Annotated in this window: 43 protein-coding genes and 2 pseudogenes (1 of these 45 running past the window's edge); 35 read left to right on the top strand and 10 right to left on the bottom strand. The window is 45.2% G+C overall.

Features of this window, described 5'->3' with window-relative positions; genetic code table 11:
- Positions 1 to 587: the 3' portion of a hypothetical protein gene (locus tag CIK99_RS13965; RefSeq protein ID WP_094382109.1), read on the top strand. 454 nt of this gene lie to the left of the window's left edge; only the last 587 of its 1,041 coding nucleotides appear in the window; its start codon lies off the left edge, out of view; its stop codon occupies positions 585 to 587.
- Between the two features lie 8 nt (positions 588 to 595).
- Here the strand turns inward: CIK99_RS13965 and CIK99_RS13960 are convergent, their stop codons facing one another.
- Positions 596 to 1,102 (bottom strand): histidine phosphatase family protein, encoded by a 507-nt coding sequence (locus CIK99_RS13960; protein WP_094382108.1) that lies wholly within the window; start codon positions 1,100 to 1,102, stop codon positions 596 to 598.
- Between the two features lie 19 nt (positions 1,103 to 1,121).
- On the bottom strand, positions 1,122 to 1,730 hold the full coding sequence (udk, locus tag CIK99_RS13955; RefSeq protein ID WP_094382107.1) for a uridine kinase: 609 nt from the start codon (positions 1,728 to 1,730) through the stop codon (positions 1,122 to 1,124).
- A 189-nt stretch (positions 1,731 to 1,919) separates the two neighbouring features.
- Between udk and CIK99_RS13950 the strand changes: the two genes are divergently transcribed.
- The 5 genes from CIK99_RS13950 (at position 1,920) to CIK99_RS13930 (ending at position 7,610) form a co-directional block, all read left to right on the top strand.
- Positions 1,920 to 2,174, top strand: coding sequence for a type B 50S ribosomal protein L31 (locus tag CIK99_RS13950; RefSeq protein ID WP_094382106.1), 255 nt, complete (start codon positions 1,920 to 1,922; stop codon positions 2,172 to 2,174).
- 111 nt (positions 2,175 to 2,285) lie between these two features.
- Positions 2,286 to 2,834 (top strand): glutathione peroxidase, encoded by a 549-nt coding sequence (locus CIK99_RS13945; RefSeq protein WP_094382105.1) that lies wholly within the window; start codon positions 2,286 to 2,288, stop codon positions 2,832 to 2,834.
- Between the two features lie 19 nt (positions 2,835 to 2,853).
- Positions 2,854 to 3,786 carry a thioredoxin-disulfide reductase gene (gene trxB, locus CIK99_RS13940; RefSeq protein ID WP_094382104.1) on the top strand — a complete coding sequence of 311 codons (933 nt, stop codon included), beginning with the start codon at positions 2,854 to 2,856 and terminating at the stop codon, positions 3,784 to 3,786.
- Positions 3,787 to 4,031: 245 nt separating this feature from the next.
- Positions 4,032 to 6,440, top strand: a complete 2,409-nt coding sequence (locus CIK99_RS13935) for an SLBB domain-containing protein (protein WP_094382103.1) — start codon at positions 4,032 to 4,034, stop codon at positions 6,438 to 6,440.
- Positions 6,441 to 6,452: 12 nt separating this feature from the next.
- Positions 6,453 to 7,610: a Wzz/FepE/Etk N-terminal domain-containing protein gene (locus CIK99_RS13930; protein WP_094382102.1), complete on the top strand. Its 1,158-nt coding sequence runs from the start codon at positions 6,453 to 6,455 to the stop codon at positions 7,608 to 7,610.
- A 270-nt stretch (positions 7,611 to 7,880) separates the two neighbouring features.
- Here CIK99_RS13930 and CIK99_RS13925 read toward each other — a convergent pair whose 3' ends face one another.
- From CIK99_RS13925 to uvrB, 4 genes are all read right to left on the bottom strand, one after another.
- Complete coding sequence (locus CIK99_RS13925; protein ID WP_094382101.1) at positions 7,881 to 10,250, bottom strand: putative porin; 2,370 nt, start codon at positions 10,248 to 10,250, stop codon at positions 7,881 to 7,883.
- Entirely contained in the window at positions 10,251 to 10,499 is a 249-nt protein-coding gene (locus CIK99_RS13920) for a hypothetical protein (protein ID WP_094382100.1), read from the bottom strand.
- A gap of 33 nt (positions 10,500 to 10,532) precedes the next feature.
- Positions 10,533 to 11,156: a DUF4468 domain-containing protein gene (locus CIK99_RS13915; RefSeq protein WP_094382099.1), complete on the bottom strand. Its 624-nt coding sequence runs from the start codon at positions 11,154 to 11,156 to the stop codon at positions 10,533 to 10,535.
- Positions 11,157 to 11,245: 89 nt separating this feature from the next.
- Entirely contained in the window at positions 11,246 to 13,288 is a 2,043-nt protein-coding gene (gene uvrB, locus CIK99_RS13910) for an excinuclease ABC subunit UvrB (RefSeq protein WP_094382098.1), read from the bottom strand.
- A 135-nt stretch (positions 13,289 to 13,423) separates the two neighbouring features.
- On the opposite strand from uvrB, the gene CIK99_RS13905 reads away from it, so the two are divergent.
- From CIK99_RS13905 to CIK99_RS13855, 11 genes and pseudogenes are all read left to right on the top strand, one after another.
- Entirely contained in the window at positions 13,424 to 14,251 is an 828-nt protein-coding gene (locus CIK99_RS13905) for an outer membrane protein assembly factor BamD (RefSeq protein ID WP_094382097.1), read from the top strand.
- A 59-nt stretch (positions 14,252 to 14,310) separates the two neighbouring features.
- A complete protein-coding gene (locus tag CIK99_RS13900) occupies positions 14,311 to 14,646 on the top strand; it encodes a DNA-directed RNA polymerase subunit omega (protein WP_094382096.1) in 336 nt (111 codons plus the stop codon).
- 9 nt (positions 14,647 to 14,655) lie between these two features.
- Complete coding sequence (locus CIK99_RS13895; RefSeq protein WP_094382095.1) at positions 14,656 to 15,108, top strand: DUF4293 domain-containing protein; 453 nt, start codon at positions 14,656 to 14,658, stop codon at positions 15,106 to 15,108.
- A gap of 118 nt (positions 15,109 to 15,226) precedes the next feature.
- On the top strand, positions 15,227 to 16,147 hold the full coding sequence (locus CIK99_RS13890) for an endonuclease/exonuclease/phosphatase family protein (protein ID WP_254047822.1): 921 nt from the start codon (positions 15,227 to 15,229) through the stop codon (positions 16,145 to 16,147).
- 173 nt (positions 16,148 to 16,320) lie between these two features.
- Positions 16,321 to 18,165 (top strand): glutamine--fructose-6-phosphate transaminase (isomerizing), encoded by a 1,845-nt coding sequence (gene glmS, locus CIK99_RS13885; RefSeq protein ID WP_094382094.1) that lies wholly within the window; start codon positions 16,321 to 16,323, stop codon positions 18,163 to 18,165.
- 62 nt (positions 18,166 to 18,227) lie between these two features.
- Positions 18,228 to 20,123 carry an amidophosphoribosyltransferase gene (locus CIK99_RS13880; protein ID WP_094382093.1) on the top strand — a complete coding sequence of 632 codons (1,896 nt, stop codon included), beginning with the start codon at positions 18,228 to 18,230 and terminating at the stop codon, positions 20,121 to 20,123.
- Positions 20,124 to 20,135: 12 nt separating this feature from the next.
- Entirely contained in the window at positions 20,136 to 21,212 is a 1,077-nt protein-coding gene (gene carA / locus CIK99_RS13875; protein ID WP_094382092.1) for a glutamine-hydrolyzing carbamoyl-phosphate synthase small subunit, read from the top strand.
- Positions 21,212 to 24,439 (top strand): carbamoyl-phosphate synthase (glutamine-hydrolyzing) large subunit, encoded by a 3,228-nt coding sequence (gene carB / locus CIK99_RS13870; protein WP_094382091.1) that lies wholly within the window; start codon positions 21,212 to 21,214, stop codon positions 24,437 to 24,439. The genes carA and carB overlap by 1 nt, the downstream gene beginning before the upstream one ends.
- Positions 24,440 to 24,541: 102 nt before the next feature.
- Positions 24,542 to 25,690 (top strand): hybrid sensor histidine kinase/response regulator, encoded by a 1,149-nt coding sequence (locus CIK99_RS13865; protein ID WP_094382090.1) that lies wholly within the window; start codon positions 24,542 to 24,544, stop codon positions 25,688 to 25,690.
- A 64-nt stretch (positions 25,691 to 25,754) separates the two neighbouring features.
- Positions 25,755 to 26,642 carry an ACP S-malonyltransferase gene (fabD, locus tag CIK99_RS13860; RefSeq protein WP_094382089.1) on the top strand — a complete coding sequence of 296 codons (888 nt, stop codon included), beginning with the start codon at positions 25,755 to 25,757 and terminating at the stop codon, positions 26,640 to 26,642.
- 82 nt (positions 26,643 to 26,724) lie between these two features.
- A pseudogene (locus CIK99_RS13855) lies at positions 26,725 to 28,869 on the top strand (alpha-amylase family glycosyl hydrolase).
- Between the two features lie 54 nt (positions 28,870 to 28,923).
- Here the strand turns inward: CIK99_RS13855 and CIK99_RS13850 are convergent.
- Complete coding sequence (locus CIK99_RS13850) at positions 28,924 to 29,631, bottom strand: SIMPL domain-containing protein (protein ID WP_094382088.1); 708 nt, start codon at positions 29,629 to 29,631, stop codon at positions 28,924 to 28,926.
- Positions 29,632 to 29,912: 281 nt separating this feature from the next.
- On the opposite strand from CIK99_RS13850, the gene CIK99_RS13845 reads away from it, so the two are divergent.
- The 8 genes from CIK99_RS13845 to recA all read left to right on the top strand — a co-directional run bounded on the left by CIK99_RS13845 (position 29,913) and on the right by recA (position 41,244).
- Positions 29,913 to 30,605 (top strand): response regulator transcription factor, encoded by a 693-nt coding sequence (locus CIK99_RS13845; protein ID WP_094382087.1) that lies wholly within the window; start codon positions 29,913 to 29,915, stop codon positions 30,603 to 30,605.
- A 35-nt stretch (positions 30,606 to 30,640) separates the two neighbouring features.
- A complete protein-coding gene (locus tag CIK99_RS13840; RefSeq protein ID WP_094382086.1) occupies positions 30,641 to 32,050 on the top strand; it encodes a cell wall metabolism sensor histidine kinase WalK in 1,410 nt (469 codons plus the stop codon).
- Positions 32,051 to 32,126: 76 nt separating this feature from the next.
- Positions 32,127 to 34,973 (top strand): histidine kinase dimerization/phospho-acceptor domain-containing protein, encoded by a 2,847-nt coding sequence (locus tag CIK99_RS13835; protein WP_094382085.1) that lies wholly within the window; start codon positions 32,127 to 32,129, stop codon positions 34,971 to 34,973.
- Positions 34,974 to 34,978: 5 nt separating this feature from the next.
- On the top strand, positions 34,979 to 37,786 hold the full coding sequence (locus tag CIK99_RS13830; protein WP_094382084.1) for an ATP-binding protein: 2,808 nt from the start codon (positions 34,979 to 34,981) through the stop codon (positions 37,784 to 37,786).
- 68 nt (positions 37,787 to 37,854) lie between these two features.
- Complete coding sequence (locus CIK99_RS13825; RefSeq protein ID WP_094382083.1) at positions 37,855 to 38,463, top strand: DUF6621 family protein; 609 nt, start codon at positions 37,855 to 37,857, stop codon at positions 38,461 to 38,463.
- On the top strand, positions 38,456 to 39,694 hold the full coding sequence (locus tag CIK99_RS13820) for a saccharopine dehydrogenase family protein (RefSeq protein ID WP_094382082.1): 1,239 nt from the start codon (positions 38,456 to 38,458) through the stop codon (positions 39,692 to 39,694). The genes CIK99_RS13825 and CIK99_RS13820 overlap by 8 nt, the downstream gene beginning before the upstream one ends.
- A 78-nt stretch (positions 39,695 to 39,772) precedes the next feature.
- The gene (locus tag CIK99_RS13815) at positions 39,773 to 40,156 is read left to right on the top strand and encodes a four helix bundle protein (protein ID WP_094382081.1); all 384 of its coding nucleotides are present in this window, start codon (positions 39,773 to 39,775) and stop codon (positions 40,154 to 40,156) included.
- A 68-nt stretch (positions 40,157 to 40,224) separates the two neighbouring features.
- Positions 40,225 to 41,244 (top strand): recombinase RecA, encoded by a 1,020-nt coding sequence (gene recA, locus CIK99_RS13810; RefSeq protein ID WP_094382080.1) that lies wholly within the window; start codon positions 40,225 to 40,227, stop codon positions 41,242 to 41,244.
- Positions 41,245 to 41,324: 80 nt separating this feature from the next.
- On the opposite strand, the gene CIK99_RS13805 is transcribed toward recA, so the two are convergent.
- On the bottom strand, positions 41,325 to 42,455 hold the full coding sequence (locus tag CIK99_RS13805) for a hypothetical protein (RefSeq protein WP_094382079.1): 1,131 nt from the start codon (positions 42,453 to 42,455) through the stop codon (positions 41,325 to 41,327).
- A 255-nt stretch (positions 42,456 to 42,710) separates the two neighbouring features.
- Between CIK99_RS13805 and dnaK the strand changes: the two genes are divergently transcribed.
- From dnaK to CIK99_RS13755, 10 genes are all read left to right on the top strand, one after another.
- Positions 42,711 to 44,618 (top strand): molecular chaperone DnaK, encoded by a 1,908-nt coding sequence (gene dnaK, locus CIK99_RS13800; protein WP_094382078.1) that lies wholly within the window; start codon positions 42,711 to 42,713, stop codon positions 44,616 to 44,618.
- Positions 44,619 to 44,838: 220 nt separating this feature from the next.
- Entirely contained in the window at positions 44,839 to 45,402 is a 564-nt protein-coding gene (locus CIK99_RS13795; RefSeq protein ID WP_094382125.1) for a helix-turn-helix domain-containing protein, read from the top strand.
- The gene (locus tag CIK99_RS13790; RefSeq protein WP_094382077.1) at positions 45,399 to 46,661 is read left to right on the top strand and encodes a site-specific integrase; all 1,263 of its coding nucleotides are present in this window, start codon (positions 45,399 to 45,401) and stop codon (positions 46,659 to 46,661) included. The genes CIK99_RS13795 and CIK99_RS13790 overlap by 4 nt, the downstream gene beginning before the upstream one ends.
- 11 nt (positions 46,662 to 46,672) lie before the next feature.
- Positions 46,673 to 47,701, top strand: a complete 1,029-nt coding sequence (locus CIK99_RS13785) for a hypothetical protein (RefSeq protein WP_094382076.1) — start codon at positions 46,673 to 46,675, stop codon at positions 47,699 to 47,701.
- 354 nt (positions 47,702 to 48,055) lie between these two features.
- A complete protein-coding gene (locus CIK99_RS13780) occupies positions 48,056 to 48,355 on the top strand; it encodes a helix-turn-helix domain-containing protein (protein WP_254047821.1) in 300 nt (99 codons plus the stop codon).
- Between the two features lie 10 nt (positions 48,356 to 48,365).
- On the top strand, positions 48,366 to 49,568 hold the full coding sequence (locus CIK99_RS13775) for a hypothetical protein (RefSeq protein WP_094382074.1): 1,203 nt from the start codon (positions 48,366 to 48,368) through the stop codon (positions 49,566 to 49,568).
- Between the two features lie 85 nt (positions 49,569 to 49,653).
- Positions 49,654 to 50,091 carry a helix-turn-helix domain-containing protein gene (locus CIK99_RS13770; protein ID WP_094382073.1) on the top strand — a complete coding sequence of 146 codons (438 nt, stop codon included), beginning with the start codon at positions 49,654 to 49,656 and terminating at the stop codon, positions 50,089 to 50,091.
- Positions 50,092 to 50,300: 209 nt separating this feature from the next.
- On the top strand, positions 50,301 to 53,180 hold the full coding sequence (locus CIK99_RS13765) for a BT4734/BF3469 family protein (RefSeq protein WP_094382072.1): 2,880 nt from the start codon (positions 50,301 to 50,303) through the stop codon (positions 53,178 to 53,180).
- Between the two features lie 314 nt (positions 53,181 to 53,494).
- On the top strand, positions 53,495 to 53,836 hold the full coding sequence (locus CIK99_RS13760) for a hypothetical protein (protein WP_094382071.1): 342 nt from the start codon (positions 53,495 to 53,497) through the stop codon (positions 53,834 to 53,836).
- Positions 53,833 to 54,399 (top strand): hypothetical protein, encoded by a 567-nt coding sequence (locus tag CIK99_RS13755; protein WP_094382070.1) that lies wholly within the window; start codon positions 53,833 to 53,835, stop codon positions 54,397 to 54,399. The genes CIK99_RS13760 and CIK99_RS13755 overlap by 4 nt, the downstream gene beginning before the upstream one ends.
- A gap of 42 nt (positions 54,400 to 54,441) precedes the next feature.
- Here CIK99_RS13755 and CIK99_RS13750 read toward each other — a convergent pair whose 3' ends face one another.
- Together CIK99_RS13750 and CIK99_RS13745 are read right to left on the bottom strand one after the other, a co-directional pair.
- On the bottom strand, positions 54,442 to 56,724 hold the full coding sequence (locus tag CIK99_RS13750; RefSeq protein WP_094382069.1) for a leucine-rich repeat domain-containing protein: 2,283 nt from the start codon (positions 56,722 to 56,724) through the stop codon (positions 54,442 to 54,444).
- Between the two features lie 732 nt (positions 56,725 to 57,456).
- Positions 57,457 to 57,671 (bottom strand): annotated as a pseudogene (locus CIK99_RS13745) (DDE transposase); the annotation flags it as partial.

The following is a 57,671-nucleotide window of genomic DNA, read 5'->3' as shown; positions in this document are numbered from 1 at the left end:
ACAGCTCTCACTTCAGAAACCATCACGCCAACAACGGCATGAGAGACAGATTCGACAGAGGAGAAATAGGACACAGCAACCGCAACAACAGCAACCGCTTCGACCGTAACAATAACGGTAACGGCAACCGCTTCGACCGTAACAACAACGGTAACGGCAACCGCTTCGACCGAAACAACAACGGTAACGGCAACCGCTTCGACCGAAACAACAACGGTAACAGCAACCGCTTCGACCGTAACAACAACGGTAACGGCAACCGCTATGGCAACGACCGTTTCAACAGAAACAGCTCAACACGAGTGACAGTAAACAACCGCCAGAAAGAAGGCAACAGCTACGAGCGCAAGTCGGAAGGCTACAACCCGCAGCGTACACAACCACAACGATACGAGCGCCAACAACAACTGCAACGCAACCACCAAATGCAACAACCACGCATGGAACGTCAGCAAAGAATAGAGAACCGCTCGCAGATGCAACGTTCAGAAAACCGTTCGCAAATGCAACGTTCGCCACGCTTCAACGACAGAGGCATCTCTGGATCGAAAAGCCAAGGTGAGAGAATGCAGATGAAACGCCTCTAACCCACAGGTTAAAGATCAAGCACACGGATCTCGGCATTGACCATAGGCTTCACGTCTTTCATCTCAAGATTGTAATACACAGATTGTATCGCCTTATTGATTATTCCATGCCCGACGGCAAGCACACGCTTGCCAGGGTATGTGTCACGAACAAAAGAAATAAATTTCTCTGCTCTTAATTTCAAGTGGTCGAGCGACTCTATGTCGTCCGGCCACTTTTCGTCTTTCAAGTCGGGAATATAACGGCCTGTGAAACCGCCCCAGTCGCGCTCACGCAACAAAGGTGTCGTCAACACTTCCATTCCACGGCGACGAGCGGTGGCGGCGGCAGTGTCAACGGCTCGTTTCAGATCGCTCGCCACAATGGCGTCGAGAGGCAAGCCGGCCATCTGCTCTGCCAACGCTTCTGCCTGGCTGACACCCACCGCGGTGAGTTCGCCTTGCGTCTGTCCCTGCATTATCCGGTTTACGTTGTCAACAGTCTCTCCGTGGCGGACAAGATAGAGTTTTGTCATTCGTCAAGTCGTCCTATAGTTATTTTACCACCTTTTCTATATATGTCTTTATAATATTTATCCCTGTCTTGTTTTCACCACCCAACGGGATAATGATGTCAGCATACTTCTTCGACGGTTCGATAAACTGCTCGTGCATCGGCTTCAACACCTTGAGATAACGGTCGATGACCATATCTACCGTACGCCCACGCTCCACCACATCGCGCTGAATATTGCGAATAAGACGCTCGTCAGAGTCGGTATCGACAAAGATACGAATGTCCATCATGTCGCGAAGCTCCTTGTTAACAAGCGTCATAATGCCTTCAATAAGAATCACTGGCTTGGGTTCTACATGCACCGTCTCGGGAAGGCGGTTGCTGATGAGATAGGAATAGGTGGGCTGTTCGACACTCTCGCCTGCCTTCAACCGCCTGACATGATCAATGAGCAACGGCCAGTCAAAAGCGTCGGGATGATCAAAATTAATGGCACGACGCTCCTCAGAGGTCAACTCCGACGTGTCGTTGTAATAAGAATCAAGAGGCACAACGGCTACGTGATGAGGAGGCAACGCCTCCACAATTTTTTTCACAACGGTGGTCTTGCCCGAACCCGTACCACCTGCTACACCAATTATCTTCATAAGCAAAAATATATGTTTTTGGGAGACAAAAATACAAAATATCCGCGAAATATCAAACATAACACCACTTTTTTTCAAAAAAATGAGAAAAACATAGGAAAAGATTTGGATGAAAGAGAAAAAACATGTAACTTTGCACACCAAAAGCAGACATTATATTTATATACAACAATAATATTTTAACAAAAAATGAAAAAAGGAATTCATCCAGAGAACTATCGCCCCGTCGTATTCAAGGATATGTCCAACGGCGATATGTTCCTTACACGTTCTACTTGTAAGACTAACGACACAGTAGAATTCGAAGGCGAAACTTACCCAGTGGTAAAGATTGAAATCTCAAGCACTTCGCATCCGTTCTACACGGGCAAGAGCAAGCTTGTCGATACCGCAGGACGCGTTGACAAGTTCATGAGCCGCTACGGTAAGGCTGCCAAGAAATAAAGCATACGACAATATTTCTATTGGTCAGACCTTGGAAGGGTGCGTCGGAGTAGTTGCATATACTTCAGACGCACCCTTTACTTTTTTGAAAACACAACAATACATACAGAAATGAACACAATTTTCGACTTTACAGTTAAGGACAGAAAGGGAAAACCTGTGGCACTTAAAGGATATGCCGGAGAGGTGCTGCTCATCGTCAACACTGCCACAAAATGCGGCTTCACTCCTCAGTATGAGGAACTTGAAAGACTATACGAGAAATATCATAGCAAGGGATTCGAAATCCTCGACTTCCCTTGCAACCAGTTTGGACAACAAGCACCTGGCACCGATGAGTCTATTCACCAATTCTGCAAACTTACTTACGGCACCGAATTCCCACGATTCAAGAAAATTAAAGTCAACGGCGACGATGCCGACCCCGTATATAAATATCTTAAGGAACAAAAAGGGTTTGCCGGATGGGACATGACACATCCTCTGGCTCATATCCTCGACGACATGCTCAGAAAAGAGGATGCCGAATATGACCAAAAACCTGACATCAAATGGAACTTCACCAAGTTCCTTACCGACAAACGCGGTTTGGTAGTAGCACGATTCGAACCTACAGAAAGCATTGAAAATATTGAAAAAGCTATAACTGAACTCTTATAAACAACCAAAAAACACTATTATGGAACATGTAAAATGTCTAATCGTGGGCAGTGGACCAGCTGGATATACAGCAGCTATCTACGCCTCAAGAGCTAACTTAAACCCAGTGGAATACTGCGGGTTACAACCTGGAGGACAACTCACACAGACTACCACCGTGGAGAATTTTCCTGGCTATCCACAAGGTGTGGACGGCAACCAGATGATGATGGACATACGCGAACAAGCAGAACACTTCGGAGCCGACATTCGCGACGGAGAGATCGTAAAGGCTGACTTCTCAAAGGCTCCTTATCTTCTCACTACCGATGAAGGACACGAAATCGCCGCCGACACAGTGATCATTGCAACAGGAGCATCGGCAAAATATCTCGGACTGGACGACGAACGCAAATATAACGGACAGGGCGTCTCGGCTTGCGCCACATGCGACGGATTCTTCTACCGCAAGAAAGTGGTGGCCGTGGTAGGCGGAGGAGACACGGCTTGCGAAGACGCTCTCTACCTCGCCGGACTGGCTAAAAAAGTATATCTCATCGTGCGCAAGCCTTTCCTCAGAGCTTCTAAAGTGATGCAGGAGAGAGTGATGAACACCGAGAATATCGAAATCCTCTTTGAACACAACACCATCGGACTCTTCGGCGAGAACGGCGTGGAAGGTGCTCATCTCGTGAAACGAAAGGGCGAACCCGACGAACAACTTGTTGACATCGCCATCGACGGATTCTTCCTCGCCATAGGACACAAACCAAACAGCGACGTGTTTAAAGAATGGCTCGACACTGACGAGGTGGGATATCTAAAAAAGGTCAACGGCACACCACGCACCAAGATTCCTGGTGTGTTCGTCGCCGGTGATGTGGCTGACCCTGTATATCGTCAGGCTATCACCGCAGCGGCAAGCGGTTGCCAAGCTGCCATCGAGGCTGAGAGATTTCTTCTCGAACGATAATACTTATTATCGAACGATAATGACTTTTACTAATACCCTATCCCCGTCACTCTTTGTGGCGGGGATATATTTTTTGTACAAAAATATTGTATTTTTCAAAAAAGAAATCAATATTTTATGTGTGCTTTAATGTTTTTTTCCAAAAAATTTGGCTCAATGGAATATTATAGTTAACTTTGTGGCGGAAATAGATAGTCGAAGACTATATAGGTATTAACTAAAGGAAAAAACAAATAATAACAATAATGATGAAAAAAATCCTAATTTTAATGTTCATCGCACTGTGCTCCGTACAGGCTAACGCTCAAGCAATGAGCGACAAGGCCGTAATTCAGTACGCAAAAAACGGTGTGAACCAAGGAAAGTCGCAAAAACAACTGTATCAAGAGCTCCTGCTCAAAGGTGTGACAAAAGACCAGATGCTGCGCATCAAGGAAGAGTATGAAAGGCAACAGGCCAAGACAAATGAAGTCCGGGCAGAGCAAAAGGCTGACACACAACGTGTGAACCCGGAAAAAAGGGACGACAGCGAAAAGGCCCAAAACAACAACATGAGAGAGGCTGCACCTGTGGGAAACATCAAGGTGTTTGGACGTGACATCTTCAACAACAGCAACCTAACCTTCGAACCAAGCCTTAACATCGCCACTCCTGTGGATTACCGCCTCGGTCCTGGCGACCAACTCGTTATCGAGGTGTGGGGAGCAAGCCAGGCAAACATCACTCAGAAAGTCACTCCTGACGGATATATCACCATTCCTGACGTCGGACCAATACAGGTAAACGGTCTCACCGTACAGGCTGCGAGCAACAAAATCCGCGCTAAACTTAGCAAGATTTACTCTGGAATGGGAACAACGAATGTTGACCTCAGCACCGACGTAAAAGTAAGCCTCGGACAGATAAGAACCATACAGGTAAACATCATGGGCGAGGTGGCACAACCAGGAACATATGCACTCTCGTCGTTCAGTACTGTATTCCACGCTCTTTACAAGGCTGGAGGTATCAGCCAGCTTGGTAGCCTCCGTAACATCAAAGTGGTACGCGGCGGAAGAACCGTGGCTACTGTTGATGTCTATGACTATATCCTCCACGGACGCTCGCATTCTGACATCCGTCTGCAAGAGGGCGACGTGATCCTGGCAAGCCCATACGACGCACTCGTACTCGTCAAGGGAAAAATAAAACGACCTATGTACTACGAGATGAAACGCACTGAGTCTATAAGAACTCTTATTGACTACGCCGGCGGTTTCACCAACGACGCATATACCAGCGCCGTCACCGTAGAACGTAATGACGAAAAAGAGCGCACCATCTGCTCGGTTGACGACATGAACTACGGAGTGTTCAAAGTTAAAGACGGAGACGTTGTCAGCGTAGGAGCAATTCTCGACCGCTACAATAACCGTATCGAGATAAAGGGCGCCGTATATCGTCCAGGATTCTACGAACTGGGCAAAGAGATAAGTACCGTGCGAGACCTTATCACAAAAGCTGACGGACTGCTTGAGGACGCATTCACCAATCGTGCCGTACTGCATCGTGAGAACCTTGACAAGACACTGGAGATTATTTCAGTCAACGTGAAAGGTGTGCTGGACGGCACCGAGCCTGACATCACCCTGCAGAGAAACGACGTACTCTTCATACCAAGCAAGTACGACCTGGAAGCTAAAGGCACAATAGAAATAAGTGGCGAGGTTTATTCACCAGGCATCTTCCCTTATGCTGAAAACACCAAACTCGAAGACCTCATCATCATGGCTGGCGGTCTGACAGAGTCTGCATCGAAGGTGCGTGTTGACATTGCCCGTCGCCTCAACGACCCACACAGCACAAAGAAACAGAAAGAGATATCGAAGATGTTCTCCTTTGCCGTGAAAGACGGATTCGTGGTAGAAGGTGACCCAGGATTCATACTCGAGCCTTATGACCAGGTATTCGTACGCCGTTCACCAGGATACACACCAAAAGTGAATGTCAGCATCACCGGAGAGGTGGAGTTTGAGGGTTCTTATGCCCTTAACGAACGTAACGAGCGACTCTCAGACCTTATCGCACATGCTGGCGGCCTTACTGGTTTCGCATATCTTAAGGGCGCACGTCTCGAGCGCCAACTGAGTGATGAAGAATATCTCCAGGCAAAGGAACTCCTCACCATGGTGGCAAGCAACAACCAAATCTCGGGCAACGACTCTATCATTATTCCTGCCGTGTCGAGAACTTACACCGTAGCCATCGACCTTGAAAAGATCATGTCAAACCCTCACTCTTCTTTAGATCCCGTACTACAGGACGGCGACGCCGTGATTATTCCTCAACTCATGACCACAGTGCAAGTAACTGGCTCTGTACGCAAGCCAAACTCAGTGGTGTATAATCCAGACATGAAGCTGAAGGATTATATCAGCGAAGCCGGTGGATATGCTGAACGCGCACGCAAGAGCGGCACCTTCATACTCTATCCTAACGGACATATCAAGGAACTGGGCAGGAACGCCAGTGCAAAAGAAATTGTCGGAGGTGCGAAGATAATCGTTCCACAAAAGGGCAGGAGCCAATGGAACCTCGGAACCACGCTCTCTTCTATAACTACATCGGTATCTATGCTCGCCGTAATCGCTTCACTCATCAACGCAACGAAATAAGGAGAAAACAATATGGACAAAAACGAAATAAAGGAAATCCTTAAGGAGATAGAAAGCGAGAAGAACAGCAACGCCAACGCCACAGCAACAGAAGAAGTCTCAGACATCGACTGGAAAGAACTACTCGGCAAGGCTTGGAAAGGCAGGAAGTTTATTATAAAAGTAACTGCCGTCTTCGCCGTCCTCGGTGTTATCGCCGCCTTGATGATGTCGAGAGCATACTGCACCACCGTCACCCTCGTACCTGAACTGGGCAAGTCAAGCACCACTTCTTCTTCTTTAAGTGGCATGCTGGGTGCATTGGGACTTGGTAACCTTCCTCAAGGTGCCACCGCCGACGCATATAACGTAATGGTTTATCCTGAGGTAGTAGCATCAACTCCATTCATTACCGACCTGTTTGACATTCGCGTCTCCGACCCAGAGAACAACATCGACACTACTCTTGTTGGCTATCTGACAAGAAAGTCGGCCGTCGGCAAAGCAATAGGTGCTGTCACAAAACCTATCATGGATATGTTTTCTTCTGACGACAAGACAGAGGAAGACGAGATATCTAAGGTAAACATCTTCCAGTTGACAAAACCACAGAACCGCCTGGTGGAGTATCTCACCAAACAAATCAGCGTGGATGTTGACAAGAAAACCGGAGAGACAACCATTCAGGTAACATTAGACAACCCGGTCGTCTCTGCCACCGTTGCTGACACAATCTGCAAAAACCTGCGTGACTATATCGTTGAATATCGTACACGTAAGGCTCGCGAGAACCTCGAGTCATACCAGAAGATTGCAGAGGAGAGCCACCAGCGTTATCTGAAAGCCACCAAGGCCTACGCATACTATCAGGATCACAACCGCGGACTTATCCTTAATGCCGTGATATCTGAAGGCCAACGCCTGCAAAACGAAGTTCAGATTAGCTCGCAGATTTATCAGCAGATGAAGGTACAGGCCGAGATGGCTCGCGGCAAGGTGATTGAAGACAAACCTGTATTTGCAGTAATCCAACCTGCAACTGTTCCTCTATTGCCATCCAATAGCCGTAGAAAGGTAGTCATGATATGGGTATTCCTCGGATTCGCCATTTCCACTGCATGGGTGCTATATGGAAAAGAATATTGGGGAAAAGGTAAGACAATATTCAACGAGATCAAAAACAACGGGTAAAGGACTTGCAATAATTGCATAACTCGTAAGGTGTCTTACAATAATTACTCATCACGCAAGACATTCTTATATACACAAAAAAGATAATCGAAGCTCGGCAATATGCTGGGCTTCGATTATTTTTCATAGTTACCTGTTCTTATGACTTCTCGATACTCCTTCCTTATGGTCGTACTCCCGCGGGAGTACTCTGGTACTCTGGGCGGAATACTGTGGTACTCAGGGCGGAGTACTGCTGTAATTCAAGGCGGAGTACTGGTATGAAGTCAATCAGTTGAAGAAGTTCCACGACAGACCGAAACGTAAAATACTGTTGTTCTGTGCGTAATGAGGTGCAAGGAACTGCATGCGACTTCCGCTGCCTGCATTGACATGGCTATACATGATGAAGAAACGGGTGTGTTTCAGATGCATGTTGGCATAAACGTCAACGAAGGGATATCCACCTAATTCCACTCTACTCTTCTCATTTTGTTGAACGGCATACTGACTGAGTTGAGGCGAATAATCTGGAGCATAATATTTGGTGAACCAAATGGCGTCGGCTCCAAAGTCAACTGCAAGCTCGCCGGCAATCTTAAACTTCAGGTATAGATTGGTAAACACATTGAAAGTAGGAACAGGAAGGACATTGCCATTGCTACAGTTCTGGTAAGTCAACACATTCTCCCAATGCAGAGGTCCGAGCTTAAAGTCTTGCATCAGCTGCGCCGTGAGGATGTTGATATTACCACCCTCCTGCAGAACAGATGCCTTCATATTTGTCACACCTGCATTACTCTTATCATAGCTCATGCCGAGGTAAGTGTAATTCTGTATCTCCTCCACTGCCACACGGAGACGGGTGTTTGTCTTACGATAGGTGAAGAGGCCTTCTATCCTCGTGCGCGTTTCCTTGCTGAGATTGTCATTATCCCACCATAAATGTTTGGAATGGTAGTGACGATGGAGGAATGTGGGATTGAGATTGTAAAAATGAGCCTTTGCCGCAAGTGTCACAGTATCGCCAAGCAGCGGGAAATTCAGGTCTGTCGAAAAATCAATCTTCAACTGTCCTGCATCCTCACCCACGAGCCATGTCTCTGCTGTGAGATTATAGTGGAAAGCATGTCCAAGCGTTTTGGTTATCTGGCCGCCAATACTTACGTTGTTCTCATTCCAGTGTCCGGCAATGGTAGTCTTGCCTCCACCATCAATGCCCACAGTGTCGGGCATGGTATATTTGCGCAGTTCGTGGGCGGCGAATATTTTCAAACCTGCCTTCATCCATTTGTTGAATCCCTCAAGCATGGCAATGGCAAAGATATTCTTCACCTGAGTGAGTTTCGTCTGATCGTAGATAGAGTCGCCCGAATAGACATTCGACACGTTGCTGTCGTAGTAAGTGTTGGCATAATATCTTTCTGGTGTCTGATATGCCTGATAGATATGGTCGTAGTTGTTGAAGTCGAGAGTATGGATAAAGCTCGTCACGGGAACATACTCTTTCTTCATCGTGGCGGCAATAGAGTCCTCAGCAGCCTTTACAGCGAGAAGACTGTCCATCTTTTCCTGACTGTCAACCTTTATTCGTGTTGTATCTGATGCGGCATCGGCTTTGACAGCCGGTTCGTCACCCGCTATACGTGCTCCATCGGGACGCCCTGTTGGAGCTTCTTTCTTGTTATCTTTTCTGCGATTCTTGTTGGAGTTTTTGTTTCCGTCGCTGTCATCTTCTTTTTGGTCTTCATTATCTTTTTTTGCCTGCTGTGCAAATTTCCTTGCCTTAATCTCTTCCTCGGTCATCTTCACATCGCGATAGAATCCCACGCTGTACCTGTGTGTAAGGAAGAGATGGATGCTATTGTTACGGTTCCAGTTCTGACTGAGCACGGTAGGCATTTCGTTAGTTGCGAAATTGTCCTCAAACACCTCTGGCTTAGTCACATATTCGTCATTGAGCAGGCCTCCGTTTTCAGCCGCCTTTCTATGGTAAGTGGAGAACATGGTATGCATTTTGTACCTGTCTCCATCATACGAGCCATAGAGCAATGCACCAAAATGCGACGTGCTTTGGTTTGCATAATATCCACGAGCATACGAATAGTTGAGATCAAAGCCAAAACCAAGTCTTTTGTTGGCATTGACCGCAAACTTTGCGTCGATATGGTCTTCGCCATTGAGTTTGTCGCCACAGTTATCGTAAATAACATTGGTAATCGGCGACAATGTATTGGTAAAGTGATATTTGTCTGGCTGAAACGTAACGTGGTCGTATGGTTGCACAAAGGCAAATTGGTCAGTCAGCGGACGGTCGATGACAATACGGTTGATACGGGGCGTGTAATTATTGCCAATAGTGTTATACTGACCATAGAGTCCAGTATTGAATATTGTGTTCATAAAGAGATGCTGCATGGTATCGGGCTTTGCCGGTGTCACGTCACCAAAACGTCTGTCGATAGTCCATACACGAAGCCCCTTGGGAATCTCTTTGTTTTTTGTGGTATCGTTATTGTGCTTGTTAAAGTTGCGGTTTGTCGTGTTGTTGTTCATCCCCATACCATTGTTGTCCAACGGATTATTCATCTGTTGGAAGCCCTGCGCATTCAATAAGAGTGAGAGGGATAATGCCGCAAGAAAACTAAAAAATCTTTTCATCTATACCTTGAATAATCTTATTGCCACTTCTGCTGTCTTGACGACCACAGCGGTACCTATGATCCATCCGCCTGTCACCACGTCGTACTTTACATACAAGACGGCTCCGACCACTGCCAATATCATAAACACGATATTCAGCACGTTTCTTATCTTGAGCATCATCCTTTCCTTGTCGGTGGTGTCGTCCGGACGGCGATGATGTAGTCTCGACTCCACCATCTCGTCTATCTGTTGATTCTTATCCATTACGATAATGTGTTAAAAAGATTGGAAAAAGAATTATTTCTTGTCATTGACCAAAGATTCGAACTTTGCGAAGAGATAGTCTTTGCGGTCGATGGTCTTGCGTCTGAACTTTCCACTTACACGCGCCAATCTCTGCTTGTCCTTTCTCAAGGCATATTCGTCGGTTATCCATTCCTCAGCCTTATATGTCTGCGGGTCGCGCTCTTCTTCATAAAGATAATGCAGGCGAATCATCTTGAGCTCCATCTCTCCGTCCTTACATCTGGCAACAAGATTATAGAAGAATCGTGTGCGGTCGAGAGCAAGTGTCGTACTCTTGAAGACAAGCCATTCCTGAAATACGCCGCAGACCTCGCCTTTCTCCTCGTTGTCTATCACCACACGGCTAAACTCCGTCTGGTTTGGTTCCTTTGTCATCTTTGTCATGTATTTCAAAGCAACTTGGTAAATCTCTTTCTTCGACTTTCCCGGGGCCTTTATCACTGTCGAAAACTCCACTTTCCCATTCACTACAGGAACTGCCCCGACAAGATATTTCTGGTCGGGATTAACATGCTCTGATTCTGTTTCCTCTTGGTTAATACGTTCCCAAGTGTTGTCTTGTGCCACTGCCGCTAAGGGCATGAGACACATTATTGCAAGTGCGATTCTTTTCATTTCTTTCCTATTATAATTTTTGCAAAGGTACTAATATTATTTATAATATGAGTAAAGCATAGGCGATATTAACACTTTTTGTGTGAATATCACTCTCCAAGCAGCGACTTTAACCTTACAATCTCGTCCCTATATTGAGCAGCCTGGATAAAGTCGAGTCGTTTGGCAGCCTCCTTCATAAGCTTTGTTGTGTTAGCGATGCTCTTCTCAAGCTGTTCGGGAGTCATGCTGCGAATAATTGGATCAGCGGCAAAGGCGCTCTCGTCAGGCCCAGAATAAGCGGTTGCGGTGTATTGTTTGCTTTTCTTTATTGCGTCCTCATCCACCACACCAGCTTCATTTCTAAGACTGCTCTTCGAATTTTTCATTATCTGCCGTGGTGTTATCCCGTTCTCTTCATTGTAATGAAGTTGTTTCATTCGGCGGCGCTGTGTCTCATCTATCGTCTCCTGCATGCTGCGCGTTATGGTGTCAGCATACATAATCACCTTACCATTGACATTACGTGCGGCACGTCCGGCTGTCTGCGTCAGACTGCGTTTACTACGCAGGAATCCTTCTTTGTCGGCATCAAGAATGGCAACAAGCGACACCTCTGGCAGGTCGAGGCCTTCACGCAACAGGTTAACACCAACGAGCACGTCATACACGCCCGCCCTAAGATCTTCAAGAATCTTTACACGGTCGAGCGTTGCCACATCACTATGTATGTATGCTGTCTGTATTCCATGATCAAGGAGATACTCGGTGAGTTCTTCTGCCATACGCTTTGTCAGCGTGGTGACAAGCACGCGCTCCTTACGTTCGCGTCGAGTAAGTATCTCGTCTGTGAGATCGTCAATTTGATTTTCGCTCTTTCTCACGTCAATCTCTGGATCGAGCAATCCAGTAGGCCGGATTACCTGTTCCACTACTACTCCCTCTGTCTCAGCAAGTTCAAAGTCAGCTGGTGTGGCAGATACATAAATCACCTGATGGGTCATATCCTGAAACTCGTCGAACGTCAGCGGACGGTTGTCAAAGGCGGCAGGCAACCTGAATCCATATTCCACAAGGTTGCGTTTTCTTGCCTTATCGCCACCATACATGGCATTTACTTGTGGCACTGTGACATGGCTCTCGTCAATCACCATTAGGTAGTCATCGGGGAAGAAATCAAGAAGACAGTAAGGTCGTTCTCCAGCCTTCCTTCCATCGAAATATCTTGAATAATTTTCTATTCCAGAGCAATGTCCCAATTCTTTTATCATCTCCATATCATACTCTACACGCTCCTTTATACGATCAGCTTTTATCGGATCACCCATGTTTTGGAAATAAGCAATCTGATCAATAAGGTCGTCCTGTATCTGTCGGATAGCTACGTTGGTCTGCTCTTGTGTTGTCATAAACAGATTGGCTGGATAGATCTTGTACTCCTCAAACTGCGCCATGCGTGCCATGGTCATGGCATCGAGTTCTTCAATGGCATCGATCTCGTCGTCCCAGAATATGATTCTCACTATGGTCTCGCTGTATGCAGGAGCAATATCCACGACATCTCCTTTCACACGAAACATACCTCGTGAGAGTTCTATATCGTTTCGTGTATATAGAGCCTGTACCAGTTTTCTTAGAAGCATGTTACGGTCAATTACTTGCCCGCGTCTTAGTTCGATGACATTTTCTGTCAGGGCAATAGGACTTCCCATACCATATATACAACTCACCGACGAGATCACCACTACGTCTTTCCTTCCCGAGAGCAACGACGATACGGCTCTGAGTCGCAGACGGTCAATCTCCTCGTTGATAGCAAGATCTTTCTCTATATAAGTGTCGCTTGCCGGCAGATACGCCTCTGGTTGGTAGTAGTCATAATAGCTCACATAATACTCTACGGCGTTCTCAGGAAAGAAACCGCGCATCTCCTCATACAACTGTGCGGCAAGAGTCTTGTTGTGGCTGATGATAAGCGTCGGACGATCGATATTGGAAATGACGTTAGCCACGGTAAACGTCTTTCCTGAACCAGTGACGCCAAGCAGCACCTGTGCTTTGTCGCCACGTTTTATGCCCTCAGTCAACTCACGGATGGCCTCTGGTTGGTCACCCGTAGGGCGGTATTTTGATGTCAGTTTATATTTGCTCATAACTTAAATCTTCTACAAAATTACACATTTTCGCCGTAATAAACGTTATAAATACCGACTTTTTTATAAAAAACGTCTTTTTTACTTTGAAATATGGAGGAAAATGACTAATTTTGCACGCTCAAAAGAATAAAAATGAAGAAATACGCATTTATCATACCAATAATATGCATCACCTTGCTCAGTAGCTGTGCGGCTGAGTTTAATCGTGTGTATAAATCTAACGACATCGACTACAAGTACGAATTTGCCAAGGAGTGCTTTGCTAATGGCAAGTTCAACCAGGCCGTAGTGTTGCTCCAGGAACTTGTCACCATACAGAAAGGAACCGATAAGGCCCAGGAATGTCTCTACATGCTTGGCATGGCTGAATACTGCGACCGCGACTATGAGAGCGCTTCACAGACCTTCAAAAAATATTTCACCTCTTACCCAAAGGGCATCTTCGCTGAACAGGCTTGTTTCTATATCGGTCAATCGCTCTACCAGTCAACGCCAGAACCCCGCCTCGACCAGACTGCCACAGTGGGCGCTATCAATGCCTACCAAGAGTTTATCGATTATTTCCCCGAATCTTCATACAAGGAGCGTGCCCAAAAGCGCATGTACGAACTGCAGGACAAGCTCATCCTCAAGGAATATCTCTCTGCCAAGCTTTATTACAACCTTGGCGACTATTTCGGCAACTGCCTCTATGGGGGCTCAAACTACGAGGCTTGTATCGTAACATCTGAAAACACGCTCAAGACATATCCTTTCACAAGCATGCGCGAGGACTTCGCTATTCTCATCCTTAAAAGCAAGTTTGAACTCGCCCAAAGGAGTGTCGAGGAGAAGCGCATCGATCGTTACCGCGAGGCAGAAGATGAATGTTACGCATTCATCAATGAATTCCCAGAAAGCAACGAAAGGCCAACGGCCGAGAAGTATCTCGAGAAATGCAAGAAGGTGACTGGCGACTAATCACTTATATCATTAGAGGAAACAACAGATATTAAACATCACATAATATACAAAGGACAATGGATTACAAAAAATCAAAGGCTCCGGTAAACACCGTGACCCGAAACATTATGGATCTCTGCAAAGACACAGGCAACATCTACGAAAGCGTGGCTATCATCTCTAAGCGCGCAAATCAGATCTCTGTGCAGATAAAAGACGACCTCAGCAAGAAACTTGCAGAATTCGCCTCTTACAACGACAGCCTTGAAGAAGTGTTCGAAAACCGTGAGCAGATAGAGATATCACGTTACTACGAGAAACTTCCCAAGCCTTCCCTTCTCGCCACCCAGGAATTTGTTGAAAATAAGGTTTACTGGCGCGACCAACAGAAGGATTCACAAAACTTCAATTAAGAAACACGAATGATACAGCGTAAACAGACATTGTTCATGCTCGTGGCGGTGGTGCTGTCTATTCTATGCCTCTCGCTTCCTATAGGAACATTCATGAACGAGGGGATGCGGGTAGCTACAGAATACAACCTTTGGCTCTACACCATGCAGGGCACAAGACAGTTTACCACTTGCCCGCTATTCGTCATCTTGCTACTCTCGACGATTCTCGGAATCTACACGATCTTCGCTTATCACAACAGGGTTATACAAGCAAGACTGTGTACGTTCAACATGTTGCTCATCGTGGGATGGTACATCCTCTTTACCGTGTTCAGCCAGATACTGGGCGGAAAAGGTGTGGAATTCCAGATGGAGATAGGTTCCGGAGCACCTGCCTTCGCCATCGCAATGTATTTCCTTGCGTATAAAGCTATATGGGCGGACGAGAAACTCGTCAGAGCTGCTGACAGAATTAGATAACAAAAGAAAGAGAAATGGAATAAATGGAAAGTCGCAACAGATAATAAGAGTCAAGTTGCGGCTTTTTCATTTAACGAACTTCACTCCTAAATTACTCATCATCAAAATCATTCACATCATGCTATCACTACTGCTTACTGTCTTCACTATTGTAGAACTCAACTGCGAAAACCTCTTCAACTGCTACCATGATTCGCTGAAAAACGACCTCGAATTTACTCCTGGAGGAAAACGCATGTGGACATCAGGCAAATACTACAAAAAACTAAACAACATTGCCAAGACGCTCATCAGTTGTACAGATGAGAGAATCCCCGACCTCATGGCTCTATGCGAAGTGGAAAACGACAGTGTGATGATTCACCTTAAACGACGCACACCATTAAAGGACCTGCCTTACGACTATCTCATGACACACTCAAGAGACGAACGCGGTATCGACGTAGCGCTGATTTACAACACTCTCACGTTCCGTCCACTCGCAAAACAAGACATACCTATAAAAGGCGACTTCGAACAGCACGTCCCGCGAGACATCCTCTATGTTAAAGGCATAAAAACCGGAGGTGACACTTTACACGTTTTCGTCCTACACGCACCAAGCAGGATAAACGGTGATGAGGCTTCTGTAAGAAGAATGGCTACGACAAATACTCTCACCGCTGTCATCGATTCTATATACTCAGCAGACAAAAACCCAAAAATAGTTGTTACAGGCGACTTTAACGCCTCAGCAGAAGAAGCTCCACTGAAAGAGATTGAACGACACGGAATGTACAATATCACACGAGAAGCAAAGGGCTGCAACGGAGCGAAAGGCTCATACTGCTACAAAGGCTTTTGGGAGACCATAGACAACTTCTTTATCAGCAACAGCATCAACCTCACCACCACAAAATGCCGCATCCATGACCCAGAATTTCTCCTCATAGAAGACAAACGATATCGCGACATAAAACCACGACGATCGTTCGTGGGACTGCGTTTTGACCCAGACGGAGTCAGCGACCACCTTCCTGTGGTTCTCTCCTTTGAGTAAGCTAATAATCAAGGTAAAACTATCGTTCTCAATGGAAGAACGTTCCTGGTCACTACTGTATTTCAATAAGAAAAATACATCTCTTTAAGAAATAAAATACTATTTTTCTTGCAAGAGTAAAAAAATTGCTGTAAATTTGCACCCAATTTGAAAACATCATATATAATATAAATATGTGTGGAATTGTAGGCTATATTGGACACAAAGACGCATTCCCAATCCTGATAAAAGGTTTGAGAAGACTTGAGTATCGAGGCTACGACAGCGCAGGAGTAGCACTGGTGAACGACGATGGAGAACTGAACGTTTATAAAACAAAAGGTAAAGTTGACGACCTCGTCAACTACTGCAGTGACAAAAACGTATCAGGAGTGGTGGGTATCGCTCATACACGATGGGCTACACACGGCGAACCGTCGTCACTCAACGCCCACCCACACTATTCACGGTCGAAAAACCTCGCCATCATCCATAATGGCATCATCGAGAACTATTCCCAACTAAGAAGCCATCTTCAAGCCAAAGGAATAAGATTCGTCTCAGACACCGACACGGAAGTCCTTGTACAACTTATTGAATATATACAGGAAAAGAAAAACATAGATTTGCTCACCGCCGTACAGCTCGCCCTCCACGAGGCCATAGGAGCATACGCCATCGCAATCCTCGACTATAGGCATCCTGACACTTTGATAGCGGCACGAAACCAAAGCCCTCTCGTAGTAGGCATCGGAAACGATGAATACTTCATCGCATCTGACGCCAGCCCCATTGTGGAATATACCGACAAAGTAGTGTATCTCGAAGACGGGAACATAGCTGTCATAAAGCAGGGTAAGGAACTCGAGATCGTCAACAACCACAACCGTAAGATCCATCCCGAAATACAGACCGTGGATATCAACCTCGGACAGATAGAAAAAGGCGGATATCCTCACTTCATGCTCAAGGAAATATTCGAACAGCCAGAGTGTATCACCAACTGTATGCGAGGACGAGTCAATATCGACACTGACAACGTGGTACTAAGTGCCGTCATCGACTATAAAAAGCAACTGCTCAACGCCAAGCGATTTATCATCGTGGCATGTGGCACTTCGTGGCATGCAGGACTAATAGGCAAACAGATAATAGAAAACTATTGCCGCATACCTGTTGAAGTGGAATATGCATCTGAATTCAGATACCGCAACCCTGTCATCACAAAAGACGACGTGGTAATAGCAATATCGCAGTCGGGCGAGACAGCCGACACGCTCGCAGCCGTGAAACTGGCAAAGAAAAATGGAGCCTTCATCTATGGTATATGTAATGCCATAGGATCAAGCATTCCAAGAGCAACTGAGACAGGAAGCTATATACATGTGGGACCCGAGATTGGAGTGGCTTCAACAAAGGCGTTTACAGGACAAGTGACAGTATTGTCGATGTTAGCACTTGCACTCGCTAAGGAACTCGGCACCATCAGCAACGAGGATTATCTTAACATTGTAAAGGAGATGCATGCCATCCCCGACAAGATGCGCAAAGTGCTACAACTCAACCAACGCATCGCCGACCTCAGCCGCACATTCACATACGCCCACGACTTTCTCTTTCTGGGACGCGGCTACAGCTACCCTGTAGCACTCGAAGGAGCTCTGAAACTGAAAGAGATTAGTTACATCCATGCCGAAGGATATCCTGCTGCGGAGATGAAACACGGGCCAATAGCACTCATAGACTCAGACATGCCGGTGGTAGTCATAGCCACACACAACGCAATGTACGAAAAAGTGCTCAGTAATATCCAGGAAGTCAAGGCAAGGAAAGGAAAAGTCATTGCCATCGTCAACGAAGGTGACGACACCATTAGCCGCATCGCCGACGAGGTTATTGAGATGCCAGCCACCATTGAGTGTCTCGAACCGCTCATAGCCACTATTCCTCTTCAGCTATTGGCTTATCATATCGCCGTATGCAAGGGAAAAGATGTTGACCAACCACGAAACCTTGCCAAATCGGTGACAGTAGAATAAGCAAGACCACAAGACTATACAAAAACAAAACATAGAACATAACAGATAAATACTACACAAGAATGGAGCAGTTAAAACACGAATGCGGTGTGGCAATGATAAGACTTCTGAAGCCACTCGACTACTACCAGCGGAAATACGGTACATGGATGTACGGCTTGAACAAACTCTATCTAATGATGGAAAAGCAACACAACCGCGGACAGGAAGGCGCCGGCATGGCATGCGTCAAACTCGACACCATGCCTGGCAATGAATACATGTTTCGAGAAAAAGCAGAAGGGGCAAACGCCATCACCGAGATTTTCAAAAACGCCCAAAAGGGTTTCGCCGCTCTCACTCCTACACAGATAGCCGACCCCATGTATGCAAAGGACAACCTCGCTTTTGCAGGCGAGATATACATGGGTCATCTAAGATATTCCACCACAGGAAAAAGCGGACTGAAATACGTACACCCATTCCTGCGCAGAAACAATTGGAAAGCGAAGAATTTATGTCTCTGCGGAAATTTCAACATGACAAATATCGATGAGATATTCGACAAGATTACCGCCATGGGACAATGCCCACGAATCTATTCCGACAGTTATATTATGCTCGAATGGATGGGACACAGGCTCGACAGAGAGGTTGAACGAAACTTCGACTATGCAAAGGAACTTGGACTGTCCGGAACAGACATCACTGATTATATTGATAAAAACGTCAATATGAGCAATGTGCTGAAAACCACAATGCCAGACTTTGATGGTGGCTATGTAGTGTGCGGCCTTACCGGCAGTGGAGAGATGTTCTCCATGCGCGACCCGTGGGGAATACGCCCTGCATTCTACTTCATCAACGACGAGATTGCCGTCCTGGCAAGCGAACGCCCAGTGTTGCAGACCACTTTCGACCTTGAATGCGACGACATCAAAGAGCTACAACCTGGACATGCCCTGATCGTAAACAAAGACGGAAACGCAAGAATAGAAAAGATTCTTGACCAGCGAGGTGATGCGGCCTGCTCTTTCGAACGCATTTATTTCAGCCGAGGCTCCGACCGTGACATTTACCAAGAACGCAAAATGCTTGGCGAACTACTCACACCTCAGATCCTCAAGGCTGTGAATTATGACGTTGACCATACCGTGTTCTCTTTCATTCCCAACACAGCCGAAGTAGCCTATTACGGTATGCTCCGCGGATTCAAGGAATATCTTAATGAAGAAAAGATAAAAGAGATAGAAAGCTTAGGTCACTACCCTTCTCACGACGAACTTAAGGCCATACTCAACAAATATGTACGTTCAGAAAAAGTTGCATGGAAAGATATTAAACTTCGTACATTTATCACTGAAGGAAATTCGCGCAACGACCTTGCCTCCCACGTCTATGACGTAACCTACGAAGTGCTCGAGCCTGGGATAGACAACCTCGTCATTATAGACGACAGTATCGTACGCGGTACCACCTTACGCGAGAGTATAATAAAGATTCTCGACCGTCTCCACCCTAAAAAGATTATCCTCGTCAGTTCGGCACCACAGATACGCTACCCTGACTACTATGGTATCGACATGGCACGCCTCGAGGAATTTATAGCATTCCGCGCATGTATCGAACTGCTCAAAGAACGTGGAATGCACCCGCTCATAGACGAGATATACCATCGTTGTCTTGCCGAAATGAAAAAGCCCAAAAGCGACATGCAATGCTGTGTCAAGGCCTTATACAAGCCTTTCACCGTCAACGAGCTAAATAATAAAATGGTGGAAATGTTACGTCCTAACGGCGTCACGACTCCAATTGAGATCGTTTTTCAGAGCATAGAAGGTCTGCACAAAGCTATACCTAATCACCACGGCGACTGGTATTTCACAGGCGACTACCCCACTCCAGGCGGCATGAAACTCGTCAACCAGGCTTTCATCAACTATATAGAAAAGGTTTACCAATTTCAAAAGAAGTTTTAATATACAACATATATGAAAAATGTAACATTAGTCCTCGAAGACGGAACGAAATTCCATGGAAAATCGTTCGGATACGACGCGCCAGTAGCAGGAGAGGTAGTTTTCAATACGGCCATGATGGGATATCCAGAAAGCCTCACCGACCCCTCTTACGCTGGACAGCTTATGACTCTCACCTATCCTCTGGTAGGAAACTACGGAGTGCCACCATTCTCTGTAGAAAGCGACGGAATCGCCACCTTTATGGAGAGTGACAGAATCTATGCCTCTGCCATCATCGTGGCTGACTATAGCGAACAGTATTCTCATTGGAACGCCGTGGAGAGCCTCGCCGATTGGCTTAAGCGCGAACATGTGCCAGGCATAACAGGAATCGACACTCGACAACTCACTAAGGTACTCAGAGAACATGGAGTGATGATGGGTAAGATTATCTTCGACGACGAGCCTGACAATATCCCCGAAGCTGAATATGAGGGTGTCAACTGGGTTGACCGCGTCAGCTGCAAGGACATCATAAGATATAACGAGGGTGCGGGAAAGAAGGTAATACTCGTCGATTGCGGCGTGAAAAACAATATCATCAGATGTCTCGTCAACAGAGGAGTGGAAGTGATACGAGTGCCTTGGAACTACGACTACACAACAATGGAATTCGACGGTCTGTTTCTCGGTAATGGACCTGGCGACCCGGACATGTGCGAGGACGCAGTCAACATCATTCGCAAGCAGATGTCTCAAAGCCGCAAGCCCATATGCGGCATCTGCATGGGAAACCAACTGCTCGCAAAAGCTGGAGGCGCAACGATATACAAGCTAAAATACGGCCACCGTTCACACAACCAGCCTGTGCGCGAGGTGGGCACTAACCGCTGCTACGTAACAAGCCAGAACCATGGTTATGCTGTTGACGCAAAGACATTGGGCAACGACTGGCGAGAACTATTCATAAATATGAACGACGGCTCTAATGAAGGCGTCTGCCACAAAGAGAATCCCTGGTTCACCAGTCAGTTCCATCCAGAGGCATGCTCAGGTCCTGTGGATACCGAGTTTATGTTCGATCGTTTTATTAAGACATTAGAATAATGAAAGACAACAATATAAAGAAAGTACTGCTCCTCGGTTCTGGAGCATTGAAAATAGGTGAGGCAGGCGAGTTCGACTACTCGGGTTCACAAGCCTTGAAGGCGCTGAGGGAAGAGGGCGTCAAAACCGTACTCATCAACCCAAACATCGCCACCGTACAGACATCAGAAGGTGTGGCTGATCAGATATACTTCCTCCCCGTACAGCCATATTTCGTGGAGAAGGTCATCGCCAAGGAACGTCCTGACGGAATCCTCCTCGCTTTCGGAGGACAGACCGCACTCAACTGCGGTGTGGAGCTTTATCGAAATGGCATATTGGAGAAATATGGTGTACGCGTACTCGGTACACCAGTTCAAGCCATAATGGACACCGAGGACCGAGAACTCTTTGTTGAGAAACTCAATGAGATCAACGTGAAAACCATTAAAAGCGAGGCTTGCGAGACCATCGAGGAGGCAAGACGAGCAGCTGCCGACTTGGGCTATCCCGTCATCCTACGCGCCGCCTATGCCCTCGGCGGCCTTGGCTCAGGCTTCTGCGACAACGAAGAAGAACTCGACAAACTTGCTGAAAAAGCTTTCTCTTTCTCTCCTCAGGTTCTCGTAGAGAAGAGCCTCAAAGGATGGAAGGAGATTGAATACGAAGTCGTTCGCGACAAATACGACAACTGCATCACCGTATGCAACATGGAAAACTTCGACCCTCTTGGTATTCATACTGGCGAAAGCATTGTTATTGCCCCTTCACAGACACTCACCAATAACGAATACCATAAGCTACGCGCACTATCGATAAAGATCGTGCGACATATTGGCATCGTCGGCGAATGTAACGTACAGTATGCCTTTGACCCTCAAAGCGAAGATTACCGAGTCATAGAGGTCAACGCCCGCCTGAGTCGCTCATCGGCATTGGCATCAAAGGCAACAGGCTATCCTTTGGCCTTCGTGGCAGCAAAACTCGGTATGGGCTACGGACTCTTTGAACTGAAAAACTCAGTCACCAAGACCACCAGTGCATTCTTCGAGCCCGCCCTCGACTATGTGGTTTGCAAGATTCCCCGCTGGGATCTCTCTAAGTTCCGCGGCGTTGACAAAGAACTGGGCTCGTCTATGAAGTCCGTGGGCGAGGTAATGGCGATAGGACGCAACTTTGAAGAGGCTATCCAGAAGGGACTGCGTATGATTGGCCAAGGCATGCATGGATTTGTGGAAAACAAGGAGTTGGAGATACCCGACATTGACGCTGCCCTCCGCGAGCCTACTGACAAACGCGTGTTTATCATCTCTAAAGCCATGCACAAAGGTTACACCATTGACCAGATACATGACCTCACGAAGATAGACAAATGGTTCCTCGAAAAACTAAAGCACATCATCGACATCGACGAGCAGATGAAGGCAATAGGCAATATCAACAACCTAAGCAAGGAATTGCTCAGAGAAGCAAAGGTTTATGGATTCACTGACTTCCAGATAGCCCGTGCCGTAGGTCTTGAAAACGAAATACAAGGCATGGCAAAAGCAAGTCTCGTCGTGAGAAACTTACGCAAGAACTATGGCATCGTTCCTGTGGTGAAGCAGATAGATACTCTGGCGGCTGAATATCCTGCACAGACTAACTATCTCTACGTAACCTACGCAGGAGTGGCAAGCGACATAAAGTTCGAGAATGACAAGCGTTCCATCATCGTTCTCGGTTCTGGAGCATACCGCATTGGCTCTTCGGTTGAGTTCGACTGGTGTGGTGTACAAGCACTGAATACAATCCGCAAAGAAGGTTACCGCTCGGTAATGATAAACTACAACCCTGAGACCGTATCTACCGACTATGACATGTGCGACCGTCTCTACTTCGACGAGCTTACATTCGAGCGTGTTATGGACATCATCGAGCTTGAGAATCCGCACGGCGTCATCGTATCTACCGGCGGACAGATACCGAACAATCTTGCCATGCGCCTTGACGCCCAGAACGTTCCTATCTTAGGTACCTCTGCACGCGATATCGACAATGCAGAAGACCGCGCCCAATTCTCATCAATGCTCTCTCGCAACGGCATCGACCAGCCAGCATGGAGTGCTCTTACATCAATGGACGATATCAACAAGTTTATCGACGAAGTGGGCTTCCCAGTCCTCGTTCGTCCGTCATACGTCCTCTCGGGAGCAGCCATGAACGTTTGCTCTAATCAGGAAGAGCTTGAGAAGTTCCTCAAACTCGCTGCAAACGTCAGCGAGGACCACCCAGTGGTAGTAAGCCAATTTATAGAACATGCCAAAGAGGTGGAAATGGATGCCGTGGCACGCAATGGAGAAATAATCGCTTACGCAATATCTGAGCACATTGAGTTTGCCGGTGTCCACTCTGGTGACGCCACCATCCAGTTCCCTCCACAGAAACTCTACTGTGAGACCGTACGCCGCATAAAGCGTGTCAGCAAAAAGATTGCAGAAGAACTGCATATCTCTGGTCCGTTCAACATCCAATTCCTTGCCCGCGACAACGACATCAAGGTCATCGAGTGTAACCTACGCGCATCACGCTCGTTCCCCTTTGTTAGCAAGGTGCTAAAGATAAACCTCATAGAACTTGCAACAAAAGTGATGCTTGGACTGCCTGTTGAGAAACCTCATAAGAATCTCTTCGACCTCGACTATGTGGGTATCAAGGCAAGCCAGTTCTCATTCAACCGTCTGCAAAAGGCAGACCCAGTACTGGGCGTTGATATGGCTTCAACCGGCGAAGTGGGTTGTCTCGGCGACAATACCGCCACGGCTCTTCTCAAGTCGATGCTATCTGTAGGTCATCGCATACCAGAGAAAAATATCCTTCTCTCCACAGGTAGCGCCAAGCAAAAAGCCGAAATGTTAGACGCCGCACGCATGCTTGTCAGTCATGGTTATAAATTGTATGCCACAGGAGGCACATCGCGTTATCTCACAGAAAATGGCATCTCCAATAGCCTCGTCTATTGGCCATCAGAGAAAGGTACACCGCAAGCCATTGACATGCTCCATAACCACGAGATCGACATGGTAGTCAACATCCCAAAGGATCTCACCGTAAGCGAGCTCGACAATGGATACAAAATACGTCGCGCAGCCATCGACCTCAACGTACCGCTCATCACCAACAGCCGCCTTGCATCAGCCTTCATACAAGCATTCTGCACCGTAGGTCTCGAAGGTATCGGCATAAAGAGCTGGGAAGAGTATAAGTAGCAGATGGCTTATTTCTTAAATTATGCAAAAAACATTGTTCAAATAAAAAAAAAGTCGTATATTTGCAGCAATTTAAGCATAATATAATGAGAAATTTAGCTTATGGATCTTGGTGAAAATTTTGAATCCAGCATAAACCGCAGTGATTATAAGATACTTGTGGTTGACGATGTGGTCAGCAATGTCTTGTTACTCAAGATATTGCTGACCAATGAGAAATTCCAAGTGCTGACTGCCAACAATGGCAACAGTTGTATAGAAACTGCCAAGAGAGAGCATCCAGACCTTATACTCTTGGACGTTATGATGCCTGACATCAGTGGCTTCGATACCGCCGTTATCCTAAAGAAAGAAAAGGAAACGGCAGATATTCCTATTATTTTCCTAACCGCCCTCAATAGTCCAGCCGACCTTGTGCATGGTTTCCAGGTAGGTGCCAACGACTTCCTTACAAAGCCTTTTAACAAGGAGGAACTCGTGATGCGTGTCATGCATCAGATTTCGCTTGTTGCCGCCAAACGCATCATCGTACAGCAGAACGATGAGCTGCGACGCACTATCAACAACCGCGACAAAATGTACTCCGTCATCGCCCACGACCTACGCTCGCCTATGGCCAGTATCCGTATGGTGCTCAACCTTGTCGTGCAGACTGTCTCGCCCGAAGCAATCGGCCCTGAGATGTATTATCTTATCGATAAGGCGAACAAGGAGACAGAGGAAACACATGACCTACTCGACAACCTCCTCAAATGGACAAAGAGCCAAACCGGACGTCTAAAGGTGGCATATCAAGATTTCGAGGTGATGGATGTGGTAACCGGCGTCTATGGTATCTTCACTATGATTGCCGAAACTAAGAACATCGCTCTAACTATGGAAGAAAACGTCACGGGGCTCAAGGTAAGAGCAGACAAGGACATGCTCAATACCGTGGTTCGCAACTTCCTTAGCAACGCCATTAAGTTTACTCCTGAGGGCAGTGCCATCGAGATTATCGTTGACAAAAGAGACGACTTTGCAAAGATTAGCATCCGCGACCATGGAGTGGGTATCGCCCCTGACCGCATCGAAGGCCTCTTCCACAAAGGCGAGACCACATATGGTACAAACAACGAAGAAGGTAGTGGACTCGGACTTCAGCTTTGTAAGGATTTTGCCGTGAAAAACGGCGGAGATGTGATGGTAGAGTCTGTACTCGGTGAAGGAAGTACATTTAGTGTACTCGTACCAATATTAAAAGATGTATAAGCAAAAGGAGCAAATATATCTGTAAGAAAAAACATATACGAAATAATATAAACAACTAAAAGAAATGAAAGCATTCGTTTTCCCAGGACAGGGAGCACAATTTGTAGGTATGGGCAAAGACCTGTACGACAACGACCCAAAGGCAAAAGAGCTTTTTGAAAAAGCAAATGAGATTCTTGGTTACAGGATAACCGACATCATGTTCGCTGGTACTGACGACGAACTGAAACAGACGAAGGTCACACAACCAGCAGTATTCCTTCATAGCGTCATCAAAGCCATAAGTCTTGGCGACGACTTCCAACCTTCGATGGTTGCAGGCCACTCACTTGGCGAGTTCTCAGCCCTTGTGGCAGCTGGTGCACTCAGCTTTGAGGACGGTTTAAAGCTTGTCTATGCCCGTGCCATGGCTATGCAGAAGGCTTGTGAGCAGACACCATCCACTATGGCGGCGATAGTAGGTCTTGCAGACGACAAGATCGAGGCCATCTGCGCTGAGGTTAGTCAGACAAATCCTATAGTAGTTCCCGCAAACTACAACTGTCCAGGACAGCTGGTTATCTCGGGCACGGTTGAGGCCATCAACGCAGCCTGCGACAAGCTCAAGGAGGCTGGTGCCAAGCGTGCCCTTCCGCTCAAGGTGGGCGGTGCCTTCCACTCGCCACTTATGCAGCCTGCAAAAGACGAACTCCAAGCAGCCATTGAGGCTACTGAATTTGCAACACCTAAGTGTGCTGTATATCAGAATGTAGATGGCAAGCCTCATACTGACCCTGCAGAGATAAAGCAGAACCTCATTGCTCAGCTCACAAGCAGCGTACGTTGGACATCATGCGTAGAGAACATGATTGCTGACGGTGCCGACGACTTCACAGAATGCGGTCCTGGCAAGGCTCTTCAAGGTATGATTGGCCGCATCAACAAGAATGTGGCTGTATGCGGTATAGCATAAGTTTCTAACCATCATACCATAGAAGCTCTGGAATAGCTTCCAGAGCTTCTATGTTTTTATCCTACCACTAAATACTATAACAATGAGCAAAACAATCATCTACCAAGTGTTGCCACGTCTCTACGGCAACCGTAACACCACCCGTAAGCCTAATGGAACAATAGAGGAAAACGGATGTGGAAAACTGGAGGACTTCACCGATAAGGAACTCAAGAAAATAAAAGGCATGGGAGTGACACATATATGGTTTACGGGTGTCATACGACATGCAACAAAGACTGACTATACCTCCGCTGGCATTCCCTCTTGCCATCCCGCAGTAGTAAAGGGACAGGCTGGTTCTCCTTACGCTATATCCGATTATTACGATATTGACCCCGACCTCGCTGTCAATGTCACAAAGCGCATGGATGAATTTGAGTCACTTATCCATCGTACTCACAAAAATGGAATGAAGGTGATTATTGATTTCGTTCCTAATCACGTGGCTCGTCAGTACAAATCGCTTTTCCAACCTCAAGGCGTCAGAGGTCTTGGGGATGACGACAACCCTGCTCAGGGATTTTCGCCACAAAACAATTTCTACTATTGTCCCGGCGAACAATTCTCACCATACTTTGATATCTATGCAGGCGAGCGAGAGCCTTACTACGAGATGCCTGCCAAAGCCACTGGTAACGACCACTTCGACTCTCGTCCTGGCATGAACGACTGGTACGAGACTATCAAACTCAACTATGGTGTCGATTACTATGCTGGCGGCATAGGTTTCTTCCACCCCACCCCCGACACTTGGAAAAAAATGCTTGGCATACTCAGGTTCTGGGCGTCAAAAGGTGTCGATGCCTTCCGCTGCGACATGGCAGAAATGGTGCCGGCAGCTTTTTGGGCATGGGCTCTTGAACAACTTAAGCAAGAGTATCCCGAAATAAAAATCATCGGCGAGGTATATAATCCTGCCCTCTATCGCACATATATTGCCAGCGGTTTTGATTATCTCTACGACAAAGTGGGCATGTACGACACTCTGCGTGCGATAATATGCGGCCATTGTCCAGCTTCGGCCATTACCGGAGCATGGCAAGCTACCGACGACATTGCCGAACACATGCTCTACTTCCTTGAGAACCATGACGAACAACGCATTGCAAGCGATTTCTTTGCCTGCTCTGCATGGAAAGCCATACCCGCCCTTGCAGTGTCTCTCCTGTTACGTCGCAATCCGTTTATGCTCTTCGAAGGCGAGGAGTATGGAGAGAAAGGGATGGATGTCGAGGGATTCAGCGGACGCGATGGCCGCACCACAATCTTTGATTACTGGAGCATCGACACACTCTGCCGTGCTGAGCAATTCCAGCTCTCTGACGAAGAACGTCGTCTGGCCGACATGCACCATAGGCTCATCGACATTGCAAAGAAAGAGAAATGCGTGGGCGAAGGCGAATTCTTCGACCTTATGTATGTGAACCCCGCTTCTGAGTGTTTCAATCCATGGAGTCATTATGCATTCTTGCGAAAGTCAGGCCGCAGCACACTCCTTGTTGTGGCTAACTTCAGCGATAATGCAGCCAAAGTAGAGGTGAACATTCCTGCACACGCCATAGAGTATCTGCACATCACAGAAGGCATGCGCAAAGCCACTGAACTGCTCACGTCTGCCACATCTTCAGTCACTATATCCAAGGACTGTAAACTCCCAGCAAACATCCCTGCCTACGGCGTGGCAATATATAAGTTCTGAACGAATCATCATAATATTATGGACGACCCTATTCTTAATACCCACAACAAGGAGGAGTTTCCTCCTGCCCATACCGCCGAACACCTTCTTAACCAGACCATGGCGCGAATGTTTGGCTGCGAACGTTCCAAAAACGCTCACATAGAGCGTAAGAAGAGTAAGATTACATTCATCATAGAACACAAACCGTCTAAAAAGGAAGAAAAAGAGATTGAACAACGCATGAATGATCTGATAAAGGCAGACTTGCCCGTAAACTTCGAGTTTGTAACACGCGACACGCTGCCACCTAATGTCAGCCCAGACCGCCTACCAAAAGATGCGTCTGAAGCCATCCGTCTGGTACGCATAGGGGACTATGACGTGTGTCCATGCATAGGCAAGCACGTACGCTCTACATCTCAGATAGGCCGTTTCGAGCTCCTCGGCACTAACTGGGACGAGCTGTCTCATGGTTTTCGCATAAGATTCAAGGTGGTGCAATAGCTCGCACCACCTTGAACTATATTTTCCCTCACAAGAGACGGCTTATATCTCCCATCAGTCTTTTAAAGAATAAGTGACAGTCGTCACAACACGCACTTTCTTTATGTAAGGAGTATTTGAGTCGCGGTCGTCAATAGAGAACTGTCCTTGATCAGCAGACATGATCTTGTCGATAGAACTCTTGCTGTTTTTTGCAAACTGTTCAGCGGTTATCTCCGCATTCTTTATAGCCTCTTGCATCATCCCCGGTTTCATTTTTTGGAACGATACATATTCGTAACTTACGCGATTTTCATATCCGCCATCTACGACAGCCACTCCTTGTTTCAGCAGTTCTCCCTGACGGGCCATAATATTACGTATTAGTTTCACATTTGACGATGTGACCGTTACGGTCGAAGTGATATTATACCTATATGCTCGTAAGTTGGTGTTATATTGGTCTGCATTAAGATCTATCACTACTGGCGCATTGACGCTTATCTCACTCTCTTTTACCCCATTCGCCACCAAAAAGCGTTTCACCTTATCGGTAGTCTGGTTGATACGCTGATAGAGTTCAGGGAGGTCGTTGCCAAGTTCCTTAGTAGGAATGGGCCATGTCACTTTGTCGGCTTCAACCTCTTTCTCCGCAAGTCCTTTCACCGTCACTTTTCTGTCTTTGTTGCAAAAATCATCAATACCCGACTTCACACACATGCCAAGATAAGCAATGCTTGCCGCCAATACGACAGCCTGACTGAATTTTGAGTTTATATCCATAAGCACTATCCTTTTATTAAGTTTTCGGTGGCGAAGATACGAAAGATTTCAAAATAACGCTAAGAAAATACGAATAATTATCTTTTTGTAACTTTATTTTTACCATTATTGCCGAAAAAACTACTCCCGTGCCCACCGCCTAATGCAACAAATAAATTCCATCCACTCCTACCCCATTTAAAACAAATGGAAATATTCATAAAAATGTAACATGGTTTTTATACTATTTCCGATAATATTACGTACCTTTGCAGCGAAAAAAAAACAATTCAGTAACGGATATGGCAAACAATAACAAAAGGATTCTTGTGGTGGATGATGAACAGGACCTGTGTGAAATCCTGAGATTTAACCTTGAAACTGAAGGCTACGACGTTGATACCGCCGACTCAGCAGAAATGGCCCTCACACTCGACATAAAGTCGTATGACTTACTGTTGCTCGATGTGATGATGGGCGAGATGTCGGGCTTTGCCCTCGCCAAGGAACTGAAAAAAGATGATGCGACAAAAGACATTCCCATAATCTTCCTAACAGCCCGCGACACGGAAAACGACACTGTGACAGGCTTTAATTTGGGAGCAGACGACTATATATCAAAGCCGTTCTCCCTGAGAGAGGTCATGGTGAGAGTGAAAGCAGTACTGCGACGCACAAACAAAGCTAACGGCACAAGAGAACACTCAATTCTGAAATATATGGGGTTAGAACTGAACCTTGACAGCAAGACGGTGACTGTGGACGGGATGCCAGTGCCATTCACCAAGACAGAGTTTGAGATTCTTCGCACATTGCTCGAAGAAAGCGGACGCGTGTTTTCACGCCAAGAACTCATCAACCGCATTTGGCCTTCTGACGTACTCGTACTCGACCGTACCGTGGATGTCAACATCACCCGTCTGAGAAAAAAAATCAATCCGTACTCAAAATGCGTGGTAACAAGACTGGGATTCGGATATTTTTTTGAAGAATAAGTATTGAGCACACCTTTAAAAAAATTGCACAAAAGATGACAAAACTATCTGTAGGAAAACAACTGTTTTGGGGAACACTCCTTCTGTTTCTTGCATTCGCAATAATGTTTATTGTGTTTCAACAACAACGCGAGAAACAATTTAAGATTGATGTGCTTAACCTCCATCTGCAGGACTATAACTACAGACTGTACGATAAGGCTCACGGACTGAAAACTGACGAAAAAATCATTGACAGATTTATACAAACCAATCCTATTCAGCACATACGCGTCACAATGATTGACGCCGATGGAAATGTGTTCTACGACAACTGCAGAAAAGACTACGAGAACTTCTCTAACCACCTCAACCGAAAAGAAGTGAGAGAGGCCATCAAGAGTGGTACAGGATTCGATATTAGACGCGAAAGCAATACCCTGGGTGGAATGTTTTTCTATACCGCCACCTTCTTCCCCAAAGACAACATAGTGATACGCACGGCATTGCCATACGATAACAACCTCGTTCACTCACTGCAAGCCGACCAACATTACATATGGTTTGCACTGCTGACAATGACATTCCTCTCCATAATGCTCTACCGTTTCATACGACGATTAGACATCAACATCACCAAACTCAACATCTTTGCACAACGTGCAGACCATGGCGAGAGCCTTGAGACCGAAGATCTTGCACAATTTCCCGACGATGAGCTTGGAGAGATATCTGAGAGTATAATAAAAATTTACAAAAGACTACAGAAAACAAAAGAGGAACAAAATGAACTGAAACGACAGTTGACCCAAAACGTAGCCCACGAACTAAAGACACCGGTGGCAAGCATACAGGGGTATCTGGAAACCATTATTGACAACAAAGACATGGACGGCTCAAAACGCGAGCAGTTCCTGGAACGTTGCTATGCACAGAGCAAACGTCTGACCAACCTGCTGCGCGACATCTCCACCCTCAACCGACTTGATGACGCCACCGAAATGTTCGAGTTTGAAAAGGTGGACATAAATTCCATTATTTCACAAATAGAGAAAGAGACGGCACTCGAGATGGAAAGACGACATATGACCATAAAAATGTCAATACCTGAGAATATCGTAGTGACAGGCTCGCCCGGCATGATCTACAGCATATTCCGCAACCTCACAGACAACGCCATCGCCTATGCGGGCAACGGCACAACCATCACAATCTCTGCCCATAAGGACAATGACGGACCATGGCATTTCACTTATGCCGACAACGGCGTCGGAGTGGATCATCAACACATTGCACGTCTTTTCGAGCGATTCTATCGTGTGGACAAGGGACGGAGCAGGAAAATAGGCGGTACTGGTCTGGGATTGGCAATAGTAAAGAATGCCGTTATTCTGCATGGCGGCAGTATTTCGGCTACAAATATTACCACAGGCGGATTGAGGTTTGATTTTACATTGGGAAGTTAACATTTATTACATAAAATTATTTCAATGCGCAACTTTTTTTTGTTAACTTTGCACCCAAATGTAACATATCCTAACTATGCGCATTAGAAAACTAATAATTATATCCCTCTGCTCTCTATGCGTGCTATTTGCTAAGGCACAAGACAAGACGACAGCAAAGGAAGCTGCACCAGAGCAAAATGTCAAGGCCAACACTGGCAAAAGACAGTACACTAAAGACAACCCGCTGGTATATGAAGACCTGTGGGACTTGGCACCTTATGCCTTTATTAACAGCGAGGGGAAACCTGACGGTTATAACGTAGAGCTTGTGAAAATGATGACCGAGAAGCTGGGCATACCCGTCAACATCGTTCTTAAAGCCACTCCTGGCAACTTCGAGGACCTTCAATCAGGCAAAGCAGACCTCACCATAGGCATGAAGGCATTCTTCCACGACCAGTATGGAGCCTACGGCAACAACGTGCTGACGCTTTTTACCCATAGTGTGGCATTCCCACGTAGCAAAGACCCTGGCATCAGGGAGTTCGCTGACTTAAAACGCCACCGTGTGATAGTGCATGACAATAGCTTCAGCCATAATCTTATGGTGCAGGACGGCATGAAAGACAACGCAATCCCCATGAGAGACATGAAGGCGGCTTTAATGAAGATAAACGAAGATAATGAGGGGGCCGTTCTTTGGAACTCCATGACCATCAGATACCTCATTGACAAATACAAACTCACAGATCTAAGAATCTCGTCGGTAAACATGAGGTATGGTGAGTATCACTTCATGTCCAAAGACTCTACACTGCTGCAAAAACTCGACAGCCTCTACGACGAGATATCGACAAGCGAAGAGGTACTTGCCTTAAGACAGAAATGGTTCTATCCCGCTGCGTCACCAGTCTCGGGAATGCCGCAATGGTTACTAAACATCCTCCTGCTTACTGTATTCCTGATATGCTCTTACCTTTGCTACTATTTCTACTACCACTACCGCGAACGCAAGGCAAGAAAGGACGTACAGCGACAGACGACACAGCTCAGCCTGCTCATCAATTCAGGCAACTATCGAATATGGACCTACGATGTGAAAGAACAACAATTCAACAGCATCACCATCGAAAAAAGCGAATATGAGAACTACAACAGGAAGGCTTTTGCCGCATTCTTTGAGCCACAGGACTATGCCATGATGCTAAGTGCCATTGACGACATAGCAAAGAAACGGGCAGAGACAAAGACAATGCCCGTAAGATGCCACGATCCAAGAAACATCAACGCGACATACTTCTTCGACCTCAGTATCTCTGTGTTGCGCGAGGAATTTGGAGAACCGACAGTGCTTCTCGGCGTGCAGACAGACAAGACCCTTGAAAAGAGCAAGCTCAACAAGACTCGCGACAACCTCATGCGTTTCCGTACCATCTTCAATACCGCCATGGCTCAGATTGCCCTATTTGACGGCAACGGATATATGATTGACATCAACGACAGCGCATGCGAGACGTTCGGCATTGTAGATAAGAAAGAATTTCTCGAATCAAAGATGCATATCTCAAGGGTGCCCGTGTTCCACCATATGCAACACGACATCATCGACGAGTTATGGGTATCTTCAATCATTGACTTTGACGATCTACGACGACAGAACCTCATCTCAGAATACTGGACACGTAAAGGCATTGTATATTACGAGTTCACCATCCTGCCTATCTACGACGCCCAGGGCAAACTCATCTTCATTGTGTCAGCTGGAAGGGACATCACCGATGTGGCATTGCAGATGAACCGTGAACGACGACGCTCAAAACGTATCGAGACCGCTTCTCAAGAGGTAAGCAAATATGTGGAAAATATCAATAACGCTCTCGAAGTGAGCAAAACCGTGCTGGCCAACTACAACATCAAAACCAAAACCATGGAGGTGACTTACGACATGAACAAGCCCAAGCTCATGCTCTCACAACTGCAGTGCGTACACATGATGAAAGCATCACAAACAAGACACATTGCCGGCATAATGCTTAACATGGACAAGAAGAAAACAGGAAAATTCAAACTGAGACTTGACAGCCGTTTACTGGACAAAAACAGGCACAACAGACAGTTTGAGCTCAACGCCGTGCCCATGAGCGACAACAAGGGCGACATAAGCCACTACTTCTGCCTTTGTAGGGACATCACCGAACTGGCAGAAACAGAAAAACGCCTGAAGGAGGAGTCGGAAAAAGCACAGGAAGCCGAGAAAGTAAAAAACTCATTCCTCATGAACATGAGCTACGAGATACGTACTCCGCTCAACACCGTGGTAGGTTTTGCCGAACTCTTCAACGCTCCTCACGACCGCGACGACGAACCCACTTTCATCAACGAGATAAAGAAAAACACTGACTTGCTGCTAAAACTCGTCAACAACATCCTGCTGCTCTCGCGCATCGACGCAAAGATGCTCGAACTGAATCCTCAACCCACCGATTTCGGTGAACTCTTCAATGCACACTGCCTAATAGGTCTGAGCCGCGGTGTAAACGAGAACGTGGAGACAAAAGTAGAGACACGCCCCGACCCACTGATTCTCGAAATCGACAGTGCACAGACAGGATTCATCATCGAGACACTTTGCATGCTCTCGGCAAAATTCACAGAAAGAGGCCATATACGTACACGTTACGAATATCGCAACGGTCTCCTCACCTTTGTCATCGAGGACACTGGCATGGGATTCGCCCAAACCACCATTGAGAGAATCCTTGACAGAACCATCGACGGACTGAAAGGCGACTATAACGTGGAACTACAGATAACCATATGCAACGAACTCGCAAAACTCCTCGGCGGACAAATGGACATACAGTCTGCAGAGGGACGTGGCACCACTGTCTGGGTCTCCATACCTTGTAAGGATTTATTAAAAGAACTCGAAAACAATTAGAGATAATGAAACCATCGTACATCAGCATAATTCACTCCCTGAGACACCATAGCTGCAGACGGATAGCCCTAATGGTCGTAGTGACGTTCGCTACTTACACATTAGCGCAAACCCAGTTTCTACGCGAAAAATATTCAGTAGAGAGACCACTAAAGGTTTCGTGCGACATGGAATTCTATCCTTTTGAGTTTATGAACGACGAAGGAAACGCCATCGGTTTTAACATCGAACTGATGAAAAAACTATTCTCAAAACTCAGCATCAACTACGACTTTCTCGTAAAAGAAAAATATGCCGCACAGGGAGCATTCGAGTATAACGAAACAAACCTCGTGCTCGCTCCTGTGGTAGAGGAGATTCCCGGCGTGTATTACGGAAAATTTGAGGTCGCTTCCTTCAGGTCGGTAATAGTCTCCAGAAAAGGTGTCAAACCTGTCAGGAAACTCAGCGAACTGAAAGATGATGACATAGTTTATGCAAAAAAAGGCGGATACTCGGCAGAAAAAGCCTTGCACGACGGTCTTCTCTCACCCTCACAGATTAGATATGCCTCTGCCAAGGTCGCTATCGAGGCCATGACAAAGGGGGAATGCGACTATATTATCGGCGGAGGAAAGACGATGGAACACTACATCGATAAATATAACCTCTCTAACTCTGTGGTTATAAACAGCATCGACATTCCTGCAGGAAAGATAATCTTTGCCAGTCGCGACAAGTCGCTCATCCTCGCCCTCGACGCACAATGCAACAGCATGGAACAAAGCGGCGAAATGTTCCGCCTTACCAACAAGTGGATATATGGCAATGACGACGAGATTGACAACTCCTTGGCGGTCACCATCCTCTTCATATCCTTCGGTTTGCTTCTCTTCTGCTGCGTACTGCTACTCATCAACCGCATAGTCAACATCAGGCTGAAACACACCCTGCGACAGCTTACAGACACCAACAACATCATACAGGCTGCGCTCTCCACCGGTGGTAACTACATCATCTGCTCTAACATAAAGACCGGCAAGGCAAGAAACCTCTATGGCAACTTTATCAAGTCAGAAAGCATCGGCATGAAAGAACTGTTTGCCAATATTCACTCTGACGACAGGGAAGGAGTGAAAGAGGCTTTCAAGGAAATGCATAGGTCGAAAGACAAAATCCACCAAGTAAAATACCGTTACAACTTTGGCACCAAGATCCAGCCTCAATGGCGCTCCTTATCAGGACAGATGGCTCTTGAGGAGGATAAGGGGAAGACGATAAACGTATATACTACACTGTCAGACATCACTCTTGTAGAACAACAGGAGGCTGAGGAACACAACACGTCGGAAATATACGAACACATCTTCGAGATGTCTATTGTGGGAATGGCCATCTACAATACCAACGGCACACTCGTCAGCGCCAACACTATGATGAAAAAAATCCTCGACCCGGGAAAATTCGCGAGAATAACGGCAGAAGATACTCTGCTCTTTGACTTGCCTGCCCTAAGGGGAAACTTCATCAAGGGAGACAAATACACCTATCTTGTATGCACCAACTGCGACCTCAACGGCAACGGAAAGCCTGACTACATCGACTTCAGATGCCGGCCCGTACTCAACGACAAAGGCGACATCGCTTACTACATGGTCACTGCACGCGACATGAAAGACGAACGGGAAATGTACAGGCAGAGCCGTATGCAGGACGAGAAGATAAGACGAGTGAGCTATGACATGGAGAAATACGAGAACGAACTGAAGATACTACTCGAAGAAGCAAATATGATGGTATGGCGATCAAACGTTGAGAAACAAACGTTCACGCTCTATCGCGACCTGCGCACACTGGAAAGACGACACACCATGGAGGATTGCGTGAATTTCGTCATGGAAGAAGACAAGAAAGAAGAACTCAGACGAGTCATCGACCCTACCGTAAATGGCGGCGTGCCATGCGATACCGTGGTGCTCATCAACAAGAATCTTAATGGTGAGGATATACCTACATGGCATGCCATAAACAGCGTGCCTGAATACGACAACGAAGGAAAGATCAAAGGTTGCTTCGGACTGATAAGAGATATCGATGAACTCATAAACGCACAAATCAGCATGAAGAAAGAAAGCGAGCGGGCACAAGACTCGGCAAGACTTAAGAGTGTGTTCCTTGCCAACATGACACACGAAATCCGAACCCCGCTCAATGCCATCGTGGGCTTCTGCGACGTGCTGCAAGCAGTGGAGTCTGCAGAGGAACGAGGCGAATTCCTGAAAATCATCCTCAACAACTGCGACCTTCTCATACAACTCATAAACGACATTCTTGTCATCTCCGAGTTAGACTCCAACGGGCTGTCGCTGAAACCTGCTAAAGTAGATTTTGCCGATTCGTTCCATATGATCTGTACTTCGCTCAAACAGAGAGTACAAGACCCGAACGTGAAGTTTATCAGCGTAGAGCCTTACGACCATCTCGAAGTGACCATCGACATCAATCGCATTCACCAGGTGATAACCAACTTCCTCACCAACGCCGTCAAATATACCCATCAGGGGCATATCACCCTGGGATATGAACGCAGGGACAACGGTCTTTACATTTACTGCGAAGACACAGGTGCGGGAATACCGGCAGACAAACACGACAAGATATTCGGCCGATTCGTTAAGCTCAACGATTACATCCAAGGCGCAGGCCTCGGACTGAGCATCTGCAAGGCCATCGCCGAGAAATGCGGCGGACAAATAGGCGTTGAATCGGAAGTAGGCAAAGGCTCGACGTTCTGGATATGGATACCCGAAACTATATCCACGACACAAAATTAACCGAAAACATTTTGCCGTTAGCAGATAATGTAGTATATTTGCACCTGAAAAAAACAACGACTCAGAATATGGAACAACAACAATGGAGCGAAAATGTCATCCTCGTAGATGCAGACTATATCGACAAGGTGGCATTCAATCTTATAGTCAACTTCGAACGTATGCTGCAACGACGCATACCTCAGGCCGACATCTCACGATGGATCGACTGCATTGCTCTCGATGGCGGAATACGCCAAGGCGAGAACAACACACAGGTAATCCTCGTATATGACAAACGGCATGAGACACTTGAAAATTTCACCCCTTCAAGCCTCGTCAACGACCTCGACGGAAAAGCCTTCAAGGATCATCTCGGTGAATTCACGTTCAGCGCACTGCCCGTAGAAGAAATGACAGACAAGGAACATCTCTTCTGCGACTCTCTCATGCATATATGCTCGCAGAAAGGTATCAAGAGGCTGATGCTAATACCCAATGCCGAGAATTACTACGACGGCGTGAAACGCGCGCTGCGCGACACTCCCGACGACATCCGCACCACCGTCTTTGCCATGCAGCCACTCCCTGCCGGCAACTTCCGTCAGGAAATCCTCGGCTATTCCCTCATGGCGGCATTGGGCATAAGGGGAGATGAAATAAATAATCAACAAAAAATACATAATTACAATGAGTAGAATTCTTATGATTGGAGCAGGTGGCGTCGCCACCGTTGCGGCATTCAAAATTGCACAGAATGCCGATGTGTTTACAGACTTCATGATTGCAAGTCGTCGTAAGGAAAAATGTGACAAAATCGTAGAGGCCATTCACAAGGCTGGACATAATATGGACATCAAGACAGCTCAGGTGGATGCCGACGACGTAGAACAGCTTAAATCTTTATTCAATGACTTCAAACCTGAACTCGTGGTCAACCTTGCACTGCCTTATCAGGACCTCACCATCATGGACGCTTGCTTGGCATGTGGCTGCAACTATCTCGACACTGCCAACTACGAGCCAAAAGACGAGGCTCACTTCGAGTACTCTTGGCAGTGGGCTTACCGCGAACGCTTTGAAAAAGCCGGATTGTGCGCCATCCTGGGATGCGGTTTCGACCCAGGCGTAACAAGCATCTTCACCGCCTATGCTGCCAAACACCACTTCGACGAGATTCAATATCTCGACATTGTCGATTGCAATGCCGGCAACCACCACAAGGCTTTTGCCACAAACTTCAACCCCGAGATCAACATACGTGAAATCACCCAAAAAGGCCTATACTGGGAAGACGGCAAATGGGTGGAGACCGAACCACTCGAGATCCATAAGCCTCTCAACTATCCAAATATCGGCCCAAAGGAAAGCTACCTCCTGCACCACGAGGAGATAGAGTCGCTCGTCATCAACTATCCTACCATCAAGCGCGCACGCTTCTGGATGACGTTCGGACAACAATATCTCACTTATCTCGACTGCATCCAGAACCTCGGCATGTCGCGCATTGACGAGATCGAATACGAGGCACCGCTGGCCGATAATCCGTCGGAAAAGGTAAAGGTAAAGATTGTGCCTCTGCAGTTCCTCAAGGCTGTGCTGCCTAATCCGCAAGACCTCGGCGAGAATTACGACGGCGAGACCAGCATAGGCTGCCGCATACGAGGATTGAAAGACGGCAAGGAGCACACCTATTATATATATAACAACTGTAGCCACCAGGCGGCATATAACGAGACGGGCATGCAGGGCGTAAGCTATACCACCGGTGTTCCCGCAATGATTGGAGCCATGATGTTCGTCAAGGGCATCTGGAACACCCCTGGCGTACACAACGTAGAAGAGTTTGATCCCGATCCTTTCATGGAACAGCTCAACAAGCAAGGCCTACCTTGGCACGAGATTCATGACGAGGATATTGAGTTGTAAGGAGAGGGGAGTTCTCTGGAGGGTAGAGGGTAGAAGGTAGAAGGTAGAGAAATGTTTATACGATAATAACGAAAACAGATGGACGATTTCTTTTATAGAAAACTGAAGGTCTATCATCTCTCAAAGCAGATGGTGGCTGATGTATATTCACTTTCGAAACAATTCCCTCCACAAGAAAACTTCGGAATAATTAGCCAATTGCAAAGAGCAGCGGTCTCTGTTCCTTCGAATATTGCAGAGGGAATGGGACGTTTATCTGATAAAGAACGGCTACACTTTATCGACATCGCGATAGGGTCGCTCCACGAGGTGATGTGCCAATTGGAAATTGCGGAACTGTTAGGCTATATCACTCAAGACCAATTGTCAGACATGGAAAAATCCATAAGGCAAATATTAATGATGTTGATAGGGTTAAGAAACACGATAGACAAAAAAATTAAAAGTAAACAACAGGGATAGGGACATAAGGCTTAAGGTATTCTCTACCTTCTACCTTCTTCCCTCTTCCCTCTTTAAAAAAACAATCCATGGCAAAAAAAGAAGAAATAATCGACAACAAGCAGGCAAAGCTCCAGGCTCTGCAAGCTGCAATGTCAAAAATAGAAAAAGACTACGGCAAGGGTTCTATAATGAAACTCGGCGACGACAACATCGAGAAGGTTGACGTCATTCCTACAGGCAGCATCGGACTCAACGCAGCCCTCGGCGTCGGAGGATACCCTAAAGGACGTATCATCGAAATCTATGGTCCTGAATCATCAGGAAAGACCACTCTCGCTATACACGCCATTGCCGAAGCGCAAAAACAAGGCGGCATAGCGGCATTTATCGATGCCGAGCACGCCTTCGACCGCTTCTATGCGGCAAAGCTCGGAGTGGATGTCAACAGCCTGCTCATATCGCAGCCCGACAATGGCGAACAGGCTCTCGAAATAGCCGACCAACTCATTCGCTCTTCTGCTGTCGATATCATCGTCATCGACTCTGTTGCCGCCCTTACTCCCAAAAAGGAAATCGAAGGCGAGATGGGCGATAATGTGGTGGGACTGCAGGCACGCCTCATGAGTCAGGCATTGAGAAAGATGACAAGCACCATCAGCAAGACCAGCACCACATGTATCTTCATCAACCAGTTGCGCGAGAAGATTGGCGTCATGTTTGGCAACCCTGAAACCACCACCGGTGGAAACGCCCTTAAGTTCTACTCCAGCGTGCGTCTCGACATCCGTCGCGTCACCAGCATCAAGGATGGCGACGAGGTGATTGGCAACCAGGTGAGAGTGAAGATCATAAAGAACAAGGTTGCTCCTCCTTTCCGCAAGGCCGAGTTTGAGATTACCTTCGGCGAAGGCATCTCCAAGACCGGCGAGATCGTTGACCTCGGTGTAGAATATGGCATCATCAGCAAGAGCGGCAGTTGGTTCTCTTACAACGACACCCGCCTTGCCCAGGGTCGCGACGCTGTGAAGAAGGTGATCAAAGACAATCCTGAACTTGCCGACGAAATCGAGGCTAAGATTATGCAAGCCATCGAGGACAAGGAATAAGAGCTGGGAAACAAGTGATAAAAGAAAAGAAGTGAGAAGTTCTGTCGAACTTCTCACTTCTTTTCTTTTATTATTGCTTCTTATCTTCTTTTTCTCTGCATCTTCTTCACCACCTTCTGCCTTACGGTCACCACGCCTTTCTTGAACAGATAGTCGAAATAGTCCTCACGGCGCCCGTCAATGTCGCCCGTAACCTGGGTGTTAGTGAATGATACGCGCTTCGTATATTCAAATCCGTCCTTTGCACTCTTCAGTGTCATATTGACATATGGCGAATTGTCTATCGGCATTATCTTCTTGATTGTAAACTGAGAGTTCTTCGGCATACTGACGCTCTCGCCCGTAGGACCAGTCATCTTCGTCGCATATTGGGTATAATACTTCTGTCCTATGTAATGGTCATACTTGTGTGCGTCAGACACCTTCTTGTCGTCCAGGCGGAACGAGCCATAGAACGTGTGCTTCCTGTTGGTCATGCCAAACTCCTCATCACGCATACCGCAGTTAGTCTTGCTTATGGCAACATTCTGAAAGAACTGGTTGCCTTCTTCATCCTCCACGATAATTTTCACGGGAAACTTTCTTGTTCCCACGCCTATAGCCACAACCTTCGTCTTCTTGTTAAGTGGCACGCTAACCTCTTGGAATCCGTCGCTGTCATAGTCGGTATCAACACAATACGATGTGGCCGTGGTGTATAACGTCGCTCCCATCAGCAGCGTGCGAGCCTTATCCACATCACCGAGAAACGCCAAGGTAGGCACACCTCCCTTGGTGTAGCAGTAGTCGTCAAACTCACTGTTAGGTATCGGATAGTAGTAATTCTTTCCGTCGTCCTCACACTTGAAGTTCACGATAGACTCTCTGTCCTTATTCTTGCCGTGACCTTGATATACCATAATCTTGTGTCTCATCTTTCCACAGCCCACATCCTTATGTGTCTCTGCATCACGGAATGCGCCCACCACATAGTCATACTTCTCGGGAATGACCATAAAGCGCATACCCTTTTCCCAGTCACAGAGTTTGTAGTGCTTAAAGTTTGCACCGACAAAGTCCTTCGGTTCCTCGGTTTCATTATCAGCCGCCTCCTTTTGGGACACCTCTTCAGTAGTTTTCTTCACTCCTTTTGTCTTAACGATATACGACTGTTGGGCCATTGCGCCGCCCATCATCGCCATCATAAAACATATCGACAGTAACTTCTTCATGCGAATGTAAGTATTATAATGTTATACAAAATGTTTTGTAAATACAAAAGTACTACATTATTTTATATATACAAGCATCTTGCGTAAAATTTAACATCTTTTAATCACTGACACTCTATCTGACAAAGTGTCAGTCATAAGTTCCTTGGCACACCATTTGCTTATCAGGAAGTGTAAACAAACGCCACACGGTCAGGTTTTCTGCCGTAAGGCTGCATTTTTTAACTTGAATAATAACAATAAAAAAGAATAATCATGGGAAAGATCATTGGAATCGATTTAGGAACAACTAATTCATGTGTTGCCGTATTCGAAGGCAACGAACCAGTTGTAATCGCCAACAGCGAAGGCAAGCGCACTACTCCTTCGGTAGTTGGTTTTGTAGAAGGCGGTGAACGTAAGATTGGCGATCCTGCAAAGCGTCAGGCCATCACCAACCCGAAGAATACCGTCTATAGTATCAAGCGCTTCATGGGTGAAAACTGGGCTCAGGTAGAGAAGGAGGTAAACCGCGTGCCATTCTCCGTTGTCAACGAGGGCGGATATCCACGTGTTGACATCGATGGTCGCAAATACACTCCACAGGAAATCTCGGCCATGGTGCTCCAGAAGATGAAGAAGACTGCCGAGGACTATCTCGGACAGGAGGTGACAGACGCCGTCATTACCGTTCCTGCATACTTCTCCGACTCTCAGCGTCAGGCTACAAAGGAAGCAGGACAGATTGCAGGCCTTAACGTTCGCCGTATCGTCAACGAGCCTACAGCAGCCGCTCTTGCCTACGGTGTTGACAAGGCAAACAAGGACATGAAGATTGCCGTCTTCGACCTCGGTGGCGGTACCTTTGATATCTCTATCCTCGAGTTCGGCGGTGGCGTGTTCGAAGTGCTCTCAACAAATGGCGACACTCACCTCGGCGGCGACGACTTCGACCAGGTCATCATAGACTGGCTCGTACAGGAGTTCAAGAACGACGAGGGAGCCGACCTTAAGGGTGACCCAATGGCCATGCAGCGTCTTAAGGAGGCTGCCGAGAAGGCAAAGATCGAGCTTTCAAGCTCTACATCCACAGAGATCAACCTTCCGTACATCATGCCAGTAGGCGGCGTACCAAAGCACCTTGTGAAGACTCTCACACGCGCCAAGTTCGAGCAGCTCGCCCACTCTCTTATTCAGGCATGTCTCGTACCTTGTCAGAACGCCATGCGCGATGCCAAGCTCAACACTGCTGATATTGACGAGGTTATCCTCGTGGGCGGTTCAAGCCGTATTCCTGCCGTGCAGACTCTCGTCAAGAACTACTTCGGCAAGGAGCCTTCAAAGGGTGTTAACCCCGACGAGGTGGTAGCCGTAGGTGCTTGCATCCAGGGTGCCATCCTCAATAAGGAAGGCGGCGTAGGCGACATCGTGCTGCTCGACGTCACTCCTCTTACCCTCGGTATTGAAACCATGGGTGGCGTGATGACCAAGCTCATCGAGGCCAACACCACCATCCCTTGCAAGAAGAGTGAGGTGTTCTCTACAGCAGCCGACAACCAGACCGAAGTTACCATCCACGTACTTCAGGGCGAGCGTCCGATGGCAGCCCAGAACAAGTCTATCGGTCAGTTCAACCTCACAGGAATCGCTCCCGCACGTCGTGGTGTGCCACAGATTGAGGTGACCTTCGACATCGACGCCAACGGTATCCTCAAGGTTTCGGCCAAGGATAAGGCAACAGGTAAGGAGCAGGCCATACGCATCGAGGCTTCTTCAGGCTTGAGCAAGGAGGAGATCGACCGCATGAAGGCTGAGGCAGAGCAGAACGCCGCTGCCGACAAGGCAGAGCGCGAGCGCATCGACAAGCTCAATCAGGCCGACTCTCTCATCTTCACCACCGAGAACTTCCTGAAGGACAATGGCGACAAGCTGCCAGCCGACCAGAAGCCAGCCATCGAGCAGGCTCTCCAGCAGCTTAAGGACGCCCACAAGTCACAGGACATCGCAGCCGTTGACTCTGCTATGGCAAACCTCAACCAGGTTATGCAGGCCGCCTCTGCCCAGATGTACCAGCAGGCTGGTCCTCAGGCCGGTCCTCAGCCAGGCGCAGACCAGAACGCCGGCGGACAGGGAGGTCAGCAGTCACAAGGAGCAGAAGACGCCGACTTCGAGGAGGTTAAATAATTTGCATAATCAGCAATAACTCAAAATAGATAGATGGAGTGTAACTAATTGAGTTGCACTCCATTCTTTTTCTAAGCGTTTCTTGACAGATAGTTGGAGTTGCATTGATTTACATAATATTTGGAACGTATTTGGAACGTCTCTTAATTTACAGCAAGGTGTCCCTTATATACCCTTATGTTTACTAATGTCCACTTATGTGGAAAAATACTTTATAAATATGCCAACAGCAAAATATGAAATTAAAAGAAAATGTGAAACCTGTGGTGCAACGTTCCTTGCAAGAACGTTGGACTCTCGCTACTGCTGCAAGAAATGCTCTGAGATTGCAACCAACAAGAGACGTTCAGAAGAACACAAACGTGCTCTGATGGATCAGTTAATATCTAAAGTTCCAGATGGCAGAGATTACATCAGCATTGCTGAAGCCGAAGCTATTTTTGGAGTTTGTGCTAAAACAATCCGTCGTCTAATTCAGAAAGGCGATGTCCCAAGTATTAACTTGGGAACACGTTTGACCAGGATCAGTAAAACCGCCCTCCTTGAAAAATTACCACTTCGTCAAGAGCCTATCGATCGTAGCAGACCGCTCCCTAAGACGTACAGTTTGGAACCAGGAGATTGCTATACCATAGGTGAAATTGCAGAGAAGTTCGGATTTAACGATAGTACTGTTTATATGCACATACGCAAGTATTCCATCCCTACTAGACAGATAGGTAATTACGTTTATGCACCAAAATCAGAAATTGACAGAATCTATAAAGACGTTACCAGATTATGAAAAAATCCTTCCAGCATACAAAGTGCACTGTTAAGCTTCGTAAGTCTGAGGCTAAGACACGTGATGAATGGTGGCTTATAATAGACATTTATCCTATTTATAAGACACCTAACAGCAAACCTACCCGAATAAAGGAGGCTGTAAATCGAACGGTTACAACACCTATATGGGATAAGACTCATATTGCTAAGACCACAAAAGAGGGTGTTATTACCTATAAGCCAAAGCGTGATGCTAACGGTGTCATTATGTGTCGTTCTGCAGTCGATAATGATTCTTGTCTTTATGCAGATAAGGTACGAGCTATTCGTCAGCGAGAATACGACAATGCGGAGTTATATACCGATAACGAGGCAGAAATGGCAGCTCAAAATGAACGTTCTTCATGCGACTACATAGAATACTTCAAGCATCTTTCAGAAAAGCGTCACAAGAATGCTTCTAATTCTATAGTCATCAACTGGAATAGAGTATATGAGTTGCTGAAAATCTACACAGAAGGCAAACCATTGTTATTCTCTACTGTAAATGTTAAACTTGTAGAAGACTTTAAGATGTTTATGCTTACGGCTCCTCAAGGCGGTGGCAAGTCTGGTACTGTGTCCCAAAATACAGCAGCAACCTACTTTTCCATATTCAAAGCTGGTCTGAAACAAGCTTTTGTTGATGGGTATCTCAATGTTGATGTTGCAGCAAAAGTAAAAGGTATTCCAGAAGAAGAAAGTCGTCGTGAGCACCTCACTCTTGACGAGTTGAATATGTTGGCTGCAACTGACTGTGACAATCCAATAATTAAGCGTGCAGCACTCTTTTCTGCTCTTACAGGTCTCCGTCATGTGGATATACAGAAAATGAAATGGCGTGAAATAGTTAAGGAAGGTGATCACTACAGAGTAAACTTTGTTCAGAAAAAAACAAAAGGTGTTGAATATACACCTATTTCAGAACAAGCTTACGGCTTGTGTGGAGAACGGCTTGATGACAACCGTCTAGTTTTTGAGGGACTTCCTAGTACTTCTTGGATTTCGAAGCCCCTGGAGCGATGGATTAAAGCTGCAGGGATTACTAAACACATCACTTTTCATTGTTTCAGACATACCTTCGCCACCCTTCAACTTGCTAATGGAACCGATATTTACACGATTAGTAAGATGCTTGGGCATACTAAGGTTGAGACAACACAGATCTACACGAAGATTGTAGATCAAAAGAAAGAGAATGCAGCTGATGCAATCAAGATTAACTTACCTACAAAATAAACCAGCGATTTATGAGTGTTGACTTAAAAAGTGAATTAGTTAATCGGGAAAATTATTATCTTGAACTTGAAAAAAAGTCAAGACCTGATGATGATCCCGCTTATAATAACATTCTTAGTACATATAGAGAGATCCAGGAGATTCTGGATGATGACTCGGAGTATGGGCGAAAGTTACTTGTTCGTGTTCAAGAAAAATTAGAGTGTAAAATTTACGACTATAAAAATTGTATAGAGTGGGTGCTCCGATATTGGACGGTTATTGTTCCGTTTTCAAAGTGCGTTCATCATATTAGTCACTATAGTTCTTTTTATGCCTCAAGCCGAAATATGTTGAATGAAATTGACGATCTGTATATACAGGCTTTTGACGTGTTGTTGGAAGAAAAAGGTATCGATTATCTCAAGGAAGTACTTGAAGGGAAACTATGTGAAATAATTGAGAAAGATGACAATGTTGATGCCAGATTTCTTAAAGAATATGTTGACAAACTATATTCTTATTGGACGGATTATGCTAGTTTGGTTAATTTCGACGGAGACATTTCGGATATTCAGGAAATAGTCACAAATATGATTCGCTTTGCTTCATATAATTATTATAAGTTTTTTTACACCCGGTATACTGAAAAAGAGCGAGAAATCATTGAGCAGATTTTCCAAGACGATCTAATAAACGATCTAGTAGTCGAAGAAAAATATAAAATCAATACTGGTTTTGCAAATTTATTATCGGAGAAATATCGATATTCATATCCTAAAGTTGATTTTTATCTCTCAGCAAATGGTATCGATATTGAAAATATGATAGTCAGTTGCCGTGAAAAAGGCTGGGAACCTGATTCGTTAGCATACTTTATCTGTGAAAAAGTAAAGGTTCATAAAATGGAATTCCATTTAAACGACACTGCCAAGCCGCCAAAGGGGTTCATTCGTGAACTCATGGATTTAACAGATAAGTTTGTTAAGGAAGATTATTGTTCAGAAAATAATTTTAGTAAAAAGTTCAATGCATGGTTTGAGGAGTTAGGATTAAAATAATTCAATATGCATTGTTTTAGAGTCGCAGTTTTGCGACTCTTTTTTTTGCCCCTTTGGAAGATTGCTGGAAGATTACAGGAAGATTGTTGGAATACTTTATATATCAAATTATTAGCACAATCAAAATGCAATTATTATGTCAAAATATAGCGTTAAATTTGTGCCGTCAAAACGAACTGAAAAGTTCTAATGACCCAGAATTAACAAATAAAAAGTTTAATCCAGCTGATGTAACCGTACTAGTCAATCCCGGGAGACAACGTACATAACAGAAGCCACAAAAAGCAATTTATGCAAAATCTCAAGCCCACATTTAATGACATACCTGAGTTGTTGGTTCAAATTCTTAACGGAATGAAAGAACTACATTCTAAAGTCGATCGATGGGATCAATCCAACTCTGCAAATGAAGAGCCTCTATGGTTCAACGTACCTGAACTTATAAAGTATTTGCCCACTCACCCTGCCGAGCAGACAATCTACAGTTGGACGAGTTCGCATAGAATCCCTTTTCATAAAAAAGGTCGTAGAATCATCTTTAATAAGTCAGAAATTGACAAGTGGTTGCTGGAGAATGAATATTGCAAATCCGAGTTAGAACTTGAGCAAGAAGCAATGGAGTTCGTTAGCAGCAAGCGCAAACACATTATTTAATAATATAGTTATGGAGAATAACACTCTTCAGACTGAGGTTTCTGCAACAGAGACCAAGGTACAGCAAAGTGAGGTTGGCGTAGAAGAGCCTCAGAACGAGAACAACACTGCTGATCAGGTGGAAGATGATCAGGCAAATTCAGGTGCTAGTCCTGAAGAAGAAAAGACCGAAAAAGTGAAGGTACAGCCCCAAAAGGATTACAGACCTGCATATACAGATGAAGAGAAGAGACACCTCCAGGAGGTTACAGATGTATGTAAAACGGAGATCTCTGAAGCTCCTGTTAGGTATGGTGCTATTCCTTTCGGCAACAACGTAGTTATTTCATTGAAGAAGTTTGTGAAATCAGGAGGCATCCTTGCTTCTCCTAAGGTTAACCGAGTTCACACCCCATCCGATATGAAAGCAACAGGTGAGTCTCTTCTGAGTCATGGGTCTCAGCATATACTTCTTGTAATATCTGCCAAAGTTGCAGTTATAGCAGGTATTGATTATGAGAGATTCGCAAATGATTCCGACAAAGACAAGCCATTCCCTGAAAATGCCTTGATTTTGGTGCTTCTTGATGGAAATGGTAGAATAAACTTTCTAATGAATTTACCTATTGAGGAGTGGCCTGAAATATATGCTGTTTTTCCCAGCTCAGACGCAGCTGGATATTACAACATAACAAGGGCATTTGATGTAATCAATACCAAGGTAACAGTCTGGAAGTCTCAAGACATGGTTCTTAAGAGATTACTTGCAGAGGGGACTAAAGCTCACCCGGGATGGGATATGATCAACAGTTTGGTCAAAAAAGGCTACATGTACCAAGCAGCTTGTGAACTCGCCACACTGAAAACAGATCGTGTTAAGAAGGATGAGATTGTTAATGGGGATGCTAATGACACCTTCATTCACTATGAATCTGCTAGTAAAATATTCGAGGCTCTAAAGGTCGCTATTGGAGAAGGGAAGGACAAAACTCTCAAAACCAAGGCGTTCCCAATGCTAGTATCGTCTCTTTGGGGTAAACTCTCTGCTAAGTTTGGTGATGACAAGGCTACCGAGTATTTTGTGCAGTTCATAGATGGTCTTGCAGAAAACAAGGTCAAGGCAATCATTGAAGCTAAGACAAAAAAGGGAAAGCCAAGCAGGGATGAGCAGAGAAAGCAGATTCTAGAGCAGGAGTTCTACACCTTTGTTGGAGCACACAGTTTGAAAATATAAGTATAACAATGACCCACTGTGAGAGGCAGGGTCAAAGTATTTAACAGAAAAGGCTAAACTTAGTTTTTTCTTACAACTAGAAATAATGAGAAATCAAAAACAATCAGTCGTAAATTCCTCATTCGGTAAAGTGATTTTGACTATTGCCGATGATGGTGTAGTATTACAACAAGAAGGGAAAACAGGTGCTATTGCTTTGGAGCTAGAAGGTATGGAGAAACTGGCAAAAGCTCTTTTGGCAGTGAAAAAGAACCGCTACTCAACTTCTACACAAAGAAACAGGTCTTCACCGTCGATGGCAGTTTCTGTGCCTCCTGTTCCATCTTTAACGTCACCTCCTACATCGTATATGGAACAACAGAAGACTCTTCATTCAAAGGCTTATGCTGTATGGACTACAGAAGAAGAGGCTAGGCTTAAAGCTCTTCATGCCAGTGGTAAGACTGTTAATGAAATGGCGAATGAACTGGGGCGTAACACAGGTGCAATTCGGAATCGCCTTAAGAGGTTAGGATTATCCTGAAGCCCTCCCTATTCGTTATGGCAATGAGCGTGTTGTTTGCAAATCGCTATTTTGCTCATGACAGGTCTTTTACACCTTAAGAAATGAGGACAACCCCTCGATTCTTGTTGTAATTGTGATGCTGGCATGGTTCTTCAGGATTGTGTCAGCATTACTCTTCTCTACAACAAGGATTCACATATTAACAAACAAAAAAATTACAACAAGAAATGAAAGAAACAATTATTACAGCTCCCGAGGGTATCAGGTACCTTAGCGAGTGGACGGACTTTGAGAATCAGATTCCTCATGGTCAGCATTTCATTCTGAACAAGGCTCATACAGGTGTAGGAGCAACTCAGTATTATCTTAGCAACCCCCAGAAAGTCATTCTTTGTTCGCCACGAGTAAGCCTAATTGAGAATAAAAGAGCTAAACATCCTAATGTTTGGATCTATCGCGATTTGTCTGACAACTCCACTTCTGACACAAACGGTAAATCTCAGAGCAAGAAGAAAGCTACCTTTGAGGATATTCAAAGATACAATAGTGAAGTGGTTCAGTACGTTCATCGCTGTCTTACGAAAGGCGAAACACCAAAACTCATGACAACCTATGACAGTATCGGCCATATTATCGACGCTTTGACTCTCATATCACCCAATGAACTTGATAGCTGGACGGTGGTAGTCGATGAGTTTCAGGCAATTTTTGGAGATGCAACTTATAAATCCTTAACGGAAATGCAGTTGCTCTCTAATACTGCCAAGTTCAAGACAGTCATATATCTGAGTGCGACCCCTTTCTTGGAGAAATATATGGACGAGATTGATGAGTTCAAGAATCTTCCGTATATTGAACTTAAGTGGCCTGACGAGATGGTAGAAAAGGTAAATGTACTCAATATCACTCTGAAAAAAGGCAATTCTCCTATTAAGGAATGCCGCAAGATTATCGAAACCATGAAGAATGGAAAGACGGTTAGATATGGAAACAAGGAGATTGACACCACCGAAGCCGTATTTTATGTCAACATGGTCAAGGATATCTGTTCGATCATAAAGAAGAGTGGTCTGAAGCCCGAAGAATACAATGTCCTTTGCTCTGAAAGTAATCGAGACTTCCTGAAGAAGGAGGGAATTACGATTGGTTCCATTCCTGCTGAAGGAGAACCACATAAGCAGTTTACCTTTTGCACCAGAGCATACTTTTTGGGCTGTGATTTCAATAGCGAGTGTGCCTATTCATTTATTTTTGCTGATCCAAAGAGTAGGACATTGGCTTTGGACCTCAGTACAGACCTAAGCCAGATTCTAGGTCGCCAACGTCTTGATCGAAACCCATTCCGAAATGAAGCAATACTTTTCATAAAGGAAGGGGCAATAAGCATCAGCGACAAAGAATTTCAGGATTATATTGAAGAGAAGAAGAAAGCGACGGAAGAGTTGATTTCGATATTTAACGGACTTAATGATCAGCAGAAGAAAGCCATGATTAAAGTGTACCGTAGCAATATCGAGAAAAAACATTATTCTGACGATTACCTCTGTATCAAGAACGACCAACAGCTTGAAGTGGGATTTAATTCTCTTTATATGTGGGCTGAGATTAGGGCATGGGAGATAAGAAGAAAGAACTATACGAGCCAATATGAAGTTATCCGTCAACAGAAGGTGGCGGGTATCAAAGGCTCTATTGGCACAAAGTCTTCAAATCCTGAAGTCTTAGCATTCAAGGCTAGCTTCGAATCCACACCTAATACAGGACAAAGAATAAAACTCTACAGTGAATTCCGTAAGGATCATCCTGAACTAATCGAGGAACTTGACTTTGTTCCAAGGAGGTATAATGACTATTGGGATGCACTCGGTTATGAATGGCTGAAGAAGGTCGGGTTCCAGGAGAGCAAGATCAAGGCTATCATGGCTGAGCCTTCTCCTTTTGAGGACAGGGTTATAACAGAGGTTCGCCAACTTGTCAACGAGGGCGATACCTTTACACCTGAAAAATTGAAAGAACTGTTGAAGAAAGCCTATGAGAGGGCGGGCTGTACCAAGACTCCCAAAGCCTGTGATATTGAAGATTATATTACTGTCAAGAAAACTCAAGACAGAAAGACTGGCAAGAGAAGGTATGTCATCAACTCTATATACCAAAAGAATATTTCGTTCTTCCCTCACGTCTGGCTTCCGAACACACATAAAGAGATAACCATAGACCGCTTCCTGGATATTATACAAAAGGGAACATATTCTACGAGTAAGGGGCAGCAGAATAGGACTATTGCCGATGTCATTATAGAGATTCGAGGAAAGACTGATCCTGACGAAATCGCTAAGATGAAGAAAGATTGGCTCCCCGTTGCTTGTATAAATGGCGTTTTTGAGACAAAGCATGACCACAGCATTACTACTTACTCGTCATTTGTAGCTCTCGATTATGACCATTTTGCTGATGATGTTGCCAAAGAAAAAGCGAAAGACCATCTTAAGCAGTTCCCTTTCGTATATGCTATCTTTGAAACTCCATCAGGTCATGGAATCAAGGCTCTCATCCTTCATGACTCGGTTAATCCTGAACACCATTTCAATCTGTTCACTCAGCTCCTGAAGGTCTGTAGTCTGCCAGAGATCGATAACGTGGTTTCAGATATTTCAAGAGGTCAGTTCTTTTCGTATGATCCTGGACTTTGGCGAAACCCTAGTCCTGAAGCATTTCACTTTGAGTATGATCCATCCATAACTCCACCTAGCCCAAAGAAAGAAATGTCAGTTAATGGAGAAAAAGGAATCGTAAAGCTTGACTCTGGGACAACAGCATTTCTTCATAAACTGTGGGAAATGGTTCTTACTGATGACGCTGTAATCGAGAGATTAGACAAACATTGGCATGAACAAAAGCCAGAATACTTTAAGGTTGGTAATCGACACTCTGGCTTACTTGTAATTACTGGTACTCTCTGTAAAGCTGGCATTCCTCAAGAGAAAGCAAAAGCCTACCTTGACAAGACTTATTCAAATATGCCAGCATCAGAGATTGACAGTATTCTCAGTTATGCTTATGATCATAACCCATTTGGCTCAGACAGAAGGAAATACGGACGATGGTAAACCATCATCCCAGGGCAAGCCCTGTGTATGTGGACACCAGAGATATGCTATGCAGATAGTATATTAGCTAGTGAAAATAACAAAAATTTACTCTAACGAAATACTACTATATAGGAAATAGTATAGTTTTAGAGTAAAAAAGTGTTACATACCATTCACTAGCAAAGCTACACACACAGGTGTAGTCCTTTTGTTCCACGAGCAGTTATCCCACTTGTGGATTTGCATATCGGTCATCGGCTCAATCCGATGGCTGATGTGCTATATGAAGACTACCATTAAAGCCAACCTTACCATTATAGACAAACATAACCATGAACGATTTAGTACAGAACTTATGGAACAGCTTCATGTCCGGGCGGCAGGATGTGGTGGATGACAGCGTAAAACCTACAAATACTCTTGAACCTGCCACCATCCCGACACCGCCCCTGAAAGAAGAAAGAAAGGCAGTGAAGAAATCATTTGCCGAAGAACTGAATGACCTGATCGCTGAAAAAGGCGATTTTGAGAGACTGGAAATATCGCTGAAAGAATTGTTGGCGATTATTTCACGACACAGACCAAGAATTGAGGCGTACAGAGGCTTTATCTCGTATGCAACAAACCAAGGTAAGAGTATAAGTATTATCTCTAATAAAACAAAGAAAAAATGATTGATTTAAGCGATTTGAAGCCGAGTTATACATCATCGGCAAACTCCCAACTCTTCGTTGATTTGGGCAAAGCAATGACAGAATGGTGCAAGGTTATACTTCCACTATATGAAATTGCAGAGAAAAATGACGTTAATTGTTTTTATACCCAGACCGTCTTATGGAACAAAAGAGACGATCCAAATATGATTGAATATGAAGGGTATCGGTATGAAAAGAATGTAGGGGTAAATGTTGGCGTTTCATACATTCGTCCTTACCAATTAACATGGGACGAAGAGAATTACTGCCTGCCTATTCCTGATTGGCAAACTTATTTTGAGAAGAATTACCATGAGCTTGACTTCTTCGACCGTATAGGCTTGCACGCCTATACCTTTAGATTACGTAATCGAGAAGCACCATACGATGAACTTGGCAAGCGAGTATCAGAAGAACTAAAAGCACTTACAGGCAACCCAAAAGCAGGAATCAGCTTTGGTGGTTATACCGTCATAGCAAGAGATATTGATACTTATTATGAGGCATTTGACAAACGATATTTCAAATGCAATGACCTCTAAGAAAAAAAAGAGCGACACAATCAAGTGTCGCTCATTGATTTTTTATTCTTCTATGATTTTATTGTCTTTACCAAACCTTGCATAGTATTCTGTTGCACTTCCTTTTGGACAATATATTGTACAATTCTCAAAACCACAGTGATAACCAAATTTTGGAATGGTTGGAGACTCAAGGTGAACATTGCAATTCTCCAATGAAGCTGCTATGACTCCACAGTCGTTAGGAATATACACAGTTTCTACTCTACCTTCATAACCCCTTGCTAGACGGTTGTTGTAGTTTGTATTTTTTAACTTTGGAAATTTATAGACTTTTAAGGGCTTGCTGTGAAATGTAAATCCCTGGAAATCACTTAATGTTAGGTTGGAGAAATCGACTGTCTCTAATCCTGAGCACCCATAATAGGCTTCCTTTATAGTTGTCATTGTTGATGGTAATTTTATCTCTTTCAATGAAATACAATGATTAAAACAAGCCTCTCCAATCTGCTTTAAGAATTTTGGATATTGAACAATCTCCAAATTCGGACAGTTTCCAAAGCAATTTCTATAGATTGTCGTAGCAGTAATTGGCAGACGAACCTCTTGCAAGAAATAATGTCCGCTCATGAACACATTTGGAATACAACACTGCTCAATACCGCTACTTATATTCTGGCTATTTGCAATCATTCCTGCAACCCCCTTTGTGTATAAATAGTCCATTGTGGATGTTTCGTTATTTGCATATCGGAGATCTGCGGCTGCACCTATCAAGTTAAATATGGCCGAGACGAAAGCTGCATCTTCTTCTGCTTTTTTGTTTGCCTGTGGTGAATATGTTATTACCGTATTTGATATATCCAAGTATTTCAACAGTGGGGTATTATCTGATATTATACTTGCGTCAGTCTCATACAAGAAACCTGTTATTGTAAGAGAATCACACGCCATTAATTCATCTATTGTTATTACAGACAGCAAACTGTTGGGCTTGTCCAGTTGAATGTTTTTACTCAGTCGCTTTGCGTTAGGATCGTATTCAAAAATATAAGAGCTACTTTTATCTTCGAAACTTGGTACAGTCGTTCCTTTTGGTACATACAAGAATTTTGGTTCGGCAAATTTGGAAGCCAGTTCTGTTTTTTTTCTAAACATCATCATACGGACTCCCTCACAAAAATGACCTTTAATAGATGCTTCTCCATTAAAAATTATGTCACCTTCACGCAAGCTGTTGGTAAAGCCGCTATAATCAATACTAACATTATTGTTGAATGTGATTAGTCTCACACCATTGAAATCACCACCAGTGATAGTAGTATTCCCATTAAATGTAATTGATTGGCAGTTCTTGAAATCTGTTCCACCAAAAATCTTTGTTACATATCCAAAAGTAACGTCTGGTACGCCCTTGAAGATATTTGAGTTTGTACTTATCGGTCTATTACAAGTAATTGATTTGTTTACTTTGATAGCATTGTTACTTGAGAAATAAATAGGATAATTACTTTCTGCAAATCCCAAGTTATCAACGATTGCAGGAGTCTCATTTTTGTCAAAATTACCAACTACGTATATAACAGAACTTGGTATTGTTAGAGTTTCTGCTTTGTAATTACGTAAGAAAATACCATTGAGATAAACAACACCATCAAGATTGTTTAAGTCTGGAGCAATACCACCTTTCTCGTAAATCTTGAACCTAGGACTTGCATCTTTAGCATATTTTTTCCAAATTACAAGACGCTTTTTACCATCTAGTGTAGGATAGAAACCGTCTGAGGAAACCCAATTGACAGGTAAGTTGTCGTGAAAGTATTGCTCGTTTTCCTTCCTATCCACTTTTACGACAAATTCCTCAACGTTCGGAAAACTTTCTCGAATAATTGGCTTACTAATAAATTCACTACAACAAGTCAAAGAATTGTCTATGAAATCTTTTGACTTATCGTATTCTTTTCCACCAACGATTACTTGTTTTATTGAGGTAATTGGTTTGCGTTTTGATCCCTCACCTATAAATTCGTTATCCAAATACACTTCAGAAAGCCCCTTACAATCCATTAAGTTCAGGCTCTCTATTTGAGGATTCTTCTGTAGAAATTCGCATAAATCATTCTTAAAATTCACAAATTCGTAGTCTCTTTGAGAACCTGGATTAGAAGGATTATCCTTGATGACAAGCGAACGGAGATCTTTCTTGTTAACACCTTTCATCAACTTGGATAGTTTGTCGCCTTTTGAATACATAATTGTGGCTTGACCGTTCGAATCAACTGTTGTTTGAGCGGATATGCCAATCGTTACGATCAGCAGAGCCAATACTGTTAGGAGTTTTTTCATTGATATAATGGATTTGAATTATCATCTTAATGCCAACAACTCCACAGATTCAGCAGTTAGTTTATATATACAAAAAGGATGGAGCTTCGTTAGAGTCCACCTTCTTGCAGGATAAGTCTGGAAAAATAACCTTTAGGGAATGAACAGTAACTACAACCCCATCCAGTGTACTATGTGAATTAAAAGGCACAGTGGGGCTGTACCATGTTCATTCGGAAGTACACAAGAAGGGGCGCAATGCTGTTCTTATTCTCCCTATGCGATGTGGAGTATTCCCCACGAAGTTTTCCAGACTTTTTTGCAAGTTAGGAATAAGACAGATAACGCCTTCTTGACCGCCTGGCTATTCCCCTGTTTTTAGCAGGAGCCTCCAAACGGCGACACAAATTTACAAAATCTTTTGTAAACCAGAAAATTTCGGAGGCTTACACCTGCAAGATTTATGTTTTTTTAAGATAAAAATGGCAAAAACGACATCTGGAAGTGTATTTTTGGCTATAATTTTCTCTGGTTTGAGAAGCATCTTGCACCCTTATATAGGGATTGTCGTTTAATTCTTTCAGTCGTGGACGCATAGAGGTCAGCTTGGTATCTTGATGCTCCATGCGACAAGTTTTAATTGCTTTTTGCTGGTATAACGGCACTCCAAAGTCGTGTATTTGCTACCTTTGCCGATAACAGATTAGGAGTTCTCTTCGGAGGACTCCATCTTAATTCCGTTTCAGATGTCTCTTATGCCGCCTTGGTCTCTTGCAGCCCTGCCAGACGCCCTGCCAGGTGGACTGCGTTCGCTGTGTGGATGCCAAAGAAGATGTACAGGATCTCTGTTTTCTTCTTCCTGGCCTTGATCCTGCGCATGGCGTAATGCTCTTTCTGTGTTCCGAACGAGCCTTCCATCTGAGTGGCCCTGACTCTTGCCAGTTCCTTGCGGACATAGTCTTCCTCCC

This window comes from Prevotella sp. P5-92, assembly GCF_002251245.1.
GTDB lineage: Bacteria > Bacteroidota > Bacteroidia > Bacteroidales > Bacteroidaceae > Prevotella.
The sequence above is the reverse complement of the archived record's forward strand: the minus strand, read 5'-3'. Positions and strand labels throughout refer to the sequence as shown.

Excerpts from the sequence above, each read along its gene's own strand:
- udk (WP_094382107.1), bottom strand. The coding sequence starts at position 1,730 with ATGAAGATAATTGGTGTAGCAGGTGGTACGGGTTCGGGCAAGACCACC.
- CIK99_RS13915 (WP_094382099.1), bottom strand. The coding sequence starts at position 11,156 with ATGAAAAGAATCGCACTTGCAATAATGTGTCTCATGCCCTTAGCGGCA.
- CIK99_RS13935 (WP_094382103.1), top strand. The coding sequence starts at position 4,032 with ATGATGAAAAAAATCCTAATTTTAATGTTCATCGCACTGTGCTCCGTA.
- CIK99_RS13830 (WP_094382084.1), top strand. The coding sequence starts at position 34,979 with ATGAAACCATCGTACATCAGCATAATTCACTCCCTGAGACACCATAGC.
- CIK99_RS13850 (WP_094382088.1), bottom strand. The coding sequence starts at position 29,631 with ATGGATATAAACTCAAAATTCAGTCAGGCTGTCGTATTGGCGGCAAGC.
- uvrB (WP_094382098.1), bottom strand. The coding sequence starts at position 13,288 with ATGAGCAAATATAAACTGACATCAAAATACCGCCCTACGGGTGACCAA.
- CIK99_RS13905 (WP_094382097.1), top strand. The coding sequence starts at position 13,424 with ATGAAGAAATACGCATTTATCATACCAATAATATGCATCACCTTGCTC.
- dnaK (WP_094382078.1), top strand. The coding sequence starts at position 42,711 with ATGGGAAAGATCATTGGAATCGATTTAGGAACAACTAATTCATGTGTT.
- CIK99_RS13835 (WP_094382085.1), top strand. The coding sequence starts at position 32,127 with ATGCGCATTAGAAAACTAATAATTATATCCCTCTGCTCTCTATGCGTG.
- CIK99_RS13945 (WP_094382105.1), top strand. The coding sequence starts at position 2,286 with ATGAACACAATTTTCGACTTTACAGTTAAGGACAGAAAGGGAAAACCT.
- CIK99_RS13825 (WP_094382083.1), top strand. The coding sequence starts at position 37,855 with ATGGAACAACAACAATGGAGCGAAAATGTCATCCTCGTAGATGCAGAC.
- CIK99_RS13760 (WP_094382071.1), top strand. The coding sequence starts at position 53,495 with ATGAACGATTTAGTACAGAACTTATGGAACAGCTTCATGTCCGGGCGG.
- trxB (WP_094382104.1), top strand. The coding sequence starts at position 2,854 with ATGGAACATGTAAAATGTCTAATCGTGGGCAGTGGACCAGCTGGATAT.
- CIK99_RS13820 (WP_094382082.1), top strand. The coding sequence starts at position 38,456 with ATGAGTAGAATTCTTATGATTGGAGCAGGTGGCGTCGCCACCGTTGCG.
- CIK99_RS13895 (WP_094382095.1), top strand. The coding sequence starts at position 14,656 with ATGATACAGCGTAAACAGACATTGTTCATGCTCGTGGCGGTGGTGCTG.
- CIK99_RS13845 (WP_094382087.1), top strand. The coding sequence starts at position 29,913 with ATGGCAAACAATAACAAAAGGATTCTTGTGGTGGATGATGAACAGGAC.
- carA (WP_094382092.1), top strand. The coding sequence starts at position 20,136 with ATGAAAAATGTAACATTAGTCCTCGAAGACGGAACGAAATTCCATGGA.
- glmS (WP_094382094.1), top strand. The coding sequence starts at position 16,321 with ATGTGTGGAATTGTAGGCTATATTGGACACAAAGACGCATTCCCAATC.
- CIK99_RS13750 (WP_094382069.1), bottom strand. The coding sequence starts at position 56,724 with ATGAAAAAACTCCTAACAGTATTGGCTCTGCTGATCGTAACGATTGGC.
- CIK99_RS13785 (WP_094382076.1), top strand. The coding sequence starts at position 46,673 with ATGAGTGTTGACTTAAAAAGTGAATTAGTTAATCGGGAAAATTATTAT.
- CIK99_RS13960 (WP_094382108.1), bottom strand. The coding sequence starts at position 1,102 with ATGACAAAACTCTATCTTGTCCGCCACGGAGAGACTGTTGACAACGTA.
- CIK99_RS13790 (WP_094382077.1), top strand. The coding sequence starts at position 45,399 with ATGAAAAAATCCTTCCAGCATACAAAGTGCACTGTTAAGCTTCGTAAG.
- CIK99_RS13765 (WP_094382072.1), top strand. The coding sequence starts at position 50,301 with ATGAAAGAAACAATTATTACAGCTCCCGAGGGTATCAGGTACCTTAGC.
- CIK99_RS13925 (WP_094382101.1), bottom strand. The coding sequence starts at position 10,250 with ATGAAAAGATTTTTTAGTTTTCTTGCGGCATTATCCCTCTCACTCTTA.
- CIK99_RS13815 (WP_094382081.1), top strand. The coding sequence starts at position 39,773 with ATGGACGATTTCTTTTATAGAAAACTGAAGGTCTATCATCTCTCAAAG.
- CIK99_RS13890 (WP_254047822.1), top strand. The coding sequence starts at position 15,227 with ATGCTATCACTACTGCTTACTGTCTTCACTATTGTAGAACTCAACTGC.
- CIK99_RS13770 (WP_094382073.1), top strand. The coding sequence starts at position 49,654 with ATGAGAAATCAAAAACAATCAGTCGTAAATTCCTCATTCGGTAAAGTG.
- CIK99_RS13755 (WP_094382070.1), top strand. The coding sequence starts at position 53,833 with ATGATTGATTTAAGCGATTTGAAGCCGAGTTATACATCATCGGCAAAC.
- CIK99_RS13900 (WP_094382096.1), top strand. The coding sequence starts at position 14,311 with ATGGATTACAAAAAATCAAAGGCTCCGGTAAACACCGTGACCCGAAAC.
- CIK99_RS13920 (WP_094382100.1), bottom strand. The coding sequence starts at position 10,499 with ATGGATAAGAATCAACAGATAGACGAGATGGTGGAGTCGAGACTACAT.
- CIK99_RS13840 (WP_094382086.1), top strand. The coding sequence starts at position 30,641 with ATGACAAAACTATCTGTAGGAAAACAACTGTTTTGGGGAACACTCCTT.
- CIK99_RS13805 (WP_094382079.1), bottom strand. The coding sequence starts at position 42,455 with ATGAAGAAGTTACTGTCGATATGTTTTATGATGGCGATGATGGGCGGC.
- recA (WP_094382080.1), top strand. The coding sequence starts at position 40,225 with ATGGCAAAAAAAGAAGAAATAATCGACAACAAGCAGGCAAAGCTCCAG.
- carB (WP_094382091.1), top strand. The coding sequence starts at position 21,212 with ATGAAAGACAACAATATAAAGAAAGTACTGCTCCTCGGTTCTGGAGCA.
- CIK99_RS13865 (WP_094382090.1), top strand. The coding sequence starts at position 24,542 with ATGGATCTTGGTGAAAATTTTGAATCCAGCATAAACCGCAGTGATTAT.
- CIK99_RS13795 (WP_094382125.1), top strand. The coding sequence starts at position 44,839 with ATGCCAACAGCAAAATATGAAATTAAAAGAAAATGTGAAACCTGTGGT.
- fabD (WP_094382089.1), top strand. The coding sequence starts at position 25,755 with ATGAAAGCATTCGTTTTCCCAGGACAGGGAGCACAATTTGTAGGTATG.
- CIK99_RS13930 (WP_094382102.1), top strand. The coding sequence starts at position 6,453 with ATGGACAAAAACGAAATAAAGGAAATCCTTAAGGAGATAGAAAGCGAG.
- CIK99_RS13880 (WP_094382093.1), top strand. The coding sequence starts at position 18,228 with ATGGAGCAGTTAAAACACGAATGCGGTGTGGCAATGATAAGACTTCTG.
- CIK99_RS13950 (WP_094382106.1), top strand. The coding sequence starts at position 1,920 with ATGAAAAAAGGAATTCATCCAGAGAACTATCGCCCCGTCGTATTCAAG.
- CIK99_RS13780 (WP_254047821.1), top strand. The coding sequence starts at position 48,056 with ATGAAAGAACTACATTCTAAAGTCGATCGATGGGATCAATCCAACTCT.
- CIK99_RS13775 (WP_094382074.1), top strand. The coding sequence starts at position 48,366 with ATGGAGAATAACACTCTTCAGACTGAGGTTTCTGCAACAGAGACCAAG.